The organism is Nonomuraea phyllanthi, from assembly GCF_006334985.2.
Taxonomy (GTDB): domain Bacteria; phylum Actinomycetota; class Actinomycetes; order Streptosporangiales; family Streptosporangiaceae; genus Nonomuraea; species Nonomuraea phyllanthi.
On the sequence record NZ_VDLX02000013.1, the window covers coordinates 112,805 to 168,323 of the forward strand.

57 protein-coding genes, 1 tRNA gene and 2 pseudogenes (2 of these 60 cut by a window edge) are annotated in these 55,519 nt (G+C 71.1%); 37 read left to right on the plus strand and 23 right to left on the minus strand.

Annotation, left to right across the window (positions count from 1 at the left end):
• From eno to FH608_RS31515, 8 genes are all read left to right on the plus strand, one after another.
• On the plus strand, positions 1–1,159 hold the 3' portion of the coding sequence (gene eno / locus FH608_RS31480; RefSeq protein ID WP_139635959.1) for a phosphopyruvate hydratase. 119 nt of this gene lie to the left of the window's left edge; only the last 1,159 of its 1,278 coding nucleotides appear in the window; its start codon lies beyond the left edge, outside the window; its stop codon occupies positions 1,157–1,159.
• A gap of 40 nt (positions 1,160–1,199) precedes the next feature.
• Positions 1,200–1,682, plus strand: a complete 483-nt coding sequence (locus FH608_RS31485; protein WP_139635960.1) for a septum formation initiator family protein — start codon at positions 1,200–1,202, stop codon at positions 1,680–1,682.
• A 5-nt stretch (positions 1,683–1,687) separates the two neighbouring features.
• Positions 1,688–2,176, plus strand: a complete 489-nt coding sequence (locus tag FH608_RS31490; protein WP_139635961.1) for a DUF501 domain-containing protein — start codon at positions 1,688–1,690, stop codon at positions 2,174–2,176.
• Positions 2,167–3,126, plus strand: coding sequence for a Ppx/GppA phosphatase family protein (locus tag FH608_RS31495; RefSeq protein ID WP_139635963.1), 960 nt, complete (start codon positions 2,167–2,169; stop codon positions 3,124–3,126). Before FH608_RS31490 ends, FH608_RS31495 begins: the two co-directional genes overlap by 10 nt.
• Positions 3,127–3,298: 172 nt before the next feature.
• On the plus strand, positions 3,299–4,474 hold the full coding sequence (locus tag FH608_RS31500) for a hypothetical protein (protein WP_139635964.1): 1,176 nt from the start codon (positions 3,299–3,301) through the stop codon (positions 4,472–4,474).
• A 127-nt stretch (positions 4,475–4,601) separates the two neighbouring features.
• Positions 4,602–5,396, plus strand: coding sequence for a uracil-DNA glycosylase (locus FH608_RS31505; protein WP_139635966.1), 795 nt, complete (start codon positions 4,602–4,604; stop codon positions 5,394–5,396).
• Between the two features lie 95 nt (positions 5,397–5,491).
• Positions 5,492–6,808, plus strand: coding sequence for an NAD(P)/FAD-dependent oxidoreductase (locus tag FH608_RS31510; protein ID WP_139635968.1), 1,317 nt, complete (start codon positions 5,492–5,494; stop codon positions 6,806–6,808).
• 80 nt (positions 6,809–6,888) lie between these two features.
• Positions 6,889–7,401: a glycine cleavage system protein R gene (locus FH608_RS31515; protein ID WP_139635970.1), complete on the plus strand. Its 513-nt coding sequence runs from the start codon at positions 6,889–6,891 to the stop codon at positions 7,399–7,401.
• 150 nt (positions 7,402–7,551) lie between these two features.
• Here FH608_RS31515 and FH608_RS54475 read toward each other — a convergent pair.
• Positions 7,552–7,791, minus strand: a pseudogene (locus FH608_RS54475) (helix-turn-helix domain-containing protein); the annotation flags it as partial.
• 173 nt (positions 7,792–7,964) lie between these two features.
• Here FH608_RS54475 and FH608_RS31525 point away from each other — a divergent pair.
• From FH608_RS31525 to FH608_RS31545, 5 genes are all read left to right on the plus strand, one after another.
• Complete coding sequence (locus tag FH608_RS31525; RefSeq protein WP_139635972.1) at positions 7,965–8,483, plus strand: peptide deformylase; 519 nt, start codon at positions 7,965–7,967, stop codon at positions 8,481–8,483.
• Between the two features lie 49 nt (positions 8,484–8,532).
• A tRNA-Leu gene (locus FH608_RS31530) sits at positions 8,533–8,605 on the plus strand.
• Positions 8,606–9,077: 472 nt separating this feature from the next.
• On the plus strand, positions 9,078–9,878 hold the full coding sequence (locus tag FH608_RS31535) for a Bax inhibitor-1/YccA family protein (RefSeq protein ID WP_139635974.1): 801 nt from the start codon (positions 9,078–9,080) through the stop codon (positions 9,876–9,878).
• Positions 9,879–10,047: 169 nt separating this feature from the next.
• The gene (locus tag FH608_RS31540; protein WP_139635976.1) at positions 10,048–10,281 is read left to right on the plus strand and encodes a DUF4287 domain-containing protein; all 234 of its coding nucleotides are present in this window, start codon (positions 10,048–10,050) and stop codon (positions 10,279–10,281) included.
• A 65-nt stretch (positions 10,282–10,346) separates the two neighbouring features.
• A complete protein-coding gene (locus FH608_RS31545; RefSeq protein WP_139635978.1) occupies positions 10,347–10,754 on the plus strand; it encodes a PPOX class F420-dependent oxidoreductase in 408 nt (135 codons plus the stop codon).
• Positions 10,755–11,200: 446 nt separating this feature from the next.
• Here FH608_RS31545 and FH608_RS31550 read toward each other — a convergent pair whose 3' ends face one another.
• From FH608_RS31550 to FH608_RS31560, 3 genes are all read right to left on the minus strand, one after another.
• A complete protein-coding gene (locus FH608_RS31550; protein ID WP_139635980.1) occupies positions 11,201–12,418 on the minus strand; it encodes an acetyl-CoA C-acetyltransferase in 1,218 nt (405 codons plus the stop codon).
• Between the two features lie 43 nt (positions 12,419–12,461).
• Positions 12,462–13,823 (minus strand): outer membrane protein assembly factor BamB family protein, encoded by a 1,362-nt coding sequence (locus tag FH608_RS31555; protein ID WP_139635982.1) that lies wholly within the window; start codon positions 13,821–13,823, stop codon positions 12,462–12,464.
• Between the two features lie 97 nt (positions 13,824–13,920).
• The gene (locus FH608_RS31560; RefSeq protein WP_139635984.1) at positions 13,921–14,901 is read right to left on the minus strand and encodes an SGNH/GDSL hydrolase family protein; all 981 of its coding nucleotides are present in this window, start codon (positions 14,899–14,901) and stop codon (positions 13,921–13,923) included.
• A 145-nt stretch (positions 14,902–15,046) separates the two neighbouring features.
• Between FH608_RS31560 and FH608_RS31565 the strand changes: the two genes are divergently transcribed.
• The gene (locus FH608_RS31565) at positions 15,047–16,417 is read left to right on the plus strand and encodes a cystathionine beta-synthase (RefSeq protein WP_139635986.1); all 1,371 of its coding nucleotides are present in this window, start codon (positions 15,047–15,049) and stop codon (positions 16,415–16,417) included.
• A 19-nt stretch (positions 16,418–16,436) separates the two neighbouring features.
• On the opposite strand, the gene FH608_RS31570 is transcribed toward FH608_RS31565, so the two are convergent.
• Positions 16,437–17,294 (minus strand): NAD(P)-dependent oxidoreductase, encoded by an 858-nt coding sequence (locus tag FH608_RS31570; protein WP_139635988.1) that lies wholly within the window; start codon positions 17,292–17,294, stop codon positions 16,437–16,439.
• 78 nt (positions 17,295–17,372) lie between these two features.
• Here FH608_RS31570 and FH608_RS54210 point away from each other — a divergent pair, with 78 nt between their 5' ends.
• Positions 17,373–20,603, plus strand: coding sequence for an AfsR/SARP family transcriptional regulator (locus tag FH608_RS54210; protein ID WP_317135592.1), 3,231 nt, complete (start codon positions 17,373–17,375; stop codon positions 20,601–20,603).
• Here the strand turns inward: FH608_RS54210 and FH608_RS54215 are convergent.
• Positions 20,529–21,632: pseudogene (locus FH608_RS54215) on the minus strand (sensor histidine kinase); the annotation flags it as partial. The gene FH608_RS54210 and the pseudogene FH608_RS54215 sit on opposite strands and share 75 nt — an antisense overlap.
• A gap of 107 nt (positions 21,633–21,739) precedes the next feature.
• Between FH608_RS54215 and FH608_RS51735 the strand changes: the two are divergent.
• Together FH608_RS51735 and FH608_RS31585 are read left to right on the plus strand one after the other, a co-directional pair.
• Positions 21,740–21,877, plus strand: coding sequence for a hypothetical protein (locus FH608_RS51735; RefSeq protein WP_153264942.1), 138 nt, complete (start codon positions 21,740–21,742; stop codon positions 21,875–21,877).
• Positions 21,861–23,000: a cystathionine gamma-synthase gene (locus FH608_RS31585; protein ID WP_139635992.1), complete on the plus strand. Its 1,140-nt coding sequence runs from the start codon at positions 21,861–21,863 to the stop codon at positions 22,998–23,000. Before FH608_RS51735 ends, FH608_RS31585 begins: the two co-directional genes overlap by 17 nt.
• A 28-nt stretch (positions 23,001–23,028) precedes the next feature.
• On the opposite strand, the gene FH608_RS31590 is transcribed toward FH608_RS31585, so the two are convergent.
• Together FH608_RS31590 and FH608_RS53915 are read right to left on the minus strand one after the other, a co-directional pair.
• Complete coding sequence (locus FH608_RS31590; RefSeq protein ID WP_139635994.1) at positions 23,029–23,463, minus strand: hypothetical protein; 435 nt, start codon at positions 23,461–23,463, stop codon at positions 23,029–23,031.
• Between the two features lie 10 nt (positions 23,464–23,473).
• Positions 23,474–23,599 carry a hypothetical protein gene (locus tag FH608_RS53915; RefSeq protein WP_263008702.1) on the minus strand — a complete coding sequence of 42 codons (126 nt, stop codon included), beginning with the start codon at positions 23,597–23,599 and terminating at the stop codon, positions 23,474–23,476.
• Between the two features lie 151 nt (positions 23,600–23,750).
• On the opposite strand from FH608_RS53915, the gene FH608_RS31595 reads away from it, so the two are divergent.
• The 3 genes from FH608_RS31595 (at position 23,751) to FH608_RS31605 (ending at position 25,133) form a co-directional block, all read left to right on the plus strand.
• A complete protein-coding gene (locus FH608_RS31595; protein ID WP_226900073.1) occupies positions 23,751–24,173 on the plus strand; it encodes a DUF6292 family protein in 423 nt (140 codons plus the stop codon).
• A gap of 166 nt (positions 24,174–24,339) precedes the next feature.
• A complete protein-coding gene (locus tag FH608_RS31600) occupies positions 24,340–24,789 on the plus strand; it encodes a hypothetical protein (RefSeq protein WP_139635998.1) in 450 nt (149 codons plus the stop codon).
• Positions 24,786–25,133, plus strand: coding sequence for a transcriptional regulator (locus FH608_RS31605; RefSeq protein ID WP_139636000.1), 348 nt, complete (start codon positions 24,786–24,788; stop codon positions 25,131–25,133). The genes FH608_RS31600 and FH608_RS31605 overlap by 4 nt, the downstream gene beginning before the upstream one ends.
• A 96-nt stretch (positions 25,134–25,229) precedes the next feature.
• Here the strand turns inward: FH608_RS31605 and FH608_RS31610 are convergent, their stop codons facing one another.
• The 6 genes from FH608_RS31610 to FH608_RS31635 form a co-directional block, all read right to left on the minus strand.
• Positions 25,230–25,640, minus strand: coding sequence for a YkvA family protein (locus FH608_RS31610; protein WP_139636002.1), 411 nt, complete (start codon positions 25,638–25,640; stop codon positions 25,230–25,232).
• Entirely contained in the window at positions 25,637–25,825 is a 189-nt protein-coding gene (locus tag FH608_RS31615; RefSeq protein WP_139636004.1) for a hypothetical protein, read from the minus strand. The genes FH608_RS31610 and FH608_RS31615 overlap by 4 nt, the downstream gene beginning before the upstream one ends.
• A gap of 16 nt (positions 25,826–25,841) precedes the next feature.
• Positions 25,842–26,309, minus strand: coding sequence for a GNAT family N-acetyltransferase (locus FH608_RS31620; protein ID WP_139636005.1), 468 nt, complete (start codon positions 26,307–26,309; stop codon positions 25,842–25,844).
• Between the two features lie 32 nt (positions 26,310–26,341).
• Entirely contained in the window at positions 26,342–28,342 is a 2,001-nt protein-coding gene (locus FH608_RS31625; protein WP_139636007.1) for a vWA domain-containing protein, read from the minus strand.
• A 96-nt stretch (positions 28,343–28,438) separates the two neighbouring features.
• Positions 28,439–29,146, minus strand: a complete 708-nt coding sequence (locus tag FH608_RS31630; protein WP_139636009.1) for a hypothetical protein — start codon at positions 29,144–29,146, stop codon at positions 28,439–28,441.
• A 94-nt stretch (positions 29,147–29,240) separates the two neighbouring features.
• On the minus strand, positions 29,241–30,632 hold the full coding sequence (locus FH608_RS31635) for a sigma 54-interacting transcriptional regulator (protein WP_226900074.1): 1,392 nt from the start codon (positions 30,630–30,632) through the stop codon (positions 29,241–29,243).
• Between the two features lie 171 nt (positions 30,633–30,803).
• Between FH608_RS31635 and FH608_RS31640 the strand changes: the two genes are divergently transcribed.
• A complete protein-coding gene (locus tag FH608_RS31640) occupies positions 30,804–31,973 on the plus strand; it encodes an FIST signal transduction protein (RefSeq protein WP_139636107.1) in 1,170 nt (389 codons plus the stop codon).
• Positions 31,974–31,998: 25 nt separating this feature from the next.
• Positions 31,999–33,222 carry an ROK family protein gene (locus FH608_RS31645; protein WP_139636012.1) on the plus strand — a complete coding sequence of 408 codons (1,224 nt, stop codon included), beginning with the start codon at positions 31,999–32,001 and terminating at the stop codon, positions 33,220–33,222.
• A gap of 157 nt (positions 33,223–33,379) precedes the next feature.
• On the opposite strand, the gene FH608_RS31650 is transcribed toward FH608_RS31645, so the two are convergent.
• From FH608_RS31650 to hppD, 5 genes are all read right to left on the minus strand, one after another.
• On the minus strand, positions 33,380–34,063 hold the full coding sequence (locus FH608_RS31650; RefSeq protein ID WP_139636014.1) for a hypothetical protein: 684 nt from the start codon (positions 34,061–34,063) through the stop codon (positions 33,380–33,382).
• Positions 34,060–34,605: an RNA polymerase sigma factor gene (locus FH608_RS31655; protein WP_139636015.1), complete on the minus strand. Its 546-nt coding sequence runs from the start codon at positions 34,603–34,605 to the stop codon at positions 34,060–34,062. Before FH608_RS31655 ends, FH608_RS31650 begins: the two co-directional genes overlap by 4 nt.
• Before the next feature lie 85 nt (positions 34,606–34,690).
• Positions 34,691–36,118, minus strand: a complete 1,428-nt coding sequence (locus FH608_RS31660) for a M1 family metallopeptidase (RefSeq protein WP_139636017.1) — start codon at positions 36,116–36,118, stop codon at positions 34,691–34,693.
• A gap of 57 nt (positions 36,119–36,175) precedes the next feature.
• A complete protein-coding gene (locus FH608_RS31665; RefSeq protein ID WP_139636019.1) occupies positions 36,176–36,616 on the minus strand; it encodes an RDD family protein in 441 nt (146 codons plus the stop codon).
• A gap of 34 nt (positions 36,617–36,650) precedes the next feature.
• Positions 36,651–37,760 carry a 4-hydroxyphenylpyruvate dioxygenase gene (gene hppD / locus FH608_RS31670; protein ID WP_139636021.1) on the minus strand — a complete coding sequence of 370 codons (1,110 nt, stop codon included), beginning with the start codon at positions 37,758–37,760 and terminating at the stop codon, positions 36,651–36,653.
• Positions 37,761–37,863: 103 nt separating this feature from the next.
• Here hppD and FH608_RS31675 point away from each other — a divergent pair, with 103 nt between their 5' ends.
• Both FH608_RS31675 and FH608_RS31680 read left to right on the plus strand, forming a co-directional pair.
• A complete protein-coding gene (locus FH608_RS31675) occupies positions 37,864–38,337 on the plus strand; it encodes an Lrp/AsnC family transcriptional regulator (RefSeq protein WP_139636022.1) in 474 nt (157 codons plus the stop codon).
• Positions 38,338–38,558: 221 nt separating this feature from the next.
• Entirely contained in the window at positions 38,559–40,643 is a 2,085-nt protein-coding gene (locus tag FH608_RS31680; protein WP_226900075.1) for a transglycosylase domain-containing protein, read from the plus strand.
• A gap of 35 nt (positions 40,644–40,678) precedes the next feature.
• Here the strand turns inward: FH608_RS31680 and FH608_RS31685 are convergent, their stop codons facing one another.
• Complete coding sequence (locus FH608_RS31685; RefSeq protein WP_139636023.1) at positions 40,679–42,628, minus strand: thioredoxin domain-containing protein; 1,950 nt, start codon at positions 42,626–42,628, stop codon at positions 40,679–40,681.
• Positions 42,629–42,729: 101 nt separating this feature from the next.
• On the opposite strand from FH608_RS31685, the gene FH608_RS31690 reads away from it, so the two are divergent.
• Positions 42,730–43,884, plus strand: coding sequence for a hypothetical protein (locus FH608_RS31690; RefSeq protein WP_139636111.1), 1,155 nt, complete (start codon positions 42,730–42,732; stop codon positions 43,882–43,884).
• Here FH608_RS31690 and FH608_RS31695 read toward each other — a convergent pair.
• From FH608_RS31695 to mca, 3 genes are all read right to left on the minus strand, one after another.
• Entirely contained in the window at positions 43,867–44,163 is a 297-nt protein-coding gene (locus FH608_RS31695) for a GNAT family N-acetyltransferase (RefSeq protein WP_139636025.1), read from the minus strand. The two genes, FH608_RS31690 and FH608_RS31695, sit on opposite strands and share 18 nt — an antisense overlap.
• Positions 44,164–44,331 (minus strand): hypothetical protein, encoded by a 168-nt coding sequence (locus FH608_RS51740; protein WP_153264937.1) that lies wholly within the window; start codon positions 44,329–44,331, stop codon positions 44,164–44,166.
• Between the two features lie 69 nt (positions 44,332–44,400).
• Complete coding sequence (mca, locus tag FH608_RS31700) at positions 44,401–45,285, minus strand: mycothiol conjugate amidase Mca (protein ID WP_226900076.1); 885 nt, start codon at positions 45,283–45,285, stop codon at positions 44,401–44,403.
• Between the two features lie 135 nt (positions 45,286–45,420).
• Here mca and FH608_RS31705 point away from each other — a divergent pair, with 135 nt between their 5' ends.
• From FH608_RS31705 to FH608_RS31760, 12 genes are all read left to right on the plus strand, one after another.
• The gene (locus FH608_RS31705) at positions 45,421–45,840 is read left to right on the plus strand and encodes a DUF4307 domain-containing protein (RefSeq protein WP_139636026.1); all 420 of its coding nucleotides are present in this window, start codon (positions 45,421–45,423) and stop codon (positions 45,838–45,840) included.
• Positions 45,841–45,948: 108 nt separating this feature from the next.
• Positions 45,949–46,449, plus strand: coding sequence for a transcription elongation factor GreA (gene greA, locus FH608_RS31710; protein WP_043628806.1), 501 nt, complete (start codon positions 45,949–45,951; stop codon positions 46,447–46,449).
• A 122-nt stretch (positions 46,450–46,571) separates the two neighbouring features.
• Positions 46,572–47,732 carry a C40 family peptidase gene (locus tag FH608_RS31715; protein ID WP_139636028.1) on the plus strand — a complete coding sequence of 387 codons (1,161 nt, stop codon included), beginning with the start codon at positions 46,572–46,574 and terminating at the stop codon, positions 47,730–47,732.
• Positions 47,733–47,803: 71 nt separating this feature from the next.
• On the plus strand, positions 47,804–48,325 hold the full coding sequence (locus FH608_RS31720; RefSeq protein ID WP_139636030.1) for a hypothetical protein: 522 nt from the start codon (positions 47,804–47,806) through the stop codon (positions 48,323–48,325).
• A gap of 248 nt (positions 48,326–48,573) precedes the next feature.
• Positions 48,574–50,367, plus strand: a complete 1,794-nt coding sequence (locus FH608_RS31725) for a phosphoenolpyruvate carboxykinase (GTP) (protein ID WP_139636032.1) — start codon at positions 48,574–48,576, stop codon at positions 50,365–50,367.
• Between the two features lie 67 nt (positions 50,368–50,434).
• Entirely contained in the window at positions 50,435–51,418 is a 984-nt protein-coding gene (locus FH608_RS31730; protein ID WP_139636033.1) for a TIGR04222 domain-containing membrane protein, read from the plus strand.
• A gap of 116 nt (positions 51,419–51,534) precedes the next feature.
• Positions 51,535–52,473, plus strand: a complete 939-nt coding sequence (locus FH608_RS31735) for a TIGR04222 domain-containing membrane protein (protein WP_193318733.1) — start codon at positions 51,535–51,537, stop codon at positions 52,471–52,473.
• Between the two features lies 1 nt (position 52,474).
• The gene (locus tag FH608_RS31740) at positions 52,475–53,410 is read left to right on the plus strand and encodes a DUF692 domain-containing protein (RefSeq protein WP_139636036.1); all 936 of its coding nucleotides are present in this window, start codon (positions 52,475–52,477) and stop codon (positions 53,408–53,410) included.
• The gene (locus FH608_RS31745) at positions 53,407–53,775 is read left to right on the plus strand and encodes a hypothetical protein (protein ID WP_139636038.1); all 369 of its coding nucleotides are present in this window, start codon (positions 53,407–53,409) and stop codon (positions 53,773–53,775) included. Before FH608_RS31740 ends, FH608_RS31745 begins: the two co-directional genes overlap by 4 nt.
• Positions 53,776–53,886: 111 nt before the next feature.
• Positions 53,887–54,387: a hypothetical protein gene (locus FH608_RS31750; RefSeq protein WP_226900077.1), complete on the plus strand. Its 501-nt coding sequence runs from the start codon at positions 53,887–53,889 to the stop codon at positions 54,385–54,387.
• Between the two features lie 52 nt (positions 54,388–54,439).
• Complete coding sequence (locus tag FH608_RS31755) at positions 54,440–55,201, plus strand: isoprenyl transferase (protein ID WP_139636042.1); 762 nt, start codon at positions 54,440–54,442, stop codon at positions 55,199–55,201.
• A gap of 206 nt (positions 55,202–55,407) precedes the next feature.
• On the plus strand, positions 55,408–55,519 hold the beginning of the coding sequence (locus FH608_RS31760) for a PhoH family protein (protein WP_263008701.1). The gene runs 1,208 nt beyond the window's last position; the window shows 112 of its 1,320 coding nt (coding positions 1–112); the start codon lies at positions 55,408–55,410; the stop codon falls past the right edge of the window.

The following is a 55,519-nucleotide window of genomic DNA, read 5'->3' on the forward strand; positions in this document are numbered from 1 at the left end:
GGCGTCCACCGGCCAGTTCGAGGCGGTCGAGCTGCGTGACGGCGGCCGGCGCTACGGCGGCAAGGGCGTGGAGAAGGCCGTCCTCGCCGTGACCGACGAGATCTTCGAGGAGATCAACGGGGTCGAGGCGGAGGACCAGCGCATCATCGACCAGATCATGATCGACCTGGACCGCACGCCCAACAAGGCCAAGCTCGGCGCCAACGCCATCCTGGGCGTCTCGCTGGCCGTCGCGAAGGCCGCCGCCGACAGCGCCGACCTGCCGCTCTTCCGCTACGTCGGCGGCCCCAACGCCCACGTGCTGCCCGTGCCGATGATGAACATCCTCAACGGCGGCGCCCACGCCGACACCAACGTCGACATCCAGGAGTTCATGATCGCGCCGATCGGGGCGGAGACGTTCCGCGAGGCCGTGCGCATGGGCACCGAGGTCTACCACGCGCTCAAGAGCGTGCTCAAGGAGAAGGGCTACGCCACGGGCCTGGGCGACGAGGGCGGCTTCGCGCCCAACCTGCCGTCCAACCGCGACGCGCTCGACCTCATCCTGGTCGCCGTCGAGCGGGCCGGCTACGTGCCGGGCGAGGACATCGCGCTGGCCCTCGACGTGGCCGCGTCCGAGTTCCACAAGGACGGCGTCTACACGATCGACGGCAAGGGCGTGTCGGCCCAGGACCTCATCGCCTTCTACGAGGACCTCGTCGCCAACTACCCGCTGGTCTCCATCGAGGACCCGCTCGACGAGGACGACTGGGCGGGCTGGAAGGCCATCACCGACGCGCTGGGCGACAAGGTGCAGCTCGTCGGCGACGACCTGTTCGTGACCAACCCCGAGCGGCTCGCGCGCGGCATCAAGGAGGGCACCGCCAACGCCCTGCTGGTCAAGGTCAACCAGATCGGCACGCTGTCGGAGACCCTCGACGCCGTGGACCTGGCCCACCGCAGCGGCTACCGCTGCATGATGAGCCACCGCTCCGGCGAGACCGAGGACACGACGATCGCCGACCTGGCGGTGGCGGTCAACTGCGGCCAGATCAAGACCGGCGCGCCGGCCCGCTCCGACCGCGTGGCCAAGTACAACCAGCTGCTGCGCATCGAGGAGCTCCTCGACGACGCCGCCCGCTACGCGGGTCGCGACGCGTTCCCGCGTTTCCGGCGCTAGTTTCTGGTAACGGCGCCGGGGGCGCAGGGGGGTGTGGTGAATGGCGAAAAGGCCGCAGCTGACCGGGCGGGCCGCCATCCTGGCCATCGTGGTGTGCGCCATCGCGATGAGCCTGGCCTACCCTGTGCGCGAGTACATCAGCCTGCGCCGCAGCATCGCCTCGCTGCAGGCCGAGAAGGCCAGGGTCGAGGCGGAGAAGCAGGCGCTGCTGGAGCGCGACCGGCAGACCGACGACCCCAACTGGCGCAAGAAGATCGCCAAGGAGCGGCTGTTCTACTGCGGGGCCGGCGAGAAGTGCTACGTGGTGATGGAGCGCGAGCCGGTCAAGGAGCAGGCGGCCACGCCTCGACCGGCCGAGGCGCCGCCGTGGTATCAGACACTCTGGGAGTCGGTACGGGCCGCCGACGAGGGCACGGGGCGCCGGGCCGTGACGGGGAAGGAAGCCCCGGCAGGGAAGGAAGCCCCGGCAGGAAAGGACGCGGTGACACGGAAGGAAGCCGTGCCGGAGAAGGCTGGGGAGTAGCAGCGTTGGACAGTGAAGACGCCGAGACGGTGCGGCGGCAGCTCGGGCGGCCGCCCAGAGGGTTGCGCGCGGTCGCGCACCGCTGCCCGTGCGGCAACCCCGACGTGGTGGAGACCGCGCCGCGGCTGCCCGACGGCTCGCCGTTCCCGACCCTCTACTACCTGACCTGTCCCAAGGCGGCCTCGGCCATCGGCACGCTGGAGGGCTCGGGGCTGATGCGGGAGATGCAGGCCAGGCTGGCCGACGATCCCGAGCTGGCCGCCGCGTACACCGCCGCGCACGACGACTACGTCGCCAGGCGCGACAAGGCCGCGCAGGAGCAGGGCCTGGAGCCGCTCCCGCGCGACATGCAGAGCACCGGGGGCATGCCGCTGCGGGTCAAGTGCCTGCACGCGCTCGTCGCGCACGAGCTGGCGGTGCCCGGGGCCAACCCGTTCGGCAGGGAGGCGCTCGACGCGCTCCCCGACTGGTGGAGTGACGGACCATGCGCGTAGCCGCCGTCGACTGCGGTACCAACTCCGTACGCCTGCTCGTCGCCGATGTCGACGGCGACACGGGCGACGACGTCATCGACGACGTCGAGCGGCGGATGGAGATCGTACGCCTCGGGCAGGGCGTCGACCGGACCGGCAGGCTGGCCCCCGACGCGCTGGAGCGCACGTTCAAGGCGATGCGCGCCTACCGCGAGCTGATCGACCGGCACGGCGCCGTCCGCACCCGGGTGGTGGCCACGAGCGCCACGAGAGACGCGGACAACCGGCAGGAGTTCGTCGACGGGGTCCGCGAGATCTTCGGGGTCGAGCCGGAGGTCGTGACGGGGGCCGAGGAGGCCGAACTGTCGTTCACGGGGGCGACCAAGGGCCTGCTGCGGCTGTCGCCGGAGACGGAGATGCCGCAGGGCCCGCTGCCCCCCTACCTGGTGGTGGACATCGGGGGCGGGTCCACCGAGTTCGTGGTCGGCTCCGAGCACGCCGAGGCGGCGCTGTCGGTCGACATCGGCTGCGTGCGCCTGACCGAGCGGCACCTGCGGGAGCAGGGCGACCCGCCTCCGGCGGCCGCGCTGGAGGCCGTGGTGGCCGACATCGAGGCGGCGCTCGACCGGGTCGAGGCCGAGGTGCCCGTACGCCGTGCCCGCACGCTCGTGGGCCTGGCCGGCTCGGTGACGACGGTCGCGGGCATGGCGCTCGGGCTGCCCTTCTACGACTCGGCCAGGATCCACCACTCGCGGATCTCGGCCGGGCAGGTGCACGAGGTGACGCGGCGGCTGCTCGCGATGACCCATGGTGAGCGCGCCGAGGTGCCGGTGATGCATCCGGGGAGAGTGGATGTGATTGGCTCCGGCGCGCTAATTCTCGACAGGATCGTCCGCCGTTTCGCGTTTTCGCAGGTCGTGGTGAGCGAGCACGACATCCTCGACGGGATTGCCTGGTCTATCGTCCGATAGCTGAAGAAATCCGGACATTTCCGGTAACAGGATCATGTTGAGCGTGCAATCAGTATTGTGATTGAGTAAAGGGGCATTACGGGGGCTTTGCCATATCGCAGTGCACGAAAGGTGCCGGCGTGGCGACCGTTCCCGAGCGCGTCTCTTCCCTCACGGAATGGAGCACTCTCACATGATGTCTGTTGGGTTAGCACGTAAGGCGGCGGCGTTCGGCGCGTCCGCCGCGGTGCTGGCCGCCCTGGGCGCGGGCCTGGTCTCCAGCCCCGCACAGGCGGCGACGAAGACGGCCGCGGCCAAGTCCAAGGTCGCGGTGTCCACCCCCAAGGCGTCGGACAAGTCCTACGAAGGATCCTGCCCGGTCAAGGTCAACTTCTCGGCCAAGATCAAGGTTCCGGTCAAGGGCAAGACGAAGCTGGCCTACCGCTGGCTTCACGGTGACGGGTCCAAGAGCAAGGTCAAGACGATCACGCTCAAGGGCAAGGGCACCAAGACGGTGACCGTCAAGCAGTCCATCACCTTCAAGGACGACGTCAAGAAGGGCTGGGAGGCCGTCCAGGTCCTCGGCCCGAAGAAGTACACCTCCAAGAAGGGCTACTTCTCCGTCTCCTGCCAGGAGCCGCTGAAGGAGGTGCGCACGCACCTCGACGTGTCGGTGTCGGCCCGCGCGTGGGCCAGCCCCAGCTCGTACGTCGGCCCCTGCACCCCCGGCGACAAGATCGACTTCGTCGGCCTGATCAAGACCGACCGCCCGTCGTGGGTCCGTTACCGCTGGGTCCTCAACGGTGACGTGGTCGACTACGGCAAGGTCAAGGTGCACCACGCGCGCAAGGTGGGCTTCGGCATCTCCCCGCGTCACAGCCAGCGTGGCTGGGCGCAGCTGCAGGTCCTGAGCCCCGACGGCGCCTACTCCAACCGGGCGTCCTACCGGGTCTGGTGCAAGGACGAGGCTCCCAAGCCTCCGCAGTCGCACGACGACACCAGGGTCTCCGCCTCCGTCTCGGTGGCGACCACCCAGGCCTGCTCGATCAACGGTCGTGGCATCATCACCTCGACCGGCGCCGGCCGCGTCTCCTACACCTGGCTGGTGAACGGCAAGCAGGCCGGCAGCGGCACGGCGTACTTCGACCGTAGCGGTGGCGCGCAGAGCGTCTCGCTCTCCAAGACGCTGACCGGTGACGACGCCAAGGGTGGCAGGGTGACGCTGAGGGTCACGGGACCGGACAACGGTGACGCGGACTCGGCGTCCTACGCGCCGTGCACCCCGGCTCCGGCCCAGACGCCGACGGTCACTCCGACCCCGGCGCAGACCCCGACCGCTCCGGCCGCGGAGCAGTCCGAGTCCAAGTAACCAACCGGGAACCGGGTGGCCGCCGACGGCGCCACCCGGTTCTCTGTCGCCAGGGATGTTCCCTGCCGCCATGGACGGGGACAGGCTGATGTCCGGGCGGGGCGGACGATCGGGCACCATCGGTGTCATGAGCTTCGTACCTCCCGGCACCGGCTGGCCTGAAGACCCCGCGACCGCCGACACCCCCGTCGCGCTCGACCCGGCCGACGTGCGGCGCCTCGCCGCCTCGGGCGACACCCTCGCGGAGCTCACCGCCAGGCAGTCGGTCTGCCGGGCGTGCCCCCGCCTGGTGGAGTGGCGCGAGCAGGTCGCGGAGACCAAGCGGCGCGCGTTCGCCCACGAGACGTACTGGGGGCGGCCCGTCCCCGGCTGGGGCGCCGAGGAGCCGCGCATCCTGCTGGCCGGCCTGGCACCGGCGGCGCACGGGGGCAACCGCACGGGGCGGATCTTCACCGGCGACCGCAGCGGCGACTGGCTGTTCGCCTCGCTGCACCGCAGCGGCCTGGCCGTACAGGAGACGAGCACGCACGCGGGCGACGGGCAGGCGCTCGTCGGCACGCGGGTCGTGGCGTCGGTGCGCTGCGCGCCCCCCGCGAACAAGCCGCTGCCCTCGGAGAAGGCCGCGTGCTTCCCGTGGATGGCGCGCGAGATCCAGCTGGTGGCCCCGTACGTGCGGGTGGTCGTCGCGCTCGGCGGCTACGCCTGGCAGGCCGTCTGGCCCGCGCTCAAGGACGCCGGCTACGAGCTGCCGCGCGCCAGGCCGCGCTTCGGGCACGGCGCCGAGGTCGAGGTGCGGTACGAGGGCGCGCCGGTCACGCTGCTCGGCTGTTACCACCCCAGCCAGCAGAACACGTTCACCGGCCGCGTCACCGCCCAGATGCTGGACGACATCTTCACCAGGGCCAGGTCACTGGCTGTGTGACGCGTTGCACCACCCCCGGATTGGATTCATCAAGAGCGCTTGACGTAAGCTTGTGAATGCTTTCACAAGCACTCCACGAGGGATGGGGCCTCAGGATGAACAAGCACATCTTGGTCGTCGGCGGTGGATACGTCGGTCTGTACACAGCGCTCCGGCTGCAGCGCAAGCTCCATCGGGAGCTGCGCCGCGGCGAGGCACGCATCACGATCATCGACCCCCAGTCCTACATGACCTACCAGCCCTTCTTGCCGGAGGCGGCGGCCGGTAACCTCTCACCCCGGCACGTGGTCGCTCCGCTGCGCCGCATCCTGCCCAGCGTCCGGATCCTCAACGGCGCGGTCACCAAGATCGACCACTCCGACCGCATCGTCACCTTCCAGCCGGCCGAGGGCGAGCCGCGCCAGGTGGCCTACGACGTCATCGTGATGGCCGCCGGATCGATCTCCCGCACGCTGCCCATTCCGGGGCTCACCGACATCGGCATCGGCTTCAAGACCGTGGGCGAGGCCATCGCGCTGCGCAACCGCGTGCTGCACCTGCTCGACGTGGCCGAGTCGACCGACGACCCGGAGGTGCGGCGCAAGGCGCTCACGTTCGTCGTGGTCGGGGCCGGGTTCGCGGGCGTCGAGGCGCTCGCCGAGCTGGAGGACATGGCCAAGCACTCGACGCGCTACTACCGCAACATCAAGCCGTCCGACATCCGCTGGGTGCTGGTGGAGGCCACGAACCGGGTGCTGCCCGAGGTCGGTCCCGAGATGGGCCGGTGGACGCTGGAGCAGCTGCGCGAGCGCGGCATCGACGTCAAGCTCGACACCCGGCTGGAGTCCTGCGTGGGCGGGCACGTGGTGCTGTCGGACGGCTCGGAGTTCGAGGCCGAGACGCTCGTGTGGACCGCGGGCGTCAAGCCCAGCCCCGTCGTCCGGGACAGCGACCTGCCGCTCGACGAGCGCGGCCGGATCAAGGCCACCGCCCTGCTCACCGTCGCCGGCACGCCGGACGCCTTCGCGGCGGGCGACGCCGCCGGGGTGCCCGACGTGACGAACCCCGGCGAGTACTGCGCGCCGAACGCCCAGCACGCCGTCCGGCAGGCCAAGACGCTGGCCGACAACATCGTCCGTTACCTGCGCGGGCACGAACTGGTCGAATACCGGCACAAGTACGTCGGATCGGTCGCCGGTTTGGGGCTCCATCAGGGCGTCGCCAATGTCTATGGCGTCAAGCTTCGCGGATTGCCTGCGTGGTTCATGCACCGCACTTACCATCTGTCGCGGGTGCCGACGCTGAATCGTAAGGTCCGCGTCGTCGTCGACTGGACGCTGGCGCTGTTCTTCAAGCGGGAGACCATCTCGCTGGGTGAGATGGAACACCCGCGCGAGGGCTTCAGGGCCGCGGTCGCGACGACCCGCCGCTAGGCCAGGTAAGGCAAGCGCCCCGGCGAACCTCGCCGGGGCGTTTCGGCACCCCTGGTCGCAATGCGGAAGGGGTACCACGGGTGGGGCTCTCAGCGGTGACCGTGCTCGGCGTCGACCGGCCGGGCGTGATCGCCACGGTCACCGGTTCGCTCGCCGACTGCGGTGCGAACATCCAGGACTCGACGATGACGTTGCTCGGCGGCCACGTGGCGATGATGCTGCTGGTGTCGGGCGAGCTGGACTCCGCCGAGCTGCTCAAGCGGCTGTGCGCGCCCGACGTGGTGGTGACCGCCTCGGCGATCGACGCCCGGCGCCACTTCTGCGAGGAGGGCGACGGGCTCGCGTACGTGCTGACCGTGCACGGGCCCGACCGGCCCGGCATCATTTCCGCCATCAGCGCGGTGCTGGCGGAGGACGGCGGGAACATCACCGGCATGAGCACCAGACTCACCGGCCGCCTGTACGTGCTGATCGCCGACGTCGAGCTGCCGAAGGAGGTGGACGTGGCGGCGCTCATGCGCAGGCTGGCCGCCGTCGGCGCCGCCCTCGACTCCGACATCACCTTCCGCCCCGTCGAGTCGGATCTCCTTTGACATCCTCCCCGCGCTGACGCACGGGGATCCCCACGGCAACCACCCCACCAGGAAGAGGTCGCGTTGAGGCTCGCGGTGCACCGGCCCGGCAACCCGTGGCCCTTCCCGCGCAGATGCGGCATGCCCTGGCGCGCGTTCGATGTTCCTGGCCGCGTTCACATCGGCGTTGCAGGCGTATCCGCAGGACCGGCAGCGGAAGTCGGCCTGGCTCTCCGCCCGCGCCCCGGTCAACTGGGGGCACTGCTCGGCGAACCCCGGCGCAGACATGCGGCCCGGCCTCCCATGCTCGTGCCGCTCCACCACCAGGTTCCGCACGGAACGCGCGTGCCCGCAATGCTCCAGCAGCGCCGCCTCCTGGACAGGCGTGGGCCGGAGCCGGCAGCGGGACATGCCGATCAACCTACCGACCGTCACCGACAAAACCGGGAGACCCCAGTGTCCGACCGTTCCGGCCTTCCTCCCCGCCCTGAACAACGGGGCCTCAAACCTGTAGGTATCCGGTGACGGGGCGGGGCGGCGAACACCGGGGAGTGCTCGGCGGTCGTGAGACCACTCCCCGCCAGATGCGCGCGGGGACCCCGCGTCAGGTGCTCCGCGCCCCGCACCCTCTCCTGTCCGCCGTCGCGGAACCGGTCGACCCCACCGCGCCCGAGGTCGTCTCCGCCGCCGCCGACCTGCTCGCCACCCTCCGTCGCGAGACCTCCACGACCGGCCTGGCCGCCCCGCAGATCGGGCTGAGCTGGCGGCTGATCGCCTTCGACACCCGGCTCCACCCCAGAAGCCGTTCCTGGGCCGGCGAGCTCGTCCTGGCCAATCCACGGCTCGCCAGGGCCGCCCACTGGGACCCGGGGCGCGAGGGGTGCGCCTCGATCGCGGGACTCACCGCAGATGTCCTCCGCGCCAGCCGTATCACCGTACATGGGCATTTGCCAGGCACGGGCGAGACCGTCACCATCGAAGCGGACGCCTTCGAAGCCCGCTGCATTCAGCACCAACTGGACCATCTGGACGGCCTACTCTTCTTGGACAGAGTGCCAGGAGCACTATCACTTCACCGCAGACTTCACAGTTGTGACGCTTGATGCGAAGTTGTGCTCCTCGGAAGCATGGTCCGTTTCGTATGATTGCGGCGCCCCCGTAGCCCAATGGCAGAGGCAAACCCCTTAAAAGGGTTGACGTGCGGGTTCGAATCCCGCCGGGGGCACTTGCCGTCTTCCTCGCCTTTGGGTCTCTGACCTGGAGGTTTACCGCGATCGTCAGACGGCCTCGCCGAGGTCGATATCGATTTGTTACGGAGTGGCGCCAACCCCGCCCACGACGGCCCTGTTGGGCGGGCCTCCCGGCGGTTCGGCCGGTCCCGCCCGGGGCACTCGCGGGCGGGGCGAGTAAGCTAAGACTTTTCCCTGCGGCCATATTGACAGGGTGCCGTTTTTCTGCCCTCCGGGTTGTTTCTTTCCGTGAATGACCGACTACAGATTACGCGCGGTCTTTTCGCGCAGACGGACAGTAAAAACCGCTCCCGGAGGCCCCTCCGGACGGGCCGGGTGACCTTGGGAACTCTCCGGCGCGGACGTTCGTTGAGATCGCTGCCGAAGTCCCGAATGAACATCGATCTGACACGCCAGTTGACCAAGGTGCCGCCGCGCCCCATAGGCTCGGCGTCACAGGAGGCAGCGATGGAGAGCAAGAACCCCGTATTCAGCCGGTCGCGGCAGCAGGCCGGGGGCTGGGCCGGTCCCGCCCCGTCCCCCGACCAGCTGCAACACATGTACGACGCGCCGTCGTACGCGCAGCCCACCCGGCCCGCGTACCGCACCATGACCCTCGACGACGTCGTCGTACGCGGGTTCCTCACGCTCGGGGCGCTCGTCGTGGCCGCCGCCGCCGCGTGGATACTCAACGTGCCGCCCATGGTCGCCATCGGCGCCGCCATCGTCGCGCTGATCCTGGGGCTGATCGCCTCGTTCACCCAGAGCACCAACCCGGCGCTGATCCTGGGCTACGCGGTGTTCGAGGGCGTGTTCCTCGGCAAGATCAGCTTCCTGTTCGAGAGCTACTTCGGCGGCAGCGGCAGCATCGTGCTACAGGCGGTGCTGGGCACCGCGTTCGCGTTCGCGGCGGTGCTGACCGTCTACTCGCTGCGGATCATCCGCGTCACGCCCAAGCTCGTGAAGTACGGCATCGCCGCCGCCATCGCGGCGCTCGGGCTGGTGCTGGTCAACCTGGTCGTCGGCCTGTTCAACGACGGCGGGCTCGGCCTGCGCACCGACTCGCCGATCGGCTGGGCCTTCAGCGTCGTCATGATCCTGATCGGCTGCTTCTTCCTGCTGCTCGACTTCGACGCGATCGAGCAGGGTGTCAAGCAGGGCGCGCCGGAGAAGTTCGCCTGGCAGTGCGCGTTCGGCCTGACGCTGAGCCTGGTCTGGATCTACCTGGAGATCCTCCGCTTCGTCAGCTATTTCACCAACAGTGACTGATCGTTAAGCGCCGCTTCACCTTCGAGGGCCTCGCCGTTCCGGCGGGGCCCTCTCGGTGTGCGACCGAAAATCTACGTGCCGTCACAGAATGATGCCTGGCCGGGGGGTTGCCATTCGGGCTGCGGTGTTGCAGTGTCATGCCAAGGACCCCTTATACGCGGAGGTGCCCATGTCCTTGAACCACTCATCGGAGACGCAGACAAAGCTCATCGCCAGGGTCCCGACGATCACGGGACGCCAACTCCCAGAGTGGTTCCAAGCCATCGACAACGGCCCGGCTTTCCTGAGGTGCGACGAGCGGGCCAACTGGCTTGCCGACGAGCACGGGCTGACCCACGGCTACGCCGCCGCCATCGTCCACGAGCACGAGCGGCACCGCCGTAACCGCATGGGCTTCATCTAAGCCCTTCCGTCAACGCGCCCGTGCCCCAAGCGCGGGCGCGTCATCATGGGGTTCATCATGGGAGGATGGATCTCGACAAGGCACTGGCCTTTCTCCGCGACCACCACCACGCCGTCCTCCTGACCAGGCATCGCGACGGGCGCCCGCAGATGTCACCGGTGACCGCCGGGGTGTCGGGCGACCAGATCGTCATCAGCACCAGGGAGACGGCCGTCAAGGTCCGCAACGTCCGCTCCGAGCCCAAGGTGTCGCTGTGCGTCTTCACCGACGCTTTCTACGGCCAGTGGATCCAGGTCGACGGCACGGCCGACATCCTGCCGCTCCCGGAGGCCATGGACGGGCTGATCGCCTACTATCGCGACATCTCGGGGGAGCACCCGGACTGGGACGACTACCGCGCCGCGATGATCCGCGACCGCCGCGTCCTCCTCCGCATCACCCCCCACCGCGCCGGCCCCGACTTCCACGGCTGACCGCGCTTCATCTTCATCTGTTACGGCGGTGCCATGGTCGGCCACTCGCCGCACTTCGGCTGAGGGCCCTCCAGGAAACGCCCTCTGACCCTTCACCGGCCGGCCGCCGTAACGCGAGCCCACGATTACCCGATCAGCGGCTTCCCGCCCTGGGCGCCGCACGCTCCTGAACGCCTCTTGTGCGGCCGTGGTGAGGCGTGCGTCGGTTGTCGGTGGGTGAGGGCCGGTCGGGCCGTCACGCCGCCCTTGTGCGGCGCCTGGGGTGGGCCGCGGTAACCGGGTAAGCGTGGGCTCGCGTAACGGCGGTCAGGCGGTGAAGGGTCAGAGGGCGTTTCCCTGGAAGGTCGCCGGCCGGAGTGCGGCGGGTGGCCTTCCAGGGCAGCGCCGTAACCGATGGAGGGTTTGGGAGGCCCTCAGGCGGGGTGGCGCCGTAACGGATGGAGAGCCTACGAGAGGCGCTCGAGGATCATCGCCATGCCCTGGCCGCCGCCCACGCACATGGTTTCGAGGCCGATGGACTTGTCGTGGTGCTGGAGGCCGTTGATCAGCGTGGAGGTGATGCGCGCCCCCGTCATCCCGAACGGGTGCCCCACCGCGATGGCCCCGCCGTTCACGTTGAGCCGCTCCAGCGGGATCCCCAGCTCCCGGTACGACGGGATGACCTGCGCCGCGAACGCCTCGTTGATCTCCACGAGGTCGATGTCCTCGATCGCCATCCCCGCCCGCGCGAGCGCCTGCGTCGAGGCCTCCACCGGGCCCAGGCCCATGACCTCCGGGGACAGCCCCGTGACGCCGGTCGCGACGATCCTGGCCAGCGGGGTGATCCCGAGCTCGGCGGCCTTGGTGTCGCTCATGACGACCACGGCGGCGGCCCCGTCGTTCAGGGGGCAGCAGTTGCCGGCCGTGACGGTGCCGTCGGGCCGGAAGACGGGCTGGAGCGTGGAGACCTTCTCGTACGTGGTCCCGGCCCTGGGCCCGTCGTCCTTGGCCACGACGGTCCCGTCGGGCAGCGTCACCGGCGTGATGTCCTTCGCCCAGAACCCGTCGGCCAGCGCCTTCTCCGCCAGGTTCTGGGAGCGCACCCCGAACTCGTCCTGCTCCTGCCGCGTGATGCCCTTGAGCTGGGCGACGTTCTCGGCGGTCTGCCCCATCGCGATGTAGATGTCGGGGACGTCGCCGTCCTCGCGCGGGTCGTGCCAGACCTTCCCGCCCTCGCCGAACGCCTTGGTGCGCGCCACGGCGTCCGAGAAGAGCGGGTTCTGGGTGTCGGGCAGGGAGTCGGAGTTGCCCTTGACGAACCGGGACACGGCCTCCACCCCGGCCGACACGAACACGTCGCCCTCGCCCGCCTTGATCGCGTGGAAGGCCATCCGCGTGGTCTGCAGCGACGACGAGCAGTAGCGGGTCACGGTCGTGCCGGGCACGTTGTCGAGTCCGAGCAGCACCGCCACGACGCGGGCCATGTTGAAGCCCTGCTCGCCCCCGGGCAGCCCGCACCCGAGCATGATGTCGTCGATGGTCAACGGGTCGAGCTGGGGCACCTTGGCCAGCGCCGCCTGGATCATCTGGACGGTCAGGTCGTCGGGGCGGATCTCCTTGAGCGAGCCCTTGAAGGCCCGTCCGATGGGAGAACGTGCGGTGGCGACGATGACTGCCTCGGGCATGGCCCCTCCTCTGTAGGTGCTACAGATAGAACTATATTCTGTCCTATCCGTACATACCCGGAGTGGTCGCGGTTTCGTCGTTGACGGCGTGGATCGCACCCTTCTCGTCGCGCCACAGCCGCCACCCGTCCTGGCTGCCCGTGAACCAGGCCGGCGGCACGACCTCGCCCGGGACCCGCTTGCCGGTGGCGAGGTCGTACTCGCAGATCGCGGCCGTCGAGTAGAAGCCCGGCGCCTGCCCCCGCAGCGGCAGCGGCTTGGGGTCGGTGACGCAGAAGGACCAGCCGCGCTCGTCCTCGACCGGCACGGGCTTGCCGCTGGCCAGGTCGAACGCCGAGCCCTTGGCGTTGTGCTTGAGGAAGCCGAGCCGGTTCATCCGGTCGGGGAAGGCCAGCCACCAGCCGGACCCCGGCACGTCTGCAGCGGTGACCTGGCCGAGCACCCGGCCGCTGTCGGAGTCGAGGCGGGCGAAGCCGCCGTAGGCGCCCTGGCGGTCGACGGGGCGCACGACCGGGGCGTAGCCGGGGCTGCCGCTGGGGTAGACGCGCACGACCGAGGGCCGCATCCAGTTGATCGTCCCGTTGTCGATCTTGACGGAGAATAGCCCGAAGGTGGACACCTTCTTGGTCTGCGGGTTGGTGTAGGGGGCGACGTAGCCGACCAGGTTGTCGCCGGTCGCGCCGAACGCCCACCCGCCCGACAGGTCGATGCCGGGGCCGAGCGCCTGCTCGATCGGCTGCTGCCACTGGAGCTTGCCGGTCTTCAGCTCGTACGACTCGATCATGGGGTTGGCGGCCAGCCTGAGCAGCAGCACCCGGGTGGGGTCCGACCACTCCACCTCGGAGATCCCGGGCAGCTTCCACAGCACCTTGCCCGTGGCCGGGTCGAGCACCACCGTGCGGGCCTTGGTCAGGGCGGTGTGCTCGGAGACGCACACGTACGGCCCGCAGCGCTGCGGCCCGAAGGTCGAATGCACCGGCCTGCCCCACTTGCGCACCCCTGACTGGGCGTCGCGGGCGATGAGCGTGGCGTTCCAGCGGCCGCTCTTGGCGGGGTCGAGCGCGACGACCACGCCCTTGCCCTGGGCCGTCTTCACGACCGCGGGGGTCGAGACGCCCATTCCGGGCAGGCGGCCGGCCATCGTGGCCGGGTAGGCCCACAGCCGCTTGCCGTCGCGCAGGCCCATGGCGACGGTCTCCAGCGTGCCGTCGGGCTTCATGGAGGTGGTGGCGACCACTCCGTCCGCGACCGTCATCCGGCTGACGGCGTTGACCTGGGTGTTCTGCCACGAAGGGAAGTGCGTGGGGGAGGTGGCCGCGTCGCTGCCTGAGCAGCCGGCCGTGGCGAGGGCTCCGACGAGGGTTGCGGCGAGGGCGATGGACGGTTTCCCGAGGGGTCGCTGCACGGGCAATCCACTCCAAAGAGGACGAAGAGTGGCGACTCCGGCGCGCAGAGTAACCGGCATCGGGCGTGTTCCGCCAGATCTGAATGGCCTCAGACCCTCACGGTGTCCCACGCCGGGCGTCGTCGACCGTCTCGCCGAGCCGCCGGCGGAGCAGCGTCGCCCACTTTCCGTGCAGGCCCGTCGCCCGCCCGTCGACCCGGGTCGCGGTGACCTCGGTGCCGGGCTCCTCCGCGGCCGTAGCCGCCGCGAGGTAAATCGGTTGCAGTGCTTCGCCACGTGCGGGCCGCGGCTCGGGCCACAGCCTCAACGCAGCGCATACTGACGGTAGCACCGCGTAAGCGGCCTGCGCGTAACCTCGGGCAGATGGATGGAAACGATCCGGTCCGAACATTTCTGTCGGATTTGTCGCGAACTCCGGCCCCAGGACGTCGGCGAACGCCACCGTCCGGCCCCCCGCGTCGACCACCGCCACCGTCTGCGCCGCAGCGAGCTGGCGGCTCCAGCGCCGCGTCACCCAGCGCAGCGGCTGCGCGATCGGCCGCACCGTGCCGAGGTCGGGACAGGTGCCCACGACCACCTCGACGCCCGCGTCACGCAGCCGCCGCACGGCCTTGGTCAGATGGCGTACGGCGGTCGCGGGCGGCGTCTGCGTGATGATGTCGTTGGCCCCCACGAAAATGATCGCCACGTCGGGCTCGATGGCCAAAGCCTTGTCGACCTGCTCGCCCAGCTCGGCCGACGGGGCGCCCGACTTGCCGGCCACGAGCAGCTGCACCGGGCGCTCGGCCACCGCCGCCAGGCCGTTGGCCAGCAGCACGCCCGGGGTGTGGGCGGCCTCCGTCATGCCGAGCCCCACGGAGGTCGAGTCGCCCAGCATCGCCATCTTGAGCGGCTCGCCGGCGAAGTCGCCGTACGTCCCGTCGGACGGCGGACCGTCCAGCCCGTGCGGGCGCCCGATCGCCTTGCGGGCGAGCAGCCCTTCGGCGATCAGCAGACCGTAGGCGGTGGCGCCCAGCGCCGTCAGCCCGCCCCCTCCGAGCGCCGCCGCGGTCGCGATCCTGCGTGCCGCACGCGCCATACCCGCTGGCCAGACCACGTACGTGTCCTCCTAGTCGAACTCGGCGGTAGCGTTTGCTTGAAAACTAGCCGAGGGCCTGCCACCCCCATCGGATCTCGGCCACAGGCAAGCTGACCAAGCTTCTGTAAAGAAGGTGAACACCTCGGTGCGCGTTTACGATTCCCTGGTCGACCTCATCGGGAACACTCCGCTCGTCCGGCTGCACAAGGTCACGGCGGGGCTGTCCGCGCAGGTGCTGGCCAAGGTCGAATATCTCAACCCGGGCGGCTCGGTCAAAGACCGCATCGCGGTGCGCATGATCGAGGCCGCCGAGGCGTCCGGCCAGTTGCGTCCGGGCGGGGTGATCGTCGAGCCGACGTCCGGCAACACGGGCGTGGGCCTGGCGATCGTGGCCCAGAAGAAGGGATACCGGTGCCTGTTCGTGGTGCCGGACAAGGTGGCCCAGGACAAGATCTCGGTGTTGCGGGCCTACGGGGCGGAGGTGGTGGTCTGCCCGACGGCCGTCTCGCCCGACCATCCCGACTCGTACTACTCGGTGTCCGACCGGCTGGCCCGCGAGGTGCCCAACGCCTGGAAGCCCGACCAGTACTCCAACGTCAACAACCCCGACTCCCACTACCACTCGACCGGCCCCGAGCTGTGGGAGCAGACCGAGGGGAAGATCACCCACTTCGTCGCCGGCATCGGCACCGGCGGCACGATCAGCGGCACCGGCCGCTACCTCAAGGAAATCTCCGGCGGCCGGGTGAAGGTCATCGGGGCCGACCCGGAGGGCTCGGTCTACTCCGGCGGCAGCGGCCGGCCGTACCTCGTGGAGGGGGTCGGCGAGGACATCTGGCCGGCCACGTACGACACCAAGGTCTGCGACGAGATCATCGCGGTGTCCGACAGGGACTCGTTCACCATGACCCGCAGGCTGGCCCGCGAGGAGGGGCTGCTGGTCGGCGGCTCGTGCGGGATGGCCGTCGTCGCCGCGCTGCGCGTGGCGGCCGCGGCAGGGCCCGACGCCGTGATCGCCGTGCTGCTGCCCGACGGCGGCCGCGGCTACCTGTCGAAGATTTTCAACGACGACTGGATGGCCGACTACGGCTTCCTGACCACGTCGTCCGATGAGGGCCTGGTCGGCGACGTGCTGGCCCGCAAGGGGCCGGGGCTGCCGGAGTTCGTGCACGCGCATCCGCACGAGTCCGTGAGCACCGCCATCGCGATCATGCGCGAATACTCGGTGTCGCAGCTTCCGGTGATGAAGGAGGAGCCGCCGGTCATGGCGGCCGAGGTGGTCGGCTCCATCGTCGAGCGAGACCTCCTCGAAGCCCTCTACCACGGTAGGCTCTCCTCCGACGACCCGATCGCCGATCACATGTCCGCGCCGCTACCCACGATCGGCAACGGTGAACCTGTGGCGCGTGCGGTGGAAGCGCTGGAGAAGGCGGATGCGGTGGTCGTGCTGGAGGACGGCAAGCCCGCCGGGCTGATCACCCGGCAGGACCTGCTCGCCTTCCTCGCGAACCACTAGGGCCTTCCGATCGGCCCCGTCAGGGCTTTCCGATCGACTCGATCACGGTGCCGAGGCCCTCGTGGCCGCGCCCCTCGGCGTCGGCCCGCTCGAACAGCGCCTTGAGCGCCTCCGGCACCGTGGTCTCCAGCCCGGCCTCGGCCAGCGCCTCCACGGCGTGGCCGATGCCGACGGCCTGCATGTGCAGGGAGTTCTGCCCGCCCGGATACTCGCCGGCCTCGAACTCGCCGGCCAGGATCTTGGCGTACCCCATGGGGCCGTCACTGCCCAACTGCGTGAACAGATCCCGGGCGAACGGCAGGAACTCCATCGGCGAGGTGCCGGCCGTGCGCAGCAGCGCCATGGCGTGCATGAAGCTGGTCAGGCTCGACCAGAAGATCAGCAGCTGGGCCTGGTAGTACATCATCGCCAGCCCCTGGTCCGGCCCGACGTAGGTGACCTCGCTCAGCGCCGCCAGCGTCCCGGCGTGCCGGTCGAGCACGTCCTTGGGGCCGCTGTAGAAGGTGTACGCGCCCGGCTGCCCGATGCCCGGCGGCGGGACCATGATGCCCGCCGTGATCAGGGTGCCGCCGCGCTCCTCCACCCACCGAGCCCCCCGGCGCAGTGCCTCGGGCGTGTCGGAGCTGAGGTTGACCACCACTTTCCCGTCCAGCCCGGCGTCGCCGAGGCTGTCGTACATCGCCTGGTAGCTGATCTGGCTGACCACCAGCAGCTCGCCGTCCGCAGCGCTCGCCGCCTGCCTGGCGCCCTTGGCGACCAGCGGCGCGGCCTTGCTCGCCGTACGGTTCCACACCGCCACCTCGTGCCCGGCGGCGAGGAACGTCTCTGCCATCTTCGACCCCATCGGGCCGAGTCCCACGACTGTCACGTGACTCATGCCCGACACCCTCGGGTACGCCGCTACGGAAATCCTTCCGTCTCGCTACGGGTTGCACGTGGTGTGGTGCGTTTCGGGGTGCTGGGTCCCTTGGAGGCCTGGGCGGAGGACGGCTCGCCGGTGCGGGTGGCCGAGCCCAAGGTGCGCGCGCTCCTGGCCGACCTGCTGGCGCACGGGGGCGGGCCGGTCTCCGCGGACCGGCTGGTCGACGACCTGTGGGGCGCCAGGCCGGGCCGTAACCCGGTCGGCACCCTCCAGGCCCGCGTCTCCCAGCTGCGCCGCGCGCTCGGCGATCCGGGCTCGGTGGTGCGCGGCCCCGCGGGCTACCGGCTGGCCTCCGCCGACTCCGACGCCGGCCGCTTCCGTGCCCTCGTGACCCGCCGCACGCCTGATCCGCTGCAGCGCGCCGAGGAGCTGGAGCAGGCGCTGGCACTGTGGCGGGGGCCCGCGTACGCCGACTTTCCCGACGCCGCCTTCGTCCGCGCCGAGGCGGCGCGCCTTGAGGAGACGCGCCTGGCGGTGCTGGAGGAGCAGGCTGAGGTACGTCTGGAGCTGGGCGAACCCGTGGACCTGGGCGGGCTGGTGGCCCGTCACCCGCTGCGCGAGCGGCTGGTCGCCGCCCACATGACCGCGCTCTACCGGGGCGGGCGGCAGAGCGAGGCCCTGGAGGTGTACGGGGAGCTGCGGGGGCGGCTGGCCGAGGAGCTGGGGCTGGACCCGTCACCAGCGCTGGCCCGCCTCCACCGGTCCATCCTGCGCCACGACCCCGACCTGGCCGCACGGGCGCCGGCCCGCGTGACCCCGCCCGAGCGGCGAGCGCGTGACCTGGCGGAACGCCCGGCGCCGGGTGAGCCGCCCAGCGGGGTGCCTGCCCCTGTCACGGAGCTGCCCGGCGGAGTGCCGGCGCCTGTCACGGAGCTGGTGGGCAGGGAGGCGGAGCTGGCCGAGGTGCGCGGGCTGCTCGACACCGCACGGCTCGTGACGCTCACCGGGCCGGGCGGCGTCGGCAAGACCCGGCTCGCCCTGGCCGCCGTCGCGGACCTCGCGGGCCCCGTACGCCTGGTCGAGCTGGCGGGCGCGGCCGACCCGGCCGAGACGGTCGCGGCGGTGCTCGGCGTCCGGGACGACGGCGCCGGCGCGCTCGCGCCCAGGCTGGCGGGAGCGCTGGCCGGACGGCGGATGCTGCTCGTCCTCGACAACTGCGAGCACCTGGTGGAGCAGGTCGCCGAGCTGGTGCCCGTCCTGCTGCGCGCCGCTCCGGGGCTGCGCGTGCTCGCCACCAGCCAGGAGCCCCTGAACGTGACGGGCGAGCACGTACGGGCGGTGCCGCCGCTGCCCGAGCCCGACGCCGTAAGGCTCTTCACGGCCAGGGCGAACGTCCGGCCGAGCGAGACCGTGGCGACCGTCTGCCGGCGGCTCGACGGCATCCCGCTGGCGCTGGAGCTGGCCGCCACCCGGGTGCGGGCGCTCGGCGTCGAGGAGCTGGCCGCCCGGCTGGACGACCGGTTCAGACTGCTCAGCGCCGGGACGCGGGACGCGCCCGCCCGGCAGCGCACGCTCCGGGCGATGATCGACTGGAGCTGGGAGCTGCTGTCCGGCCCCGAGCGCGTCGTGCTGCGGCGGCTGGCCGTGCACGCCGACGGGTGCACGCTGGACGCGGCCGAGGCGGTGAGCGCCGAGCCCGGCGTGGACGTGCTCGACACGCTGGCCAGGCTGGTGGACCGGTCGCTGGTCGTGCGGGTGGCCGGGCCGCGCTTCCGGCTGCTGGAGTCCGTGGCGGCGTACTGCGTGGAGCGGCTGCGGGAGGCGGGCGAGCACGATGCGATCAGGGACCGGCACGCCCGCTACTACACCGCGCTGGCCGAACGCGCCGACCTCAGGGGGCCGGGGCAGCGGGAGTGGCTCGGCCGGCTGGACGCCGAGAGCGCCAACCTCCGGCTCGCCCTCGCGGGGCCGGAGGCGCTGCGACTGGTCAACGCGCTGGCGTGGTACTGGGTGCTGCGCGGACGGCTGCGCGAGGCGCGCCGGTCGCTGGCGGCGGCCCTGGCATCACAGGCCGTGACGGAGGCGGCTCAGGCGGATGGGGGTGCGCGGGCGTCGGTGTGGCTGGCCGGGATCGAGGCGCGGATCGGCGAGCCTCCCTCGCCGGTCCGCCGCGCCGGCCTCGACCGGGCGGGCGGCGCGCTGGCCGACTGGTTCCTGAGCCACGTCGGCTGGGCCTACGGCGACCGGCAGGCGCACGAGGCGGCGGCCGGGCGGGCGCTGGAGGCGTACCGCGAGCTGGGCGACCGGTGGGGCGAGGCGGCGGCGCTGTGCCTGCGCGGCAAGCTCGCCGTCGGCCGGGGCGACCTGGCGGCGATGGAACGGGACGGGGCCGGCGGCCTGGAGATCTTCAGGGAGCTGGGCGACGCCTGGGGCCAGATCGAGGCCATGGACGTGCTCGACCGGGCGGCCGAGATCCGCGGCGACTACGGCAGGGCCGCCCGCCTGCGGGAGGAGGGGCTGCGGCTGGCCGAGGAGCTGGGGTTCGAGGTGTCGTTCAAGCTGGCCGCGCTGGGGCGGATCGCGATGCTGGCGGGCGACCACGAGCGGGCCGACGACTACCACGAGCGGGCCAGGAGGGTGGCGGTCGAGCAGTCGTACAAGTCGGCCGAGGAGAACGCCGTGCTCGGCCTCGCCATGAGCGCGAGGCGGCAGGGCAGGTACGAGCGGGCGGAGTCGTACCTGCTGTCGCTGCTGGACTGGCTGCGGCGGGTGCGGGGGACGCCGGGGATCGCGTTCGTGATGGCGGAGCTGGGCTTCGCCGCCGAGCAGCGCGGAGCCGTGGCGACCGCGCTGGCCAGGCACCGGGAGGGGTACGAGGCGGCGCGGGCGACGGCCGACCCGCGGGCGGTCGCGCTGGCCATCGAGGGCCTGGCAGGGGCGCTGTCACTCGGGGCCGGCCGGGACGGTGGCGAGCTCGTGGAGGCGGCGAGGTTGCTGGGGGCGGCCACGGCCATCCGGAAGGAGGTCGGGGCGCCGCTGCCGCCCGGCGAGCGGTGGGACGTGGAGCGGATCGGCCGGCGGGCGCGCGCCGCGCTCGGCGACGCCGCGTTCGAGCGGGCCGTGAGGGAGGGGGCGGACTTCCGGAAGGGCTCTCTCGGCGGCGAGGAGTTCGCGCGGGCGCTAGGGGAGAGGGAACTCGGCGAGCACCTGCCAGGCGCCCTCGGCGGAGGGGCCGGCGTGCAGCCGGCCGCCCAGCGCCTCCACCCGCTCGGCCATCCCCACCAGCCCGAACCCGCCGCCGAGCCGGGAGACCCGCGGGTCTGACGCGGCCCCGAAGTTCCGCACCCGCAGCGCCACCATCCTCTCGTGGCGCCGCAGGGTCGCCTCGACCCAGGCGGTGCGCGAGGCGTGCTTGCGCACGTTCGTCAGCGCCTCCTGGAGCACCCGGTGCAGGGTGGTCATGACCTCCGGCGGCAGTGTGTGATCGTTCAGCCCCGGCCCGATCTCGAACGCCACCTTCGGCCCGTCGGCCGAGAACCGGTCGGTCAGTATCCGCAGGTCGGCCAGCGTGACGCCGGGTTTGCGGGCGGCGTCGTCCTCGGTGCGCAGCACCGTCACCATGCGCCGCATCGAGGTCAGCGCCTCCGACCCGGCCGAGGCGATGGCGTCGAGGGCGGGCGCGACCGCCTGCGGGCTGGTCTCGGCGACCGTGCGCGCGGCCTGCGCCTGGACCACGATGCCCGTGATGTAGTGGGCGACCAGGTCGTGCAGCTCCCTGGCGAGCTCCAGCCGTTCCGCGCGCCGTACCGAATGGACCGCCTCCACGCGGCGCTCCTGCTGGAACCGCAGGTAACCGCCGGCTCCGGCGGCCGTCGACCACCCCGCGAACAGCAGGAACGAGAACGCCAGCCCCGAGTTGTGGTAGTCGCGCCCGACGGCCTCGGCCATCAGCACGATCAGGCCCACGCAGGCGAGCACCGCCGCCCGGTGCACCGGCTCCACGTGCCGCAGCACCCCGATGGTCAGGATCAGCAGCGATCCGGTCTCGGTCATGCCGGGCACCCCCGCGAGCCCGGTGGCGCCGATGACGAGGGACGTGCCGAACGACAGGGCCAGCATGGCGCAGAACCCCTCGATCCGGTACCGGCGGCGCAGCACCACGGCCGCGATGCCGCTCGCGCCGCAGGCGGGCACGAGCCACTGGAAGCCTCCGGTGCCGAAGGCGACCACCAGGTCGAGCAGCAGCATCATGCCGAGCCAGCCGACCATGGCGATCTCGCTCAGCCGGCGTATCCAGTACACGATGCGTTTGCTGTCCCCCACGGCCTTGAGCCTAAGCCGGAAGTCGGACATGTCGTATCAACCGTTCGGCCGAGCCCTCCGGCCGGAGACCCACCCTTCAGCGGAGGTGCGGAAGTGGCGGTGCGGCCGATGCTGGACACGTCGAAAGGGGGACAGAAATGGTGGTCATCGGGTTCGTCCTGCTGGGTCTCGGCCTGGTCGTCGGGGTGCTGCTCGCGCTCGCCGACCCCGTGCTGCTGTCGCGCGTCAACGGGGATCCGGCTTCGGTAACGTGGCCCTATGAGCAACGGTTTTGAGACGCTGGCCATCCACGCAGGTCAGGAGGCCGACCCCGTGACGGGCGCGGTCGTGCCGCCGATCTACGCCACGTCCACGTACAAACAGGACGGCGTGGGCGGCCTGCGTTCCGGATATGAGTACAGCCGCTCGGCCAACCCCACCAGGACGGCGCTCGAAGAGGCGCTGGCGGCGGTGGAGGGCGGGGCGCGCGGGCTGGCGTTCGCCTCGGGGCTGGCCGCCGAGGACACCCTGCTGCGCGCGGTGTGCAAGCCGCAGGACCACGTCATCATCCCCAACGACGCGTACGGCGGGACGTACCGCCTGTTCGCCAAGGTGCAGCAGCGCTGGGAGCTGCACTACGACCCGGTCCCGCTGCACGACCTCGACGCGGTCGCGGCGGCGATGACGCAGAAGACGAGGATCGTCTGGGTCGAGACGCCCACCAACCCGCTGCTCGGCATCGCCGACATCGCCGGCCTGGCGCGGCTGGCCCACGACAACGGGTCCCTGCTGGTCGTGGACAACACGTTCGCGTCGCCGTACCTGCAGCAGCCCCTCTCTCTCGGGGCCGACGTCGTCGTCCACTCCACCACCAAGTACGTGGGCGGCCACTCCGACGTGGTCGGCGGGGCGCTGGTCGCCGCCGATCGCGGGCTGGGGGAGGAGTTGGCCTACCACCAGAACGCGATGGGGGCGGTGGCCGGGCCGTTCGACGCGTGGCTGACGCTGCGCGGGCTCAAGACGCTCGGCGTGCGCATGGACCGCCACTGCGACAACGCCGAGCGCGTCGTCGACCTGCTGCTGGCGCACCCCCGGGTCACCGAGGTGCTCTATCCCGGGCTGCCCGAGCACCCGGGGCACGAGGTGGCGGCCAAGCAGATGCGGCGGTTCGGGGGCATGGTGTCGTTCCGCGTCGCCGGGGGCGAGGCGGAGGCCGTGGAGGTGTGCAACCGGGCCAAGCTCTTCACGCTGGGCGAGTCGCTGGGCGGGGTGGAGTCGCTGATCGAGCACCCGGGCAGGATGACGCACGCCTCGGCGGCCGGGTCGCCGCTGGAGGTGCCGAGCGACCTGGTGCGGCTGTCGGTCGGCATCGAGACCGTCGACGACCTGCTGGCCGACCTCACCCGGGCGCTCGCCTGAACCTGGCGTTGACCCCGGCGGATGAGGCTCAGCCGGTCGGGAACACCATCAGGGCCAGGATGACCAGCCAGATCACGGACACGAGCCCGCTGATCGCGGCGATCCGCCCGTTCTGCACCTTCGCGTCGTCCTCGGCGCTCTCGCTGGAGAGCGCCCGGAGGGCGGCGCGCAGGTCGCGGTCGATGATGACGAGCAGCACCGCGGCGACGATGAACAGCGTCATCGAGGCCGTGATGTACCACCTGCCGAGCATCCCGTCGCCGAGCACCGCGCCGAGCGCCAGCCCGAACACGAACACGCCCAGCGAGCCGAGGCCGTAGAACCTTGTCATGCGCTCGATGTTCTGCAGCGCGGGCACGTTCTTGTTGCGGATGACGCGCGGCGCGGCCATCGTCGCGGCGGTGATCGGGCCGATCGTGAAGATCGCGAATCCGATGTGCAGCCAGAGAAGCAGGGACGACATGCCGGAGAGACTAGTCGCCGGTGATCTCGCCAGGGGACTCGACACCCGCTTTGCCCTTCACGGAGCACCGCATGATCACCTCCGTGGTCGCGACTGCGACGACCATCAGGACGATGAGCAGGACCGTGGCTATCATGGGCACTCCTCCTTCCCCGTGTCGGACGTAAATATCGTCCGTAATGACTAGACGGCGATGCAACGGAATAAGTTCGGCGCGGGTATGGTTGTGCTTCGTCATTTTTCGCCGTCACGCTTTCCCGCCGTAAGGGCACAAGGGGGTGCCATCCGTGGCCATCAGGCACGTCGAGCCGTACACCGAGGAGTGGCTGCGGCAGCCGGCCGGTTATGTACGGCACGTCATCGACGCGCTCGGACCTGAGGTCGCGGACTGGTGGGAGGGGCCGTGCGACCCGCGCGACGCCACGCTCCTGCTAGCCGACGGCAGCGCGCTGGTGTGGGACGAGGAGAGCGGCTGGCGCCTCGGCACGTTCGTCTCCGGCGGGCGCGGCGCCCACACCGAGCTGAACGGCATCCGCTACCTGGGTCACGGCCTCCTGCCCAAGCCGGAGCGCGTCCGCCCGGCGCTCGACGACGCGAGGGCCGGGGTCGGCGCCAGCTCGGCCTGGCGCCCCTGCTACCGCTCGCACCGCAACTGCCGTGACGGCTTCGACGTGGCCCTCGCCTTCTACTCCAGCCTCGTAGGCGCCTGAGTCTCCCCCTCTGACAGCGCGGACCTCCCGATGGAGGCCCGCGCTTCGCGCTGCCCGCACCCCTGGATGAGCCGGTTCTCGAATCTCGGGCGCGTAAGTACTTTCGCGATCCAAAAGTAGATGCTACTTTGAAAGTACTTCCGCTGGAGGAGGAGAAGGAGTTCCCATGACGCGCAACGACCCCTCTGCCGCAGACGCCCAGGCCGCTCGCCAGGCGCTGGAAGCCGCCGAGCACGCACGGGAAGCGGCCCGCTCGCGGCCGGCTGCCCCGGGATGGTACGGCGCGGCGCGCGGGCTGCTGTTCGCGGTGGTCTTCGGAGTGATCTGCGGCCCCTGGAACGGCGAGATCCCGCTCCTGATCGTCGCCGGCGTGGCCCTGGTGGCGTTCCTCGGCGTACACGTCCTGGTGGCGAGCCGCGGCGGAGTCATCACCATGCCCCACGGCCCGGTCGGGCAGCGCATCCTGATCCAGGCGATCCCGGTCGTCGCGTTCGGCCTCGGCTGGCTCGCGGCGCTCCCGTTCGGGCAGGCGGGCGGCGCCATCGCGTCCGCCGTGCTGGCCGGTGCCGCTCTGTGGGCGGTCACCGCCTGGGCGGAAGGCCAGGGCCGGTCATGACCGAGGAGCACGTCCCGCCGCCCGCGCTCGACGAGGTCATCCAGCACCCGACGCGGCTGACCATCATGGCGTTCCTGTCGGGGTGCCTGGAGGCCGAGTTCGGCGCCGTGCGCGACTACGCCCAGGTCTCCGATGCGAGCGTCAGCCGTATCGTCTCCGCGCTGCAGGACGCCGACTACGTCAAAGTCCGCAAGGGGTACGTCGGCAAGCGGCCCCGCACCTGGCTCGCCCTCACCGCCGAGGGCCGCCGGGCGCTCACCGGCCACCTGGACTCGCTCCAGGCGATCGCCGAGTCCGCCCGCCACGCCGCCGCCACCGACCCCGGTGACGGCCCGAACAACTGACCCCGCATGGGCCGGCCGCGCACTGTCGCGGCCGGCCTTTTCACGGGCTGGGCTGGACGGGGGCGCCGGCGGCTGTGGGGCTCGAAGAAGGCGGGCCTATTTCAGGCCGGTCAGGCGGCGGAGCACGGTGAAGCCGTCGTCGGTGCCGGGCCAGTGGCGGCGTACGGCGTCCAGGCCGGCCCGCCGTACGACCGAGCGCAGCACCGCCGTGACGATGATGGCGTCGTCGGCGTAACCGAGAATCGGGATGAAGTCGGGCACCAGATCGATGGGGAAAGCCAGGTAGGCCAGGAGCAGGGCCAGCCGTACGCGCACGCCGCGCGGCAGAGACCTGTCGGCGGCCAGGCGGCGCACCAGGCGCAGCACGTCGGGGAGCAGCCGAAGCGCCTCGCGCAGCAGCCCGCCGCGCGGCCGAACGATCGCCAGCGCCCCGATCAGCGCCAGCCAGGTGACGAGCAGCGCGACCGCCAGGCCGATCAGCAGGTCCCACCCCCACGAGCCGGTCACGCCTGCCCGCCCTCGCCCTGCGCCTCGGCGGCGACGCGCGCCCGGAGCAACCCGGTGGGTGGTGGCGGGAACGCGCTTCCGCCCAGCGCCCATCCTGTGCCCGGCCGCTCGGGGGCGGTCGTGGTCGACGGCGACCCGGTGTCGGGGGGCTTGGGGGTGAGGGCGGTCGTCGAGGGCTCGGTCACCTGGGGATCCGCCTTGCTACGGCGCTTCGTCGTGGAGGATCAGCATAATGTGCTCGTTGTCGCCGTGCCGCACCGTGCCCGACCGCTTGAAGCCGTGCTTCTCCAGGAGCCGCACCGACCCGGTGTTTCCCTCGTAAGGGTCGGCGTAGAGCGGGCGGGCCTTCTCCTCCCGCAGGAACAGCTCCAGGGCGCGGGTGCCGATGCCGCGCCCCCAGAACTCGCGGCCGAACACGTAGCCGATGAAGCGCCTGTCGCCCTCCCACCAGGCCACGGCGTTGCCGGCCAGCTCGCCGTTGACCGTCACCGCCTGCACGAAGACCGTGGAGTCGCCGAGGACCTGGGTCTCCCAGTGGCGGAGGAACGCCTCCCGGGGCCGGGGCTGGAACTTCGACCTCCGGACCGTCTCGGGATCGTGCTCGTGGGCGAGGAACACCTCAAGGTCGGCCTCCACCACGTCGCGCAGGCGTACGTCGTCGTCGTTCATGACCGGCAGCTTCCCAAACGGCACCGACAGTTTCAGCGGGCGCGGCGCAGGCGGAGGAAGTCGCTGACGACGTATTCGCCCAGGCGCTCGGCGCTCGGCGAGAAGACGCGGCCGCCGTTCCTGCGCGCCACCTCGTCCACGAACTCCTTCAGCCGGTCGTCCGCCGCCAGCATGAACACGTTGAGCGTGGCCCGGCGGCGGGTCATCTTGTCGACTTCGGCCAGCGTGAGCTCCAGGGTCTCGTGCGAGGGCGGCCACTCGAACGCCGACCTGCCGTTGCGCATCAGGTGGGCCGTGGGCTCGCCGTCGGTGACCACCAGCACCACTGGCTCGAAGTCGGGATGGCGGTCGAGGTGGCGGCCGGCGATCAGGAGGGCGTGGTGCAGGTTGGTGCCCTGGACCATGTCCCAGTCGAGGCCCGCCAGCTCGTCGGGCTGCAGGACCCTGGCGTAGTTGGAGAAGCCGATGATCTGGACGGCGTCCTGCGGGAACTTGGACGCCACCAGGGCCTGGAGCGCCAGCGCCGTCTGCTTGGCGGCGGCCCAGGTGCCCCGCAGGGCCATGGAGTACGACAGGTCCACGAGCAGGCAGACGGCCGCGGCGCTGCGGCGCTCGGTCTCGGCCACCTCGAAGTCGTCCACCGAGAGGCGGACCGCGACCCGCCCGCCCGATCCGGCCGCCCGCACGGCTCCGCGGGTGGTGGTGCCGGGGACGGCGACGCCGCCGCTGCGGACGCCGTTCACCAGCGTGCGGACCACGTCGATGGGCTGCTCGTCGCCGAAGCGCCACGGCCGGGACGAGCCCGTGAGCTCCCCGGCCGAGCCCGCGTCGTGCTGGTCGTGGTCGCCGCGGCGGCCCGCGTCGAGCGAGGTGAACACCCGGCGCAGCGCCGTCTCGCCCAGCCGCCGGACCGCCTTGGGGGTGAGCTCCAGCTTGCCGCGCCGGCGCAGGAGGTAGCCCTGCTGCTCCAGCTCCCGCTCGATGCGCTTGAGCGCCTCCAGGTCGTCGACGGCGGAGCGGCCGAGCGCACGGCGTACGGCGGACTCGTCGATGTCGTCCAGCCGCGCGCCCGGGTAGTCCTGGCGCAGGGCTGTCTCCAGCTGGGTGAGGTCGGCCAGCTCCTCCAGGGCCGTGACGGCGTCGCCCATGGCCAGGGGCTCCTCGCCGGTGAGCCGCTCGGGGGCGTTCCAGGCCAGGTCGGGGCGGCGGGCGTAGAGGGCCTCGCCCAGGCGGCGCATCTCGTCGGAGAGCCCGGCCTGGTCGAGCGTCTGGTTGATCAGCCCGGCCAGCTCCTCGCGCTGGCGCGGGGTCATCGAGGCCAGCATGCGCTGCGTTGCGGCGGCGCGGCGGGCCAGGATGTCGACGAGTTCCTCCAGGTTGCGGGGCTTCTCGGGGAACATGTCGTCATATTTCGCCATAAAGGCGTCAAAGTCGGCTTGGGTGTGCTGGCCGCGGGCGTCCTTGTCCAGCATGTCGTTCAGGTCCGACATCATCTGCCGGACGCGCTCCATCGCCTCGGGGTCCGGGTTCGCCAGGGCGTCCCGCAGGCCCCTGAACTGGCTGTCCAGGACCTCCCGCCGCAGCAGGTCGCGCAGCTCCTCGAACGTCTGCCGCGCCGCCTGGGAGCGCCACTCGTACGTGCTCAGCTCCTGGATCGCGGCGGCGGTGTCCTCGGGCAGCGCGTCGAGCCCGGCCTCCCGCAGCCGCGCGTCGTCGGACGGGTCGGGGAACAGCTCGGCCCGCTCCTGCCCGATGGCCTTGTCGAGCAGCGCCCGCGCCTTCTCGAGGGTGCCGTCGAGCCGCCCGCGCTCGCGCAGGTCGCGCCGGCGCCTGCGCACCTCCCTGAGCATGTCGTCGAGCCCGCGGCGATCCTGAGCGCCGGGCAGGCCGCGCTTGAGCAGGTCGCGCAGGGCGTGGACCGGCGTCGAGCCGGAGAGGATCGCGTCGCCCATCTCGTCGAGCGCCGCCCGCACGTCGTAGGGCGGGGCGAGGGGGTCGGGGCCGTCGTGGTACTCGCCATAGCGAAAGGCCATCACGCACCCACGCTAACCCGATCCGTCCGTTTCCGCGCCCCGATGGCGCTCACCGTGAGACCCGCAGAGCCCAGCACAGGAGCCCCGTGAGGGCCGTCAGGCGTCGCCGAAGACCTCCCACACCTCGTTCACCGCGCCGACCCCCGGCGTGTAGTCGAGCTGCACGAGGACGGGGTGCTCGGTGGCCTTGAGCGCCCTGGTCAGGTCGGCGGGCGTGCACGACTTCCTGCCGAGGCCGTCCCGGCCGGCGTTGACCGGCCGGCCCGCCAGCCACCCGTCCCGGCACCGCGCCGTGGTGCGGTGGAAGGAGGTGGCGTAGGTGTAGCCGAGCTTGACCCGCTTTCCGCCGCTCGCGAACACCACGGTGGAGTCGTCCACCCGCTTGATCGTGCCGCGCGCGGTCTGCGGGGCGGGCCACCGCGTGACCAGGAACTCGTTGATCCTGACGGCGTCGCGGCCCGCGTACTCGATGCGCAGCGGGACGGGACCGCGGTCCAGCTCGGTGTCGAGATCGCGGGGCGCGCAGCCCGTGCGGCCCAGCCCCTTGGCGTCGAGCGCCACCTGGCCCTCGGTCTCCTTCAGGTCGCACGCCACCGTGACCCGGCCGAAGGCGGCGCCGGTGTAGCCGAGCCGCAGCTCCTTGGCGCCCGTCAGCGCCTTGAGCCGGTAGCTCTTGACGTCGCCCTCGTGGACGAACGCGGCCGATCTGGGCACGATCCGCAGGTGCCCCTCGCCGTCGCCCCACGCGTACCCGTACACGACCTCGGTGGTCTCCGCGAAGGCGGGCACGGTGAAAACTCCCATGGCGAGAGCGGTGGCACAGGCAAGCAGGCGCATCGGCGATCCCCCGGTCGGTGTGGTGAACTACCCACTATGACGCGAGGGACCGCCGTGATGTTCACGTGCGGTAGACGGACACGCCGTCAAGGTCTTCCTTGGACAGGCGCCGCATGAGGTAAAGCCCCTCCAGCGCGAACTCCAGCGCCGCCGCCGCGTGCCCGGGCGACTCCTCGCCCGCGCCCATGCCGAGCCGCGACATGACCTTCGCCAGCCCCGGGACGGGCCCCATCCGGTGCAGGAGCTCGCCGGCGGGGACCAGCTCGCCCGACTCCACCTGGGTGCCCTCGGAGAACTTGTCGATGATCGCCGACAGGTCCATGCCGCCCAGCCGGGTCCTGAACGTCTCCGCCGTGGCCCTGCGCAGCAGGTGGGCCAGGATCTCGGTCTCCCTGCCCTCCTCGCTGACCTCGAACTCCACCTTGCCCCGCAGGCTGTGGACCACGCAGGCCAGGTCGACCACGCGGGTGACGGCCTGCTCCTCGCCCGCGAGCGCCGCCCTGCGCACGGCGGAGGCCGCCGCGGTCTCGGCGGCCGCGATCGAGAAACGCGCCGACACGCCGGAGCGGGCGTCCACGGCCGTGGACTCGCGCACGAGCCGGGTGAACCGGGCGATCGCCTCGACCAGGTGCTCCGGCACGTCGGCACCGATGTCGGGCATGGACTCCTGGCGGATGAGCGTCAGCTCGTCCTCAACGGTCGTCGGGTAGTGGGTGCGGATCTCGGCGCCGAAGCGGTCTTTCAGCGGGGTGATGATCCGGCCCCTGTTGGTGTAGTCCTCGGGGTTGGCGCTGGCGATGAGCAGGATGTCGAGCGGCAGGCGCAGGTTGTAGCCGCGCACCTGGATGTCGCGCTCCTCCAGCACGTTGAGCAGCGACACCTGGATCCGCTCGGCCAGGTCGGGCAGCTCGTTGACGGAGAAGACGCCGCGGTTGGTGCGGGGGACCAGGCCGTAGTGGACGGTCTCCGGATCGCCGAGGGTGCGCCCCTCAGCGATCTTGATGGGGTCGACGTCGCCGATCAGGTCGCCCACGGAGGTGTCGGGCGTGGCGAGTTTCTCGCCGTAACGCTCGTCGCGGTGCTTCCACGCCACCGGCAGCTCGTCGCCCAGCTCCCGCGCCAGCGTCTGACAGCGCGTGCAGACCGGCGCGTACGGGTGGTCGTTGATCTCGCAACCCTCGACCACCGGGGTCCACTCGTCCAGCAGGCCCGTGATGGTGCGGATGAGCCGGGTCTTGCCCTGACCGCGCTCGCCGAGGAGCACGAGGTCGTGGCCGGCGAGCAGCGCCCGCTCCAGATGCGGCAGGACGGAGTCGTCGAAGCCCACGATGCCGGGGAAGCGGGGCTCGCCCGCCCGCAGCTTGGCCAGCAGGTTTTCCCGGACTTCGGCTTTGACGGTGCGATGAACGTGGCCGCTCTCTCGCAACTCGCGGAGAATACGTGGCTGATGCACGGGATCGAGACTACGTCCCCTGCGCGCGATACGGCAGAGAGTTTCACATCTGGCGGAGATTACGGATCTCGATTATTGAGTGACGGTTCGTGCGCGTGCTTGTCCTTTTAGTGGGGAGAAACGGGGCTAGGGAACTTTGACATGTCGAGGGAGGCGAGACGCGTGGCCTTGATGACGAGCCGCTTCGCCGACGGCCTCGCCGTGGGTTCCGACCTGGTGGAGGCCGCGGAGACCGCCGTCGGCCGGGCACTGGCGAGGCTCAGCGGCCGAGCCGACCTGGTCTGTTTCTTCATTTGCGGGGACGATCCCGATGACGTCGCGCGAGCCGGTGAGGCCGCGATGAAGCTCGCACCCGACGCGCACGTGATCGGATGCAGCGCCACGGGGGTGATCGGTGACGGGCAGGGGGTGGAGCTGACACCCGCTGTGAGCGCGTGGGCGGCGACCTTGGACGGCGCGAGGCTGACGACCTTCGCGCTGGAGACGCTGGCGGCCGAGGACCGCTTCGTGGTGGTCGGGCTGCCGGAGCGGGGCGGTGACGACCATGTGGCGATCCTGCTGGCCGATCCGTACACCTTCCCGACCGACGCCTTCGTCGAGCGCTCCGTGGACGTGCTCGGCGAGTTGCCGCTGATCGGCGGGCTGGCCAACGGGCTGCAGGGACGGGGCTCCGTACGGCTGTTCGCCGACGGCGAGGTCTACACCGAGGGCGCCATCGGCGTGCTGATCAGCGGCCCGGTCAAGATCAGTACGGTGGTGAGCCAGGGCTGCCGCCCGATCGGCCCCAGCATGGTGGTGACCGCCTCGGAGGACAACCTGCTCCTCGAACTGGCCGGCCAGCCGGCGCTCGCCCGCCTGGAGGACATCGTCACCGATCTGGACGAGGACGACCGCGAGCTCGTCGCCGCGGGGCTGCAGATCGGCCTGGCCATGAACGAGTACGCCGAACGCCACGAACGCGGCGACTTCCTCATCAGGGGCGTCATCGGCATCGACCCGGAGCGCGAGGCCGTGGCCATCGGCGACATCGTGGAGGTCGGCAGGACCGTGCGCTTCCAGGTGCGCGACGCGGCCACCGCCGACGAGGACCTGTATGACCTGCTGGACGCCCACCGGGAACAGCTCGGCAAGGTGGACGGGGCGCTGCTGTTCTCGTGCAACGGCCGGGGCTCGGCCATGTTCGGCACGGCCGACCACGACCCGGTCGCGCTGCGCGACACGCTGGGGCCCATCGGCATGGCCGGCTTCTTCGCCGCCGGCGAGGTCGGGCCGGTGGCCGGCCACAACCACGTGCACGGGTTCACGGCGTCGGTGCTGGTGTTCTCCAGCGGCGGCTCGTGAGCGCCCTCGGTACGGTGGCCCGCCCGTGATCCTGGCGATCGACGTCGGCGGCACCAAGCTGGCCGCCGGGCTGGTCGCGCACGACGGCACCGTGACCCGGTCCGTACGGGTCGGCACGCCGCAGGGCGCGGACGCCGAGACCCTGTGGCGGACCCTCGTGGACCTCGTCTCACCGCTGTCGGCCGGTGCCGAGGGCGTGGGCGTGGGGTGCGGCGGGCCCATGAGCCGGCCCGGCGGGGACGTCTCGCCGCTGAACATCCCCGGCTGGCGCGGCTTCCCCCTCCGCACCCGGCTGGCCGCGCTCTTTCCCGGCGTTCCCGTACGGCTCCACAACGACGCCGTCTGCCTGGCCGTGGCCGAGCACTGGAAGGGCGCCGGGCGCCGGACCTCCCACATGCTGGGGATGGTGGTGTCCACGGGGGTGGGCGGCGGGCTGATCCTGAACGGACGGCTGGTCAACGGCAGGACCGGCAACGCCGGGCACATCGGTCACGTGGTCGTCGAGCCGGTGGGCGGGCCCCGGTGCGGGTGCGGCGGGCACGGCTGCCTGGAGGCCGTCGCCAGCGGCCCCGCCCTCACCGCCTGGGCCCTCGCCCACGGCTGGACCCCTCGCTCCGGAGGCGTGCGCTCCGCGGCGGAGGCGGTCGACGGCGGGGTGCAGGCCGCGCGTGATGGGTTGGAGCCCGTGCGAGCCGCGGTCCCTGAGGCCGCACCCGCTCGGGCGTCCGTCGGGGGCGCCGGCTCTGGTGCGTCCGTTGGAGGCGGTGGGTCCCGTGGCGCGTCCGCTCGGGCAGGGGAGCCGGGTGCCGTGACCGCCATGGCCGGTGGATCCGGCGCCGTGACCCGTCCTGGTGGCGAGCGTGGGGACCCGGCCGCGCTTGCCGGTGCGCGGGTGGCGGGCGCTGGGGAGACGTATCGGGAGGATCGGGCGGTGACCGCTCGGGTGCTGGCGGCGGACGCGCTGGCCGGGGAACCGGTGGCGTTGACGGCGATGTGCCGGGCCGGGCGCGCGCTGGGCATCGCCATCGCCTCCGCCACCCACCTGTGCGACCTGGACCTGGTCACCATCGGCGGCGGGCTGGCCCAGGCGGGGGAGCCGCTGTTCGGCCCGCTGGAGGAGGCGCTGCGCGAGCACGCCAGGATGCGGTTCGCCCGCCGGGTCGAGGTCGTGCCCGCCGCCCTGGGCCAGGATGCCGGGCTGGTCGGGGCGGCGGCCCTGATCCTGGCGGGCGAGCGTTACTGGGGCTGAAGGCCCGGCGACCCCGTCTGCTCGGGAGGGCCGCCGGGCCTGGTGCGGCCGGGCGATCACCGGATGGCGTCGCCGGCCTGGTGTGCGCCGGGCGCTCCCCGGGAGGAGCCGCCGGGCCGATGCGGGCCGGGGATGAGGTGCCGGCCCGCGGGGTGGGTCACTCGGTTCCGGTGCTGAGGCTGGGGCCCTGGTCCTTGCCCTCCGTCTTCGTGTGGAAGCCCGCCCCGCCGTCGTCCTCGAAGTTCGCGCCGGCCCCGCCGTCGCCGGGCACGGGCATCGAGGTGGGTACGCACGCCGCCACCGCACCCTTGACGACCTGCAGCGAGGTCGCGAACGGCGGCCTGTCGGCACCGTCCTCGCTCTTCGAGACGGTCAGCACCAGCGTCTCACCGGCCGGCACCTGCCCCTCCTCGATGGTGAAGGCGATCCCGTCGCCCGAGCGCCTGATGCTCGCCCCAAACCGCCCAGAAGCGGTGCCGGCCGAGCCGCGCGGGTCCTTGCAGGTCTGCCCCTGCGGCAGGTAGTCCACCACGGCCTTGACCCCCGCCTGGGCCAGCTCGGCCTCCAGCCCCTCAGGGTCGCTGAACTCGTGGATCTGCACGCTGACCGCCCCGTCGGATGCCTTGGTGACCGCGTACGCCGGGCTGCTCGTGAGCCCGGTCAGGGTCACCACCGCGGTGGCGGCCGCCGCGACCCCCGCCAGCGCCGCGGACAGCCCCACGAGGCGCCGCCGCGAGCCGCGCCTCACCGGTGTCGTTGTCGTCGTCATCCCGTTCTCCGCCTTCCGCGTCGCGATCTCTTCCGTGAGTGCACTGAGAAGGCGCTCTTCGAAGTTGCTCATGCCTGTCCTTCCACGTACACAGGTGGCGGCGAAGCGACGTGTTCAAGGGCCCGTCTCGCCCGGTGCAGTCTGACCCGCGCGGTCACCTGTCTGACGCCCAGGGCCGCGGCGGCCTCGGCGACGGTGAGCTGGTCGATCGCCACGAGCTCCAGCACCGCGCGCTCGCCCTCCGGCAGGCCGCGCATGGCCTCCAGAGCGCTGCGCATCTGGCGCTCGGCGTCGATCCGCTCCTCCATCCTGGCGAGATCGTCGTCGTCCATCAGGCGACGGCCCGCGAGGCGGCCGGTCGCCCGCGCCTCCCTGGCCGCCCTCCGATGCTGGGCGGACACGACGTTGCGCGCGACGCCGTACAGCCAGGCGATCTCGCTGCCCCGGCCGGGCACGTAGGTGTGCGCCGAGTCCAGTGCCGCCAGGAAGATGTCCGCCGTCAGGTCGGCGGCGAGGTGAGGATCGCTCACCCGCCGGACCACGAACTTCATCACGGCATCGACGTGGCGGCGATAGAAGGCCTCAAAGGCCGCGGGGTCTTCGTTGAGGCGCACTGGCCTCGCTCCCTTCGTCGTTCGCCTTACACCCGTACTTGGATCGGGCGACGAGAAGCGTTTCCCCGCAGGTCAGGCGCGCGGGTCAGGCCGGGCGAGTGGGTTGGAAGAGCCAGGCGTCGAAGAGCTTCGACAGGTCCTTGCCGGACAGCCGCTCGGCGAGGGCGATGAACTCGTCCGTCGTGACATGACCGTAGCGGTGGGCGGCGGTCCAGTCTTGGAGCAGCTTGAAGAAGGTGGTGTCGCCGATGGCGTCGCGCAGGGCCTGCAGCGTCATGGCGCCGCGGGTGTAGACGGACATGTTGAACAGGTCGTGGGGCAGGGCGCGCCCCGGCGGGTAGGCCCAGATCGGGCTGGTGGCCGGCTGGGCGTGCAACTCGTCGAAGATGGCCTTGGCAGTCCGCTTGCCCTTGTGCTCCGACCAGAGCCACTCGGCGTAGGTGGCGAAGCCCTCGTTGAGCCAGAGGTCCTTCCAGCGCCTGATGGTCAGGCTGTCGCCGAACCACTGGTGGGCCAGCTCGTGGGCGATGATGCTCGCGTCGGGCGCGAAGCCGCCGTAGAGCGGCTTGGTCTGGTTCTCCAGGGCGTAGCCGGCGGCGAAGTCGTCGACGATGCCGCCGGTCGAGGAGAACGGGTAGGGGCCGAAGACCTTGGACCAGTAGTCGGTGACCTCGCCGGAGACCGTGTAGAGCTTGTCGAGCGCGGACTTGAACCTGGGGTCGACGGCGGCGGTCTCGGGGATGCCGCCGGGCGTGCGGCCCTCGCGCAGGTCGAACTTGCCCATCGTGGCCGTGGCCAGATAGCTGGCCATCGGGTGCCGCTCGCGCCAGTGGTAGGTGGTCTTGCCGCCGGCGGTCGTGGGCTTGCCCACGAGCTCGCCGTTGGCCAGCGCGGTCACCCCGGCGGGCACGGTGATCTTGAAGTCGTAGGTGGCCTTGTCGGCGGGGTGGTCGTTGTTGGGGAACCAGGTCTTGGAGCCGTCGGGCTCGGAGGCCACGAACGCGCCGTCGGGGGTCGGGACGAAGCCGTACGTGCCGAGGTTCGCGCTGTCCTTCTCCGCCTGGGGCACGCCGGCGTAGGTCACCTTGACGGTGAAGCGGGAGCGGACGTCGATCGGCTCGGCGGGCGTCACGGTCAGCTCGTCGCCGTTGCGGCTGAACTCGGCGGCGGCGCCGTCGACGCGGACCCCGCTCACCTTCAGCCCGGCCAGGTCGAGGTTGAAGCGGGACAGGCCCTGGGTGGCGGCGGCCTTGATGGTGGTGACGCCCTTGAGCTGCTTGGTCGCGGGGACGTAGTCGACGACCAGGCCGTAGTGGGAGACGTCGTAGCCGCCGTTGCCGTCCGTGGGGAAGTCGGGGTCGCCGATGCCGGCCGCGCCCGGCCGGTGGGAGAGGGCGGGGGGCGGGTCGTCGAGCCGGTGGTCGGCGAGCGACGGCGGGTCGGTGGTCGGCGCGCACCCGAGGACGCCGGCCAGCGTCGCCAGCAGTGCCACCTCGCGCCAGTGAGTACGCATCGGCTTATGGCCCCCCATCCAGCCCCCTTCAAACCGTGACCAGAATCTTACGCTGGGTCAGGCATTGACGACGACGGTCCTCGCGACCTTGTCGTGCAGGGCCTGTTTCCGGGGGTCGAAGAGGATCCAGCCGAGGTCAAGCAGCATGCCGACGCAGCAGAGCCATTCGAACGCGGTGGCCGCGGCCTGTCGCACCGCGGCCTGCGTCACGGTGATCCTGGCGCCGTAGTCCTGCACCACCCGCATGCCGAACAGCCGCTTGCCCAGGGTCTGGCCGTTCCAGAAGGCGTGCAGCAGCCAGAAGTAGAGGAAGGCCACGAGCCCGGTCGCGAAGGTCTGCTCCACCGGGTAGCGCTCCCAGGCGCCCCTGCCCCGGTCCCAGACGTACTCCCAGCTCGGCAGCGTGAAGGGGGCGGAGATGACGTTGATGACGAGCCAGTCGAGGACGCCGGCGAACAGCCGTCGCCAGCGCCCCGCCAGACCCGGTGGTGATCCCATGAACTCCTGATGACCACCACCAAGTCGGGACAAACTAAAGGTTGCCCCTGCGTTCCTGCTCCCGCTCGATGGCCTCGAACAGCGCCTTGAAGTTGCCCTTGCCGAATCCGAGCGAGCCGTGCCGCTCGATCAGCTCGAAGAACACGGTGGGCCGGTCCTGGACCGGCTGGGTGAAGATCTGCAGCAGGTAGCCGTCCTCGTCGCGGTCCACGAGGATCCTGCGCTTCTTCAGCTCCTCGATCGGCACCCGCACCTTTCCGATGCGCGCCCGCAGCTCCGGGTCGTCGTAGTACGACTCGGGCGTGTCGAGGAACTGCACGCCGGCCGCCCGCATGTGGTCGACCGTGGCCAGGATGTCGTTGGTGGCCAGCGCGATGTGCTGCACGCCAGGACCGCCGTAGAACTCCAGGAACTCGTCGATCTGCGACTTCCTGCGGCTGACGGCCGGCTCGTTGAGCGGGAACTTGACCTTGCGCGTGCCGTCGGCCACGACCTTGGACATGAGCGCGGAGTACTCGGTGGCGATGTCGTCGCCGACGAACTCCGCCATGTTGGTGAAGCCCATCACGTTCCGGTAGAACTCCACCCACTCGTCCATCTTGCCGAGTTCCACGTTGCCGACGCAGTGGTCGACGGCCTGGAAGAGCCGCCCGGTCCTCGTCGCGGGCGCCGCCACCAGAGGCTCGGCGGCCACGTATCCGGGCAGGTACGGGCCGTGGTAGTTGGACCTGTCGACCAGCGTGTGCCGGGTCTGGCCGTAGGTGGCGACGGCCGCGAGCTGCACCTTGCCGTGCTCGTCCTCCAGCGTGTACGGCTCCGCCAGCCCCGTGGCCCCGTGGGCGACCGCGTACGCGTGGCCCGCCTCGACGTCGGGCACCTGGATGGCCAGGTCGATCACGCCGTCGCCGTGCTCGGCGACGTGCCGCGCCAGGTCGGTGCCGGGGCGCAGCGAGCCCCGGAACTCGAACGTGGCGCTGCCCGAGACGAGCACGTACGCCACCTCGTCCCGGCTGCCGTTCTCGGGGCCGCGGTAGGCGACCAGCTTCATCCCGAACGCGGTCGAGTAGTAGTGGGCCGCCTGCCTGGCGTTGCCCACGGCGAACACGACGGCGTCCATGCCGTTGACCGGAAAAGCATCACTCATACCCCCAACTCTCGATATTCCTGGACGACCTGCGCAACAGTTGCTTTACACGGTGGACAACCTGTCTAGCCTGTTAGGGATATGTCCGGTAAATCTGTACAGTATGACGATCGATGAGCTGGACGCACGACTGATCGCCCTCCTGACCGAGGAGCCCCGCCTGGGCGTGCTCGAATGCTCGCGCCGGCTCGGCGTGGCCCGCGGCACCGCGCAGGCGAGGCTCGACCGGCTGGTCGCCAGGGGAGTGATCACCGGGTTCGGGCCCGACGTGTCGCCCGAGGGCCTGGGTTACGATGTCACCGCCTTCGTCAGCATGGAGATCAGGCAGGTCGCCGGGCACGACCCGGTGGCCGACCAGTTGGCCGCGATCCCCGAGGTGCTGGAGGTGCACACGATCACCGGCGACAGCGACCTGCTCTGCCGCGTGGTCGCGCGGACGAATGCCGATCTGCAACGGGTCATCGATCGCATCGTGGATGTTCAGGGTGTGCTGAGGACCAATTCGATCATCGTGCTTGACACACCCGTTCCATACCGAGTGCTGCCGTTGGTCGCCGATGTCCCCCGCCGGGGCTAGCGCGGGCCGTACTATCGCTTTGGGACAGGGCACCGATATCGATCGTTTACCCTTGGGCATTCGCCCAGCTTGCGGGGGTTGGGCGACGCTTGACGAGGGGGTCGAGGGTGCGGAGTGGCGGTGGCAACGGGATGCGAAAACGACGAGTTCTCCGAATAACGGCAATCTCCATCGGTGCGGGAATTTTCGTACTGGTCGGGCTTTTCGCGATCGCGTGGGCGATGACCCCCATTCCCGACACCACGCAGAAGGACGCCACCGCGCAGGGCTCGGTGATCTACTACCGCGACGGCAAGACCGTGCTCGCCCGCCGGGGCGTCGACCGCAGGAACGTCGAACTGGCCCGGGTGCCCAAGCACGTACGTGACGCGGTCATCGCGGCCGAGAACCGCTCCTTCTACGAGGACGGCGGCGTCTCCGTCAAGGGCACCGCCCGCGCCGTCTGGTCCACCGTCAGCGGCCAGCAGCTCCAGGGCGGCTCGACGATCACCCAGCAGCTCGTGCGCAACTACTACAGCGGCCTCAGCCAGGAGCGCTCGGTCACCAGGAAGTTCAAAGAGATCCTCATCGCGATGAAGGTCGACCAGTCCAAGTCGAAGGACTGGGTCCTGGAGCAGTACCTCAACACCATCTACTTCGGCCGCGGCGCCAACGGCGTCGAGTCCGCCGCCCGCGCCTACTTCGGCAAGCACGTCGACCAGCTCACCGTGGCCGAGGGCGCCTACCTCGCGGCCGTGATCCAGCAGCCCAGCCGCTTCGCCGACCCCGAGGGCGCCGACCTGGAGGCGGCCAGGCGCCGCTGGCAGTCGGTGATCGACGCGATGGGGCAGACCGGCGCGCTGACGCCCGAGCAGGTGGCCGCCCAGCGCTTCCCCGAGCTGGCCCCTCCGAAGAAGCCCTTCCAGCTCAAAGGCCAGGCCCAGTACATGCTGGAGCAGGTGACCGCCGAGCTCAACCGGCGCGGCTACAGCGACGAGGACATCAACGGCGGCGGGCTGAAGGTCGTCACGACGTTCGACAAGAAGCTCATGCAGGCGGCCGAGCGGGCGGTGAAGGACGTGCTGCCCGACTCCACGCCGAAGAAGGTCCGCACCGGCCTGGCCGCCGTCGATCCCGCCACCGGCGAGGTCGTCGCCTTCTACGGGGGACGGCCCGCGCAATCGCAGTACGACAGCGCGTTCTCCGCCAAGGTCATGGCCGGCTCGACGTTCAAGCCGTACACGCTGGCCGCGGCCCTCAACAACGGCTTCGACCTGTCCACCCGGGTCGACGGCAACTCGCCGCTGCGCGTCGCCTCGGCCGACAAGCCCATCCCCAACGACAGCGACCGCTCCTACGGCCAGATCAACCTCGTGCAGGCCACCCAGAACTCCGTCAACACCGCCTTCGTCGACCTCGGCCAGAAGGTCGGCCTCGACAAGGTGGCCGAGACCGCCGAGGCGGCCGGCATCCCGGCCGCCCAGATCCAGCCGCACCAGGACGCCGCCTCCTTCCCGCTCGGCGTGGCCTCGGTCAGCGCCGTCCAGAACGCCTCCGGCTTCGCCACGTTCGCCAACAAGGGCGTGCACATGGAGACCCACGTGGTGCGGTCGGTCACCGACGCCGAGGGCGTCAAGCAGGTTGTCAAGCCCGTCGCGACGCAGGTGGTCAGCGAGCAGGCCGCGGCCGACACGACGTACGCGATGCAGCAGGTCGTCAAGTACGGCACCGGCACCGCCGCCCGGCTCTACGACCGCCCCGTGGCCGGCAAGACCGGCACCACGGACGACTCCAAGTCGGTCTGGTTCAACGGGTTCACGCCGCAGCTCGCCGTCGCGGTCGACATGTTCAGGGACGACAACGCGACCGTCACGATCCCCGGCTACGGCACGCAGTTCGGCGGCCAGCTGCCGGCGCAGGTCTGGCGGGCGTTCATGACGGAGGCCATGGCGGACGAGCCGGTGGAGGAGTTCCCCGAGCCGTCCGACTACGGCTGGGGCCCCGACTACACGACGCCGGACCGGAGCGAGGACATCCCGCGGCAGGACTACACGCGCCCGACCGACAGCCCAGGCGACTGGACCGACACCCCTGAGCCCGACATCACCGCGCCGCCGTTCACCGACCAGCCGGAGACGGACCAGCCGAGCGACGGCGACCAGCCGCCGGGCGACGGCGGCGGGCAGGACGAGCAGCCCGAGCAGACCGGCCCGCCGCCCACACAGGAGTCGCTCCAGCCCACGACGCGGGGAGACGCCGTCAACGAACCCGGCCGTGGCCGCCAGGCCGACGCCGTCAACGAACCCGGCCGGAGCCCCACCCGCTGACCGGCTGACGCCGGGCCGTACGGCGTCAGCGGCCGTCAGCCGGCCAGCTCCGCCTGAAGGTCCTCAGGCGTGGTCACAGGCATCCGGCAGGTGAACCCCCTGCACACGTACGCGGCCGGCGCCCCGCCGACCGGGCCGCGACCTTCCAGCAGCTCGGGGAAGTCGCCAGGGCCGAGGGCGACCACCAGCCCCGGCACGTCGGCCAGCAGCGCCTGCCGGTGCAGCGCCGCCGTACGGGGATCGTCCGCCGGGCCGACCACGGCCACCTCCACCGGTCCGTCCAGCGCCGCCCGCGCTACGGCCAGCCCCCACCCGGCGAACCGGGCGTGCCCCTTGGCCAGCACGGACACGGTGCCCAGCGCCGCCTGCGCGGCCTCCCGGTGCCGCGTGGAGCCGGTCAGCGCGCCGTAGGACAGCAGGGCGCCGGCGGCGGCGTAGCGGCCTGACGGGGTGGCGTTGTCGGTCGGGTCTTGCGGGCGCTGGAACAGCCGCTCGGCGTCGTCGGCCGTGTCGTAGAAGCCGCCCGACCCGTCGGCGAACCTGTCGAGCACGGTGTCGAGCAGCGAGCCCGCCAGCCGCAGCCACCTCGCCTCGCCGGTCACGCCGTAGAGCGAGATCAGCCCCTCGGCCACGTTGGCGTAGTCGTCGAGCACCCCGGCGTTCGTCCCGGCCCTGCCGTCCTTGGACGTGCGCAGCAGCCGGCCCGAGCGCACGTGCGTGCTCTCCAGCAGCTCGGCCGCGCCCGCGGCCGCCGCCACGAGGTCGGGCCGCTCGAACACCGCGCCGGTCTCGGCCAGCGCCGCGATGGCGAGGCCCGTCCACGAGGCCACCACCTTGTCGTCGCGCCCCGGGCGCACCCGGTGGTCCCTGGCGGCGAGCAGCCGCTCCCGCACGCTCGCGTAACGCTCCGGGTCGTCGGGGTCGCGCGGCAGCTGCAGCACGGACGTGCCGTGCTCGAACGTGCCGGTCACCTCGAAGAGCTCCTGAGCCCAGCGCCCGTCCTCCTCGCCGAGCACCTCGCGCAGCTGCTCGGGCGTCCAGACGTAGAACTTGCCCTCCACGCCCTCGCTGTCGGCGTCGAGCGCCGAGGCGAACCCGCCCTGCTCGGTGCGCATCTCGCGCACCATCCAGGCGGCCGTCTCCAGGGCGACCCGCCGCGCGAGCTCGCCGCCGCCCGCCTTCCACCAGTGCGTGTAGACGCGCAGCAGCAGCGCGTTGTCGTAGAGCATCTTCTCGAAGTGCGGCACGACCCAGCGCGCGTCCACGCTGTAGCGGGCGAACCCGCCGCCGAGCTGGTCGTAGATGCCTCCGCGGGCCATGGCTTCGAGCGTCCTGCCGCTCATCTCGCGCTCGCCCGAGCGCAGCAGGAACTCCAGCACCATGGACGGCGGGAACTTGGGCGCGCCGCCGAACCCGCCGTGCACCGGGTCGAACCCCTGCTCCCGCAGGTTGCGCACGGCCGCCGCCAGCGTCTCCTCGGTGGGCACCGGCCCGGCGGGCAGCGTTGTCTGCGAGTTGAGCGCCTCGACCACCTTCGCGCCCTGCCTCAGCACCATCTCCCTGTCGCCCGTCCACACGTTGTGGACCTCGGTGAGCAGGCGCTGGAAGTGGGGGCGCGGGAAGTAGGTGCCGCAGTAGAACGGGTGGCCCTCGGGCGTCGCGAACACCGTCATCGGCCAGCCGCCCTGCTGGGTCATGGCCTGCGTCGCGCCCATGTAGACGGCGTCGACGTCCGGCCGCTCCTCGCGGTCGACCTTGACGTTGACGAAGTGCGCGTTCATGAGACGCGCGGTCTCGTCGTCCTCGAAGCTCTCGTGAGCCATGACATGGCACCAGTGACACGCGGAGTAGCCGACGCTGATGAGCAGCGGCACGTCCCGCCGGCTCGCCTCCCGCATCGCCTCCGGCCCCCAAGGCCACCAGTCGACCGGATTGCCGGCGTGCTGGAGGAGGTAGGGGGAGGTCTCATCAACGAGCCTGTTCATACGTCCAGGCTCTCACACGCCCGCCGAGCGCCACGCGGGCGAGGACGGGCTGCGCGGGTGTTGTGGGGAGGGCGGGACGGCGTAGGTTTTGGGACGTGGACATGGACCTGGACTTCGTCTGCTCCCACGCCGAGCGCCCCGCGACCGCCGTCACGCGCAGGGACGTCGCCCTCGCCCTGCTCGCCGTCCCGTCGGGGGTGGCGCTCGTCGCGCTGCCCGACCTGCGGCGGGAGATGATGGCGGCGGGCAACCCGCTCACCCGCCCGTTCTGGGAGTCCGCCAAGGCCACGCTCAGCTCCATCGAGTCGGGCGCCGCCACGGTCGGCGACGTCCAGCGCTGGGTCGAGTCGACCGGCACCGAGCCGGTCCTCATGACACCCGGCTACTTCGTCTGGCCGGAGGAGGACGAGCGCGGGCCCGTCGCCCAGGAGATGTTCGCCCGGCTGGTCGCCCACCTGGAGGAGCGGGTGGCGGCCGGCGAGATCGATCCCGACCGGCTGGCCGCCGGCGACCAGGAGGCCCGCGGGGCGTACGAGGACCTGCAGGAGAGGTGGCTGGGCACGCCGCTGCCGGACGGGCGGGTGCCCGGCTTCGCGGTGAGTGACGAGCAGGACGAGGAGCTGTTCGCCGCCTGGGACGAGGAGGAGGCGTTCGCGCTGTCGGAGCTGCGGCGCATCGTCGCGGACCTGCCCCGGCCGCCCGAGCTGCCCGAGGGCGACCTGGCGGCCGCCGCCGCGCGCCTGCGCGGGCTACTCGCCCTGCCCGGCTACCCGTCCAGCGTGCTGCGGGCCTGCGCCGGCTTCGACGACGCCCCCATGCCGGACGACGACGCGGAGCTGTGGCTGGCGGTCGCGGCCGGTGTCGCCGGGCCGATCTCGGACCTGTCGGAGGGCGACGACGTGCTGGCGGAGTTCGCCGACCTCGACGGCGAGCTCAGCCTGGAGGACGCCACGCTGGCCAACCTCTGCGCGATCCAGCACGCCGACTGGCTGGCCGGGGTGGCGGCCCTGACCCGGCTCGGGCCGGGCGTGCTCGCCTCGCCCGAGCGGATCGCGCGGCTCATCGCCGAGTCGGAGGACATCGACGTCGACGAGCAGGACGGCGACGACCTCGTCGCGACCGAGGCGTTGTTCGCGTCGGTGGTGAGCCTGTGGGCCTATCTCGGCATCGTGGACGAGGACGAGGTGCTCACCCCGCTCGGCTGGTGGGGGCTGCCCAGGGCGCTGGAGCGCGCCTGGTCACCGGCCGCCGAATGAGGTGTCGACCAGGTCCTTGAACTCCGGGTGGCGCTCGATGTATTTCGCGACGTACGGGCACAGGGGCACCACCCGCAGGCCGGTGTCGGCGCTGGTCTGGAGCGCGTGCCCCACCAGCTTGCCGGCCAGCCCCTGCCCCTCGTACGCGGGCAGCACCTCGGTGTGCGTGAAGACGACCTTCGTGGGCAGCAGCCGATAGTCGGCGAACCCGGCGACCTTCCCGTCCACGAGGATCTCGAACCGGCTCTCCGTCGAGTTGTCGACTATTTCGATCGGCATCTACTTGGCCTTCTTGTCGTCGTCGGCTTCACCCTCGTGCGGCACCTGGATCTTCGACATCTGCTTGTTCATCGACTTGATCAGGACGTACAGGGCGAGCCCGATGAGGGCCACCACGACGAAGCCGAGCAGGCCCGGACTCACGTCACCTGCTGCTAGAACCATCACCCTTCCAGTCTGCCACCTGGGGGCGATGGTCCCGTCAGCGGCGGTGGGCCCTCACCGGCGGCCGGGATGTCAGGAGCAGGCGGGGGAGACGTCCTCCGCGTGGATGCCGGCGAACAGGTCGCTCTCGGGCAGCTCGGTGTCCACCAGCGAGCGGGCCAGGTGGTAGTCCTCGGTCGGCCAGATCTCCTGCTGCAGCTCGCGCGGGCAGACGAACCACCAGCTGTCGGGGTCGATCTGGGTGGCGTGCGCCAGCAGGGCCTCGTCGCGGATCTGGAAGTAGTCGGCGCACGGCACCCGCGTGGTCGCCGGCCACTTGGCCGGGCGGTCCTCCCAGCGGGAGATCCAGTCGGCGTACGGGGAGCCGAGGCCGCGCGCGGTCATGGCCTCGTGCAGCGCCTCGAACCGCTCCTTGGTGAAGCCCATCTGGTAGTAGAGCTTCAGCGGCTGCCAGGGGTCGCCGGTGCCCGGGTAGCGGTCGGGGTCGCCGGCCGCCTCGAACGCCTCCACCGACACCCTGTTGGTCATGATGTGGTCGGGGTGGGGGTAGCCGCCGTCGTCGTCGTACGTGATGATCACATGGGGCCTGAACTCGCGCACCGCGGCCACCAGCGGCGCGGACGCCTCCTCCAGCTTCTTGGTGGCGAAGCTGCCCTCGGGCAGCGGCTCGTCCTCGTTCTCGGGCAGGCCCGAGTCGACGAAACCCATGAAACGCTGCTGCACGCCGAGGATCTCGCGCGCGCGGTCCATCTCGGCCTTGCGGATCGCGCCGATGTTGGCCACCACCTCCGGCCGGTCCATCTTGGGGTTCAGCACAGAACCGCGTTCGCCACCCGTGAGGGTACAGACCAGCACATCCACGCCTTCGCGGACGTAACGCGCCATCGTGGCGGCGCCCTTGCTGGACTCGTCGTCGGGATGGGCGTGGACGGCCATCAGCCTCAACGGTGCACTCACGGGCTCGATGTCTCCTCAGTAGGGACCGGTCACCCGCCCGGACAGGTTAGGTTCTGCTGGGCGGTCGCGAGGGCACACCCCCCGCGGGCGACAATTGTCTCGGATAACGCTCAGGGAGTGCAGGGAGATTCCGCCATGGCGACCAGAGATGTCGAGAACCAGCCCGTTCTCGGCACACCCGACGACTTCCCCGACCGTCCGAGGCGCGGCGGCCGGCTCGTCGTCCACGTCGTGATCGGCGTGCTGGTGGCCATCGTCGCCGGTGGCTGGGGGTATGTCATGTGGTCGATGACGGCGGGCGGCTCGGAGGCGCCGGCGCAGGTGGTCTCGTTCCACGTCGAGAGCGCGAATCGCGCGGAGATCACCTTTGAGGTGTACAAGCCAGACGATAGGGTGGCCGTCTGCCGCATCAGGGCGCTGGACGTCTATCACGGGGAAGTGGGCAGCAAAGAAGTAAGAATCCCGGCTGGTGAGGGTAGTAAGCAGATCAAGGAAAGCCTCGACACCAGCGGTGAGGCCACGTCCGTCCACATCCAGTACTGCAATCTCGTATAGTGAGACATTTGGGGAAGCGTGGGAGCGATTGACTTGTTAGCCTCTCGGAATTCAACCACACGTAACCTCAAGTGATCTCAGGGCCCCCTAGGCAAGCAAGGAGAACCCGTGGCCGACTCTCGCGATGAGAACGTCACATGGCTGACGCAGGAGGCGTACGACCGCCTGAAGGCGGAGTACGAATATCTCTCTGGCCCCGGGCGCGTCGACATCGCCAAGAAGATCGAAGCCGCCCGCGAAGAGGGCGACCTGCGTGAGAACGGCGGCTACCACGCCGCCAAGGACGAGCAGGGCAAGATGGAGGCCCGCATCTTCCACCTCCGGCAGATCCTCGACAACGCCCAGGTGGGAGAGGCCCCCAAGGCCGAGGGCGTGGTCGGCCCCGGCATGACCGTGACCATCCGGTTCGTCGGTGACGACGACGAGGTCACCTTCCTGCTCGCCTCCCGCGAGGAGAGCGGAGCACCGATCGACGTCTACTCGCCGAAGTCCCCGCTGGGCGCGGCGATCAACGGCAAGAAGATCGGGGAGAAGGCGACCTATTCCCTGCCCAACGGACGGCAGAACACCGTCGAGATCCTCGAGGCAGTGCCGTACATCGGCAACTGACTCCCCCGCATGACGACCGCCGGGCCCACGTCGGCCCGGCGGATTTTTCGCGTTCCTCCGGAATTCGCCAGGACCTCAGCTTCCTGGTCAAGACGCGCAAGCGGCGTAACACGTACAAGCTGGTGCCCTTCATCGTGGTGGCGCTGGTCGCGGTGCTGACCGCCGACGTGCTGCTGCTGACGGAGTCGGGGCGGGAGGCCCAGCCGGTACGCGTCCAGGCCACGCCCCAGCAGTCGCTGATGGCCCGGCAGCAGGCCCAGCCCTCGCAGCAGCCGCAGCCCTCGCAGCCGCCCGTCGCGACGGCGCAGGCGGTGGCGCCGCTGAAGAAACTGCTCGAACCCAACCTGTTCGTGCTCACCCGCGAGCCGTTCACCAACGAGCTGTTACAGAAGGTGGCGAAGGTGCGCGGGGTGCGGGCACTCGAGCTGGCCGACGCGGCGTCGGTCACGCTCGACGGCAAGCGGGTGCAGACGCTGGCGGTCAATCCGTCCACGTTCCGCGCGTACACGCCCAAGGTGACCGCCTCGTCCGACGCGCTCTGGCAGAACGTCGCGGCCGGTGACGTGGCCGTGTCGTTCGTGCTGGGCAACGACGGCGGGCTCTCGCTGCACAGAAGGGTGTCGAGCTCGGCGGGGCCGCTGCGGATCGGCGCGTACGCCACCACCGGCTTCGGCGCCGTGGACGCCGTCGTGTCCAGGGACGTGGGGCGCACGCTGGGGCTGCCGCACGACAACGCGCTCATCGTGAGCGCTCCCGACACCAACTCCGCCACCCTGCGCAAGGCCGTGCTCAAGCAGCTGCCCAAGGGCACGCAGGCGGTCATGGTCAATCCCGTGCTGCCGCAGCCGAAGGTCAAGGCGCGGAGCTGGCCGGCCGGGTCGTTCATGACGGTCGAGCAGATCACGGTGGCGCTGAAGGCCGCCGCCTCCAAGCTGGGCAGGCCGTACGTGTGGGGTGCCGAGGGCCCCGACACCTTCGACTGCTCGGGCCTGGTGCAGTGGGCGTTCGCGCAGGCCGGGGTGCGCATGCCCCGGGTGACGCACCAGCAGTGGGTGACCGGGGCACGGGTCAGGCTGGCGGACGCCCAGCCCGGCGATCTGCTCTTCTGGCGGTCCGATCCCACCAATCCCAGCTACATCTCCCATGTGGCGATCTACTGGGGCGACGGGAAGATGATCCAGGCGCCCCGCACCGGTGACGTGGTCAAGATCTCGCCGGTGCACACCCGCGGCCTCGCGGGCGTCATCCGCGTGAGCCCCGCCATGGCGGCCCAGGTCCGCTGACCGCTTCCCCCACAGCGAACGGGCGCCTTTCCACGCGTGCATTTGCGATGCAATTGTGTAATTCTCATTACATGGCTACAGACGACGAGACGGCACGCATTCACGGATGGTTCGCCGGGCGGCTGCCCGAGGGGTGGTTCACCGGCGCGCCCGAGATCGTCCGCGACCGCGAGGAGATCGCGGTGCTCGGCACGCTGCCCGATCCGCCCGGCGACGTGCCGGAGGCCGAGCGGGCCGCCCTGATCGAGGGGCTGGCCAGGAGGTTCAGGGAGGAGACGCGCGAGCGGCGGATCGAGATCGCCGGCGAGGCCGAGCACAAGTTCCGGCAGAAGGTCTCCTGGGGCGTGGTCTGCGGTGGCGAGACTGTGATGTTCACCACGCTGTCCGTGCCCGTGATGACCAGGCTGCGCCAGGCGGAGCGGCAGGTCCTCGACACGCTCGTGGCCGCCGGCGTGGCCAGGAGTCGCAGCGACGCGCTGGCCTGGTGCGTGCGACTGGTCGGCAGGCACACCGACACGTGGCTGGCGGATCTGCGCGACGCGCTCCAGCACGTCGACAGGGTTCGCTCCGCGGGGCCGGACGTCAATTCCTGAGACCGTCCAGCGGAAACGGAGCGGGAAATGGACTAAACCACTGCGGAAATTGGTTTAGACCAGCGCTATTGGACTGGACCACTGCGCGAAATTTCTCTTTTAAATCCGTTCTCGGTGGGTAGGCTCCCCCAATCATCGGGCCCGCTGCCTGCGACGACGGCCAAAGCCGACAGGTCTATGCCAATTGGCTTTCGCACCGCTTCGTCGTTAATGATGACTGGGCCCGAGAGAGTGGAGGAGTCACCGTCGTGTCCGTTTCCGTGGAAGTTCCCGCACCGACCAGCAATCGCGAATTGGCGGCGTGGGTGAAGGAGATCGCCGCCCTGACCCAGCCGGACCGGATCGAGTGGTGCGACGGGTCCGAGGAGGAGTGGACGCGCCTGACGAACCTCCTCGTGGAGCAGGGCACGTTCACGCGGCTGGCCGCCCGGCCCAACAGCTTCTATGCCAAGTCGGACCCCGGCGACGTGGCCAGGGTCGAGGACCGCACCTTCATCTGCTCCGAGCGGGAGGAGGACGCGGGGCCCACCAACAACTGGGTCGCGCCGGACGAGATGCGCCGGACGTTCGGCACGCTCTTCAAGGGTTGCATGCGCGGCCGCACCATGTACGTGGTGCCGTTCTGCATGGGCCCGCTGGGCGGCGAGATCTCGCAGCTCGGCGTCGAGATCACCGACTCCCCGTACGTCGCCGTCTCCATGCGGGTGATGACGCGGATGGGTGACCGGGCGCTGCGCCGTATCGAGGAAAGGGGCTCGTTCGTCAAGGCCGTGCACTCCGTCGGCGCACCGCTGGAGCCGGGCCAGGAGGACGTACCCTGGCCGTGCAACCCGACCAAGTACATCAGCCACTTCCCGGAGACCCGCGAGATCTGGTCGTACGGCTCCGGCTACGGCGGCAACGCCCTGCTCGGCAAGAAGTGCTACGCGCTGCGCATCGCCAGCGCCATGGCCCGCGACGAGGGCTGGCTGGCCGAGCACATGCTGATACTCAAGCTCACCCCGCCCTCCGGCGAGACCCGCTACATCGCGGCGGCCTTCCCGAGCGCCTGTGGCAAGACCAACCTCGCCATGCTCCAGCCGACGATCCCCGGCTGGAAGGTCGAGACGATCGGCGACGACATCGCCTGGATGCGCTTCGGCGACGACGGCCGCCTCTACGCGATCAACCCGGAGGCCGGCTTCTTCGGCGTCGCGCCCGGCACCGGCGAGGTGACCAACGCCAACGCCATCAGGACGCTCTGGGGCAACAGCATCTTCACCAACGTCGCGCTCACCGACGACGGCGACGTCTGGTGGGAGGGGCTGACCGCGAAGCCGCCCGCGCACCTGACCGACTGGAAGGGCCGGTCCTGGACGCCGGAGAGCGGCGAGCCGGCCGCCCACCCGAACGCCCGCTTCACCACCCCGGCCTCCCAGTGCCCGACCATCGCACCCGAGTGGCAGGACCCCAAGGGCGTGCCCATCTCGGCGATCCTGTTCGGTGGCCGCCGCGCCACCGCCGTCCCGCTGGTGACGGAGTCGCTGAGCTGGGAGCACGGCGTCTTTCTCGGAGCCAACGTCGCCTCCGAGAAGACCGCCGCCGCCGAGGGCAAGGTGGGCGAGCTGCGGTACGACCCGTTCGCCATGCTGCCGTTCTGCGGCTACAACATGGGCGACTACTTCGGCCACTGGCTGGACGTCGGCCGCCGCGCGGGCGCCAAGCTGCCGCGGATCTACTACGTCAACTGGTTCCGCAAGAACGCCGACGGGAAGTTCATCTGGCCGGGCTTCGGCGAGAACAGCCGCGTGCTCAAGTGGATCGTCGACCGCCTCAACGGCGAGGCCAAGGCCGTGCCGACCCCGATCGGCCTGCTGCCGGCCGAGCTCGACACCGAGGGGCTGGACCTGACCGACGAGGACCTGCGCACGCTGCTGTCGGTCGACCGGGAGGCGTGGCGCGAGGAGGCGTCGCTGATCCCGGCCCACTTCGACAAGTTCGGCTCCCACCTGCCGAAGGAGCTGTGGGACGAGTACAACGCCCTGCTCGACCGGCTCGGCTGAGCCCCTTGTGCGGTACGGCGGCGCCGTCTAACTTGGCGGACTGCCGTACCGCTTCGAGGGGGCAGCCATGGACTACGTCCTGATCGTCATCGCCTTCGGCGTGTTCTTCCTCGTCAACGCGGCCAACGACGCCGTCGAGCGGGAGCGCAGGCGGGTCGCCGAGGCGGCGCCGAGCGGCAATGCTCATCACCTGTCGCCGTACGAGCTGGCGTATCTCTCCGGCGGCCCCCGGCGGGTCATCAACACGGCGCTGGCCGTCCTCGCGACGGCCGGCGCCGTCCGCGTGTCGCGCGGCTCGCAGGTGACGCCCGTCCACGGCGCCCGGCCCTCGCCGGTGCCCATCGAGCAGGCCGTGCTCGACACGCTGGCCGCCAGGCCGGGCGGCTACCGGGCGGGCGAGCTGCGGCGGGAGCTGGAGACGCATCCGGCGCTCGCCGCGCTGGCCGGCGGGCTCCTGTCACGGGGGCTGATCGTGCCGGAGGAGGCGTACGGTCCTGCGCGGCGGCGCCGGAACGTGCTCAAGGCCGTCGTGGGCCTGGCGGTCGCCTACCTGGTGCTGCTGTTCGCGCTGGACGCGGCCGGGGTGGCGGGCGAGGAACCGGTGATCATCGGGGCGCTGCTCTTCACGGCCTTCGCCGCCGTCGTGGGGGTCGTCGCCGTCGTCCGGCAGCGGCGCAGGCTGCGCAACGTCGTCACCCGGGAGGGGCGGGGGGTCCTGCGCTCGGCGTACGGTCACCACCCGAGGGGCGTGCGCGACCAGAGCTCGCTGGCCCTGGCCGTCGGCATCCCCGTCGCGCTGTACGGGCTGGGGGACGCGGGCGACCAGACCCTCTGCGACGAGCTGTCCGCCGGCGACCCCGGCGGCGACTGCGCCGGCTCCTGCGGGACCCACAGCGGCGGGAGCGACTCCTTCGGGGGCCACGACTTCGGCGGGCTCGACACGGGCGGCGGCTCGTCCGGCGGCTGCGGGTCGTCGAGCTGCGGCGGGGGCTCGTCGAGCTGCGGCTCCAGCTGCGGAGGCGGCGGATCGAGCTGCGGCGGCGGCACCTGACGCCGTTTCCGGTAACGCAGGTTTCCGGAAGCTAAATGAGCAGAACGAAACTACGCCGCCGCCTTGCGCGTCTCTCCGGTAACCAGCCCTTGCCGGCTGTACGGAGGGAGGCCGAAATGGACCTTGTCCTGCTGATCGTCTCGGTGGCCCTGGCGGCGCTCGCCGTCACCATCGCCTCCATGATCAAACGCGAGCACGCCGCCGTCCGGGCGGCCGCGGACGGAATCCGCTCTCGAGACCTCGCGCACTACGAGCTCGCCTATCTGGCGGGCGGAGCCGAGCAGGTGGTCGGCACGGCCATCACGCTCCTGGCGGAAAGGGGAGACCTCCGGGTGTCCCGGGGGCCGCGCTTCCACGCCGTCTCCCGGAGATCCACCACGGACGACCCCATCGAGCAGGCGACACTGGCCGCCGTCGCGGGGAACGGCGGCCCGTCGCGGTGGCTGGTGAAGCAGGCGGCGGGCGACAGCCAGGCCATGAAGGAGTTCCAGGGCCGGCTGGCCGGGCTGGGCCTGATCCTGTCCGATGCCCGGCTCGCCCGGCTCAGGCGGCTGGCCACCGGGCTGGGAGTGGTGTCGGTCCTGGCGGCCGCCGGGGCCGTCGCCGGCATCCTGGCGGGCGCGGTTTTCGCAGACCCCGCGCTGCTCCCGCTGCTCGCCGCGCTGCTCATGCTGGCCACCGCGATCGGCGGGGCGATCGTGCTCGCGGACGACAGGAGGTCCAGGCGGGGCGCGCTCACCTCGTACGGGCGGGCGGAGCTGGACCGGGCCAGGAAGGCGTACCCCGTGGACTCGGGGCACGAGCCGGTGCACGTCGCGCTGTACGGCCACTGGGTGCTGCGCGACGCGGAGCTGGTCAGGTCGCTCGACACCTATGTCCCGCCGGCCCGGCCACGGCGCGGGCGGCGCTCGTCGTCCAGTGGCGGCGGTGGCGGGGGCGGCTACTACGGTGGTTGCGGCGGGGCGGCCGCCGGCGGGTCGGGGTGCGGCAGCGGCTCCTCGGGCTGCGGCGGCGGGAGCGGCTGCGGCGGCGGTGGTTGCGGCGGAGGGAGCTGACATGCCCGAGCAGGAGGCCGGACGGCCGGCCGCACCGAACGGCGGGCCGGGCGCCGGGCCGAACGGCGGGTCGAACGGCGGGCCGGTCGGTGGGCCGGTCGGTGGGCCTGGCGGCGGGTCGAGGGGAGAGCTGGGGGTGGGCATCGGCTGGCGGGCCGAGCTGGACCTGTCGATCGAGCGGATGCCCGGTGTCGACTTCCTCGAAGTGGTCGCCGAGAACGTCAGGCCCGACCACCTGCCCGAGTCGTTACGCCTCCTGCGCGCCAGGGGCCTGCCGGTGATCCCGCACGGCGTCTCGCTCGGGGTCGGCGGCGCCGAGCCGCCGTCCCCTGACCGGCTGGCCCACCTGGCCTCCTGCGCGCAGGCGCTGGAGTCGCCGCTGGTCAGCGAGCACCTGGCGTTCGTCCGCGGCGGCGGCCTGGAGGCCGGGCACCTGTTACCGGTGCCCCGCACCCGCGAGTCCCTGCGCGTCGTCACCGAGAACGTGCGCCGGGCCCAGGACGCGCTGCCCGTCCCCCTGGCCCTGGAGAACGTGGCCGCCATCTTCGGCTGGCCCGACGACGAGCTGACCGAGGCCCAGTTCCTCGCCGAGCTGGTGGAGCGCACGGGGGTGGGGCTGCTGGTCGACGTGGCCAACCTCTACACCAACCAGGTCAACCTGGGCCTGCCGGCGGTGGCCGCGCTCGACGCGCTCCCGCTGGAGCGGCTCGCGTACGTGCACGTCGCCGGCGGGTACGAGCACGCCGGGATCTGGCACGACACGCACACCGCCTTCGCCCCTCAGGAGGTGCTCGACCTGCTCACCGAGCTGTGCGCCCGCGCCACCCCGCCGGGCGTGCTGCTGGAGTGGGACGACGACTATCCGAGCGACGCGGCCCTGGAGAGCGAGCTGGCCAGGATCAGGTCCGCGATGTCCGCCGCCCGGGACCTCCGATGACCCACGGGCACGACGTGGGGGAGGCGCGGCGGCGGCTGGCGGAGGCGCAGCGGCGGGTGGTGGCGGCCCTCGTGGCGGGCGCGGCCGTGCCGGAGGGGTTCGACCCGGAGCGGATGCGGGTGCAGGCGGCGAGCCTGGTGGCCAAGCGCCGCAGCGTGGTGGCGAGGCTCCGCCCGGACGCCGCCGCGGCGGCGGGGCCCGACCTGGCCGCGGAGTTCGCCGCCTACGCGCGCTCCCGCGAGGAGCCCCCGCCCGGCTACCGCGCCGACGCCGACGACTTCGCCGCCTGGCTGCGGGAACGCGGGCGCCTGCGGGATCCGGCGCCGGAGCCGCGGCGCCGCTGGTGGTCCCGCTTCCTGCGGTGAACGGCGCTGAGCGGATCCGGCATACGGCGGTTTAGCCGACATTAGCCCGGAAACCGTGAGGGAATGGGGGGACTGCGTTGCGTCGACGGTTCATATCTGACCGTCACGCCGGTGGCATGCAAGGACAGCGTCGGCACGCCGTACGAGGTCACCCTCGAGCTGCATCGCGACGGCACGCCGTACGGGAGCGTCGGGGAGCGGTGCGGCTGGCTGCTCGCTCGCCTGGCGCGCGGCGTGGACGACGCCCGCGAGGGCCGGGGCACGGCCCGGCGGTGGGCCGACCCCGACGACCGCTTCCCCGACGAGGAGCCGAACAGCGAGCTGTTCTCCTTCCGCTACCGCACGAGGGCCGGTCTGGTGGGCGGCGGCGAGCTCCGCTGCCAGCTGCGCACCATTCCCGTGTGGCAGGCGGCCAGGGGCGAGTGGCGGCTGACCAGGAGGGCGTACGTGGAGGCGTGGGGCATGACGGGGGTGGGCATGCGGGCGGTGCTGACCTCGGCGGAGCTGTCGGTGTTCGTGCGAGGTCTCGTGGATGAGGCCGAGGGATGTCTGGAAGGTAGAGATCTGGCCAGGAATCCTATAGACGGAGCAGGCACGGGCGAATCGCGGTGATAATTGCCTGTTGGGTCATAGCGACCAAGGGCTACCGCTGGGGAGGAACTCCGTGGGCCTGCGCGATCTGGTCTACCGGCTTTATGAGCACCGGCTGGAGTCCAAGCTGTCGAAGGACGGCATCCCCCGGCACGTCGGGGTCATCATCGACGGCAATCGCCGCTGGGCCCGCGCCATGGGCATGCGCGACGTGGCCAGCGGCCACCGCAAGGGCGCCGACAAGATCTCCGAGCTGCTCGGCTGGTGCCGCGAGACGGGCGTCGAGGTCGTCACCGTGTGGATGCTGTCCAACGACAACCTCAACCGGCCCAAGGAGGAGCTGGAGCCGCTGCTGCGCATCATCGAGGACGTGACGCAGGAGCTGGTGGACGAGGGATGGCGGATCAGCCCGGTGGGGGCGCTCGACCTGCTGCCGGACCGCACCGCGAATGTCCTGAAAAATGCAAAGGAAGCGTCATCACACCGTCCGGGCCTGATTGTGAACGTTGCAGTTGGGTATGGAGGAAGGCGTGAGATTGCCGATGCGGTGCGCTCACTGCTCCAGGAGCACGCGAGCAAGGGAGCGAGCATCGAGGACCTCGTCGAGGTGCTCGATGTGGAGCACATCGCGGAGCATCTCTACACTCGCGGCCAGCCCGACCCGGACCTTCTCATCCGGACCTCGGGCGAGCAGCGTCTGTCGGGCTTCATGCTCTGGCAGAGCGCTCATTCCGAGTTCTACTTCCACGAGGCCTACTGGCCTGACTTCCGCAGGGTCGACTTCCTGCGGGCGCTGCGCGATTACGCTGCGAGACACCGACGTTACGGATCCTGACGCGACAATCAGGCATTCACGACGTAACGTAGGAAATATCCGGCCACAGGTCGGATATCCGGAGAGGGCTCGCCTTTGCACCAAGATCTGCCGAGGGGGGCCGGGTCCCGGCGCCGACGGCGGCTCGCGGTCGGGGAAGCGGGTCCGGTCCGATTCCCGCCTCGTCTGCAGGGCACCTGCACCTATGGGTGCCCGGGGGAGAACGTGTGGCAGTGTCCTCGAGCAACCCTACGAACCAGCCGGTCAAGCGCACGTACGTGCTGGACACGTCGGTTTTGCTGGCCGATCCGGCGGCAATGACCCGCTTCGCCGAGCACG

What these genes read in the sequence shown, in the direction of transcription:
- FH608_RS31485 (WP_139635960.1), top strand. Translation starts at nt 1,200, where the DNA reads ATGGCGAAAAGGCCGCAGCTGACCGGGCGGGCCGCCATCCTGGCCATC.
- FH608_RS31495 (WP_139635963.1), top strand. Translation starts at nt 2,167, where the DNA reads ATGCGCGTAGCCGCCGTCGACTGCGGTACCAACTCCGTACGCCTGCTC.
- FH608_RS31500 (WP_139635964.1), top strand. Translation starts at nt 3,299, where the DNA reads ATGATGTCTGTTGGGTTAGCACGTAAGGCGGCGGCGTTCGGCGCGTCC.
- FH608_RS31505 (WP_139635966.1), top strand. Translation starts at nt 4,602, where the DNA reads ATGAGCTTCGTACCTCCCGGCACCGGCTGGCCTGAAGACCCCGCGACC.
- FH608_RS31510 (WP_139635968.1), top strand. Translation starts at nt 5,492, where the DNA reads ATGAACAAGCACATCTTGGTCGTCGGCGGTGGATACGTCGGTCTGTAC.
- FH608_RS31525 (WP_139635972.1), top strand. Translation starts at nt 7,965, where the DNA reads ATGCGCGCGGGGACCCCGCGTCAGGTGCTCCGCGCCCCGCACCCTCTC.
- FH608_RS31535 (WP_139635974.1), top strand. Translation starts at nt 9,078, where the DNA reads ATGGAGAGCAAGAACCCCGTATTCAGCCGGTCGCGGCAGCAGGCCGGG.
- FH608_RS31540 (WP_139635976.1), top strand. Translation starts at nt 10,048, where the DNA reads ATGTCCTTGAACCACTCATCGGAGACGCAGACAAAGCTCATCGCCAGG.
- FH608_RS31545 (WP_139635978.1), top strand. Translation starts at nt 10,347, where the DNA reads ATGGATCTCGACAAGGCACTGGCCTTTCTCCGCGACCACCACCACGCC.
- FH608_RS31550 (WP_139635980.1), bottom strand. Translation starts at nt 12,418, where the DNA reads ATGCCCGAGGCAGTCATCGTCGCCACCGCACGTTCTCCCATCGGACGG.
- FH608_RS31560 (WP_139635984.1), bottom strand. Translation starts at nt 14,901, where the DNA reads ATGGCGCGTGCGGCACGCAGGATCGCGACCGCGGCGGCGCTCGGAGGG.
- FH608_RS31570 (WP_139635988.1), bottom strand. Translation starts at nt 17,294, where the DNA reads ATGAGTCACGTGACAGTCGTGGGACTCGGCCCGATGGGGTCGAAGATG.
- FH608_RS51735 (WP_153264942.1), top strand. Translation starts at nt 21,740, where the DNA reads ATGGTGGTCATCGGGTTCGTCCTGCTGGGTCTCGGCCTGGTCGTCGGG.
- FH608_RS31585 (WP_139635992.1), top strand. Translation starts at nt 21,861, where the DNA reads ATGAGCAACGGTTTTGAGACGCTGGCCATCCACGCAGGTCAGGAGGCC.
- FH608_RS31590 (WP_139635994.1), bottom strand. Translation starts at nt 23,463, where the DNA reads ATGTCGTCCCTGCTTCTCTGGCTGCACATCGGATTCGCGATCTTCACG.
- FH608_RS53915 (WP_263008702.1), bottom strand. Translation starts at nt 23,599, where the DNA reads ATGATAGCCACGGTCCTGCTCATCGTCCTGATGGTCGTCGCAGTCGCG.
- FH608_RS31600 (WP_139635998.1), top strand. Translation starts at nt 24,340, where the DNA reads ATGACGCGCAACGACCCCTCTGCCGCAGACGCCCAGGCCGCTCGCCAG.
- FH608_RS31605 (WP_139636000.1), top strand. Translation starts at nt 24,786, where the DNA reads ATGACCGAGGAGCACGTCCCGCCGCCCGCGCTCGACGAGGTCATCCAG.
- FH608_RS31620 (WP_139636005.1), bottom strand. Translation starts at nt 26,309, where the DNA reads ATGAACGACGACGACGTACGCCTGCGCGACGTGGTGGAGGCCGACCTT.
- FH608_RS31625 (WP_139636007.1), bottom strand. Translation starts at nt 28,342, where the DNA reads ATGGCCTTTCGCTATGGCGAGTACCACGACGGCCCCGACCCCCTCGCC.
- FH608_RS31630 (WP_139636009.1), bottom strand. Translation starts at nt 29,146, where the DNA reads ATGGGAGTTTTCACCGTGCCCGCCTTCGCGGAGACCACCGAGGTCGTG.
- FH608_RS31640 (WP_139636107.1), top strand. Translation starts at nt 30,804, where the DNA reads ATGACGAGCCGCTTCGCCGACGGCCTCGCCGTGGGTTCCGACCTGGTG.
- FH608_RS31650 (WP_139636014.1), bottom strand. Translation starts at nt 34,063, where the DNA reads ATGAGCAACTTCGAAGAGCGCCTTCTCAGTGCACTCACGGAAGAGATC.
- FH608_RS31660 (WP_139636017.1), bottom strand. Translation starts at nt 36,118, where the DNA reads ATGCGTACTCACTGGCGCGAGGTGGCACTGCTGGCGACGCTGGCCGGC.
- FH608_RS31665 (WP_139636019.1), bottom strand. Translation starts at nt 36,616, where the DNA reads ATGGGATCACCACCGGGTCTGGCGGGGCGCTGGCGACGGCTGTTCGCC.
- hppD (WP_139636021.1), bottom strand. Translation starts at nt 37,760, where the DNA reads ATGAGTGATGCTTTTCCGGTCAACGGCATGGACGCCGTCGTGTTCGCC.
- FH608_RS31675 (WP_139636022.1), top strand. Translation starts at nt 37,864, where the DNA reads ATGACGATCGATGAGCTGGACGCACGACTGATCGCCCTCCTGACCGAG.
- FH608_RS31680 (WP_226900075.1), top strand. Translation starts at nt 38,559, where the DNA reads ATGACCCCCATTCCCGACACCACGCAGAAGGACGCCACCGCGCAGGGC.
- FH608_RS31685 (WP_139636023.1), bottom strand. Translation starts at nt 42,628, where the DNA reads ATGAACAGGCTCGTTGATGAGACCTCCCCCTACCTCCTCCAGCACGCC.
- FH608_RS31690 (WP_139636111.1), top strand. Translation starts at nt 42,730, where the DNA reads ATGGACCTGGACTTCGTCTGCTCCCACGCCGAGCGCCCCGCGACCGCC.
- FH608_RS31695 (WP_139636025.1), bottom strand. Translation starts at nt 44,163, where the DNA reads ATGCCGATCGAAATAGTCGACAACTCGACGGAGAGCCGGTTCGAGATC.
- FH608_RS31705 (WP_139636026.1), top strand. Translation starts at nt 45,421, where the DNA reads ATGGCGACCAGAGATGTCGAGAACCAGCCCGTTCTCGGCACACCCGAC.
- FH608_RS31720 (WP_139636030.1), top strand. Translation starts at nt 47,804, where the DNA reads ATGGCTACAGACGACGAGACGGCACGCATTCACGGATGGTTCGCCGGG.
- FH608_RS31730 (WP_139636033.1), top strand. Translation starts at nt 50,435, where the DNA reads ATGGACTACGTCCTGATCGTCATCGCCTTCGGCGTGTTCTTCCTCGTC.
- FH608_RS31735 (WP_193318733.1), top strand. Translation starts at nt 51,535, where the DNA reads ATGGACCTTGTCCTGCTGATCGTCTCGGTGGCCCTGGCGGCGCTCGCC.
- FH608_RS31740 (WP_139636036.1), top strand. Translation starts at nt 52,475, where the DNA reads ATGCCCGAGCAGGAGGCCGGACGGCCGGCCGCACCGAACGGCGGGCCG.
- FH608_RS31745 (WP_139636038.1), top strand. Translation starts at nt 53,407, where the DNA reads ATGACCCACGGGCACGACGTGGGGGAGGCGCGGCGGCGGCTGGCGGAG.